Origin of the sequence: Propioniciclava coleopterorum (assembly GCF_011393335.1) — a bacterium.
GTDB lineage: Bacteria > Actinomycetota > Actinomycetes > Propionibacteriales > Propionibacteriaceae > Propioniciclava > Propioniciclava coleopterorum.
The window spans coordinates 2661272-2717930 of the sequence record NZ_CP049865.1; the positions used below are offsets into that span (position 1 = coordinate 2661272).

At 71.4% G+C, this 56659-nt stretch carries 54 protein-coding genes, 1 tRNA gene and 4 pseudogenes (2 of these 59 cut by a window edge); 42 read left to right on the top strand and 17 right to left on the bottom strand.

What is annotated here, in order from left to right; translation table 11 throughout:
• The 11 genes from murC to pyk all read left to right on the top strand — a co-directional run.
• On the top strand, positions 1-853 hold the 3' portion of the coding sequence (gene murC, locus G7070_RS12660) for a UDP-N-acetylmuramate--L-alanine ligase (RefSeq protein WP_166234039.1). The gene continues 566 nt to the left of window position 1, outside the view; the window shows 853 of its 1419 coding nt (coding positions 567-1419); its start codon lies off the left edge, out of view; the stop codon is at positions 851-853.
• Positions 850-1572, top strand: coding sequence for a cell division protein FtsQ/DivIB (locus G7070_RS12665; RefSeq protein ID WP_166234040.1), 723 nt, complete (start codon positions 850-852; stop codon positions 1570-1572). Before murC ends, G7070_RS12665 begins: the two co-directional genes overlap by 4 nt.
• Before the next feature lie 268 nt (positions 1573-1840).
• Positions 1841-3034 (top strand): cell division protein FtsZ, encoded by a 1194-nt coding sequence (gene ftsZ, locus G7070_RS12670; protein ID WP_166234041.1) that lies wholly within the window; start codon positions 1841-1843, stop codon positions 3032-3034.
• Between the two features lie 5 nt (positions 3035-3039).
• A complete protein-coding gene (locus G7070_RS12675) occupies positions 3040-3753 on the top strand; it encodes a purine nucleoside phosphorylase YfiH/LACC1 family protein (protein WP_206079775.1) in 714 nt (237 codons plus the stop codon).
• A 53-nt stretch (positions 3754-3806) separates the two neighbouring features.
• Complete coding sequence (locus G7070_RS12680) at positions 3807-4346, top strand: cell division protein SepF (RefSeq protein WP_431977896.1); 540 nt, start codon at positions 3807-3809, stop codon at positions 4344-4346.
• A 106-nt stretch (positions 4347-4452) separates the two neighbouring features.
• Positions 4453-5751 carry a DivIVA domain-containing protein gene (locus G7070_RS12685; RefSeq protein ID WP_166234042.1) on the top strand — a complete coding sequence of 433 codons (1299 nt, stop codon included), beginning with the start codon at positions 4453-4455 and terminating at the stop codon, positions 5749-5751.
• A 167-nt stretch (positions 5752-5918) separates the two neighbouring features.
• Positions 5919-6338, top strand: coding sequence for a TraR/DksA family transcriptional regulator (locus tag G7070_RS12690; protein WP_166234043.1), 420 nt, complete (start codon positions 5919-5921; stop codon positions 6336-6338).
• A complete protein-coding gene (locus tag G7070_RS18900; protein WP_246227088.1) occupies positions 6311-6508 on the top strand; it encodes a hypothetical protein in 198 nt (65 codons plus the stop codon). The genes G7070_RS12690 and G7070_RS18900 overlap by 28 nt, the downstream gene beginning before the upstream one ends.
• Positions 6475-6876 (top strand): signal peptidase II, encoded by a 402-nt coding sequence (locus tag G7070_RS12695; RefSeq protein ID WP_246227089.1) that lies wholly within the window; start codon positions 6475-6477, stop codon positions 6874-6876. Before G7070_RS18900 ends, G7070_RS12695 begins: the two co-directional genes overlap by 34 nt.
• Positions 6873-7790, top strand: a complete 918-nt coding sequence (locus tag G7070_RS12700) for an RluA family pseudouridine synthase (protein ID WP_166234044.1) — start codon at positions 6873-6875, stop codon at positions 7788-7790. Before G7070_RS12695 ends, G7070_RS12700 begins: the two co-directional genes overlap by 4 nt.
• Positions 7791-7885: 95 nt before the next feature.
• The gene (pyk, locus tag G7070_RS12705; RefSeq protein ID WP_246227091.1) at positions 7886-9325 is read left to right on the top strand and encodes a pyruvate kinase; all 1440 of its coding nucleotides are present in this window, start codon (positions 7886-7888) and stop codon (positions 9323-9325) included.
• 8 nt (positions 9326-9333) lie between these two features.
• On the opposite strand, the gene G7070_RS12710 is transcribed toward pyk, so the two are convergent.
• A tRNA-Leu gene (locus G7070_RS12710) sits at positions 9334-9416 on the bottom strand.
• 119 nt (positions 9417-9535) lie between these two features.
• On the opposite strand from G7070_RS12710, the gene G7070_RS12715 reads away from it, so the two are divergent.
• The gene (locus G7070_RS12715; RefSeq protein WP_246227093.1) at positions 9536-10171 is read left to right on the top strand and encodes an ANTAR domain-containing response regulator; all 636 of its coding nucleotides are present in this window, start codon (positions 9536-9538) and stop codon (positions 10169-10171) included.
• Positions 10172-10177: 6 nt separating this feature from the next.
• Here G7070_RS12715 and G7070_RS12720 read toward each other — a convergent pair whose 3' ends face one another.
• Positions 10178-10609, bottom strand: a complete 432-nt coding sequence (locus G7070_RS12720) for a PaaI family thioesterase (RefSeq protein WP_206079776.1) — start codon at positions 10607-10609, stop codon at positions 10178-10180.
• A gap of 67 nt (positions 10610-10676) precedes the next feature.
• Here G7070_RS12720 and polA point away from each other — a divergent pair, with 67 nt between their 5' ends.
• The gene (gene polA / locus G7070_RS12725) at positions 10677-13394 is read left to right on the top strand and encodes a DNA polymerase I (protein ID WP_206079777.1); all 2718 of its coding nucleotides are present in this window, start codon (positions 10677-10679) and stop codon (positions 13392-13394) included.
• 44 nt (positions 13395-13438) lie between these two features.
• The gene (locus tag G7070_RS12730; RefSeq protein ID WP_246227095.1) at positions 13439-13948 is read left to right on the top strand and encodes an AAA family ATPase; all 510 of its coding nucleotides are present in this window, start codon (positions 13439-13441) and stop codon (positions 13946-13948) included.
• 43 nt (positions 13949-13991) lie between these two features.
• Here the strand turns inward: G7070_RS12730 and G7070_RS17945 are convergent, their stop codons facing one another.
• Both G7070_RS17945 and G7070_RS12740 read right to left on the bottom strand, forming a co-directional pair.
• Complete coding sequence (locus tag G7070_RS17945) at positions 13992-14570, bottom strand: maltokinase N-terminal cap-like domain-containing protein (RefSeq protein ID WP_206079779.1); 579 nt, start codon at positions 14568-14570, stop codon at positions 13992-13994.
• A 66-nt stretch (positions 14571-14636) separates the two neighbouring features.
• Positions 14637-15278: a maleylpyruvate isomerase family mycothiol-dependent enzyme gene (locus G7070_RS12740; RefSeq protein ID WP_166234047.1), complete on the bottom strand. Its 642-nt coding sequence runs from the start codon at positions 15276-15278 to the stop codon at positions 14637-14639.
• A gap of 233 nt (positions 15279-15511) precedes the next feature.
• Between G7070_RS12740 and G7070_RS18905 the strand changes: the two are divergent.
• The 7 genes and pseudogenes from G7070_RS18905 to uvrB form a co-directional block, all read left to right on the top strand.
• Positions 15512-15562 (top strand): annotated as a pseudogene (locus G7070_RS18905) (hypothetical protein); the annotation flags it as partial.
• 30 nt (positions 15563-15592) lie between these two features.
• Entirely contained in the window at positions 15593-15787 is a 195-nt protein-coding gene (locus G7070_RS18910; RefSeq protein ID WP_246227097.1) for a hypothetical protein, read from the top strand.
• A 248-nt stretch (positions 15788-16035) separates the two neighbouring features.
• Positions 16036-17391, top strand: a complete 1356-nt coding sequence (locus G7070_RS12750; protein WP_166234048.1) for a dicarboxylate/amino acid:cation symporter — start codon at positions 16036-16038, stop codon at positions 17389-17391.
• Between the two features lie 153 nt (positions 17392-17544).
• A complete protein-coding gene (rpsA, locus tag G7070_RS12755) occupies positions 17545-19002 on the top strand; it encodes a 30S ribosomal protein S1 (RefSeq protein WP_166234049.1) in 1458 nt (485 codons plus the stop codon).
• A 195-nt stretch (positions 19003-19197) separates the two neighbouring features.
• Positions 19198-19629, top strand: a complete 432-nt coding sequence (locus tag G7070_RS12760) for a pilus assembly protein CpaE (RefSeq protein WP_206079780.1) — start codon at positions 19198-19200, stop codon at positions 19627-19629.
• Between the two features lie 12 nt (positions 19630-19641).
• Positions 19642-20235, top strand: coding sequence for a dephospho-CoA kinase (gene coaE, locus G7070_RS12765; protein WP_246227099.1), 594 nt, complete (start codon positions 19642-19644; stop codon positions 20233-20235).
• 61 nt (positions 20236-20296) lie between these two features.
• Complete coding sequence (uvrB, locus tag G7070_RS12770; RefSeq protein WP_166234050.1) at positions 20297-22366, top strand: excinuclease ABC subunit UvrB; 2070 nt, start codon at positions 20297-20299, stop codon at positions 22364-22366.
• Between the two features lie 54 nt (positions 22367-22420).
• Here the strand turns inward: uvrB and G7070_RS12775 are convergent, their stop codons facing one another.
• Positions 22421-23125 (bottom strand): dihydrofolate reductase family protein, encoded by a 705-nt coding sequence (locus tag G7070_RS12775; protein ID WP_206079781.1) that lies wholly within the window; start codon positions 23123-23125, stop codon positions 22421-22423.
• A 132-nt stretch (positions 23126-23257) separates the two neighbouring features.
• Between G7070_RS12775 and G7070_RS12780 the strand changes: the two genes are divergently transcribed.
• Genes G7070_RS12780 through G7070_RS19645 form a run of 3 tightly spaced genes read left to right on the top strand, consistent with a single transcriptional unit; the run spans position 23258 to position 25427 of the window.
• On the top strand, positions 23258-24559 hold the full coding sequence (locus tag G7070_RS12780; RefSeq protein WP_206079782.1) for a flavin-containing monooxygenase: 1302 nt from the start codon (positions 23258-23260) through the stop codon (positions 24557-24559).
• Positions 24556-25092, top strand: coding sequence for an SDR family NAD(P)-dependent oxidoreductase (locus tag G7070_RS19640; protein WP_206079783.1), 537 nt, complete (start codon positions 24556-24558; stop codon positions 25090-25092). The genes G7070_RS12780 and G7070_RS19640 overlap by 4 nt, the downstream gene beginning before the upstream one ends.
• The gene (locus G7070_RS19645) at positions 25047-25427 is read left to right on the top strand and encodes an SDR family oxidoreductase (RefSeq protein ID WP_206080163.1); all 381 of its coding nucleotides are present in this window, start codon (positions 25047-25049) and stop codon (positions 25425-25427) included. Before G7070_RS19640 ends, G7070_RS19645 begins: the two co-directional genes overlap by 46 nt.
• A gap of 33 nt (positions 25428-25460) precedes the next feature.
• On the opposite strand, the gene G7070_RS12790 is transcribed toward G7070_RS19645, so the two are convergent.
• Together G7070_RS12790 and G7070_RS12795 are read right to left on the bottom strand one after the other, a co-directional pair.
• Complete coding sequence (locus tag G7070_RS12790) at positions 25461-26069, bottom strand: hypothetical protein (RefSeq protein WP_166234051.1); 609 nt, start codon at positions 26067-26069, stop codon at positions 25461-25463.
• Between the two features lie 63 nt (positions 26070-26132).
• On the bottom strand, positions 26133-26858 hold the full coding sequence (locus tag G7070_RS12795; RefSeq protein ID WP_166234052.1) for a hypothetical protein: 726 nt from the start codon (positions 26856-26858) through the stop codon (positions 26133-26135).
• A 71-nt stretch (positions 26859-26929) separates the two neighbouring features.
• Here G7070_RS12795 and G7070_RS12800 point away from each other — a divergent pair, with 71 nt between their 5' ends.
• The gene (locus tag G7070_RS12800; RefSeq protein WP_166234053.1) at positions 26930-27529 is read left to right on the top strand and encodes an MBL fold metallo-hydrolase; all 600 of its coding nucleotides are present in this window, start codon (positions 26930-26932) and stop codon (positions 27527-27529) included.
• Positions 27530-27691: 162 nt separating this feature from the next.
• Here the strand turns inward: G7070_RS12800 and G7070_RS12805 are convergent, their stop codons facing one another.
• Positions 27692-28453, bottom strand: coding sequence for a maleylpyruvate isomerase family mycothiol-dependent enzyme (locus G7070_RS12805; RefSeq protein ID WP_166234054.1), 762 nt, complete (start codon positions 28451-28453; stop codon positions 27692-27694).
• A 74-nt stretch (positions 28454-28527) separates the two neighbouring features.
• Here G7070_RS12805 and uvrA point away from each other — a divergent pair.
• Positions 28528-31370, top strand: a pseudogene (gene uvrA, locus G7070_RS12810) (excinuclease ABC subunit UvrA); the annotation flags it as partial.
• A gap of 88 nt (positions 31371-31458) precedes the next feature.
• Here the strand turns inward: uvrA and G7070_RS12815 are convergent.
• Entirely contained in the window at positions 31459-31875 is a 417-nt protein-coding gene (locus tag G7070_RS12815) for a Rieske (2Fe-2S) protein (RefSeq protein WP_166234055.1), read from the bottom strand.
• Between the two features lie 32 nt (positions 31876-31907).
• On the opposite strand from G7070_RS12815, the gene uvrC reads away from it, so the two are divergent.
• The 10 genes from uvrC to G7070_RS12865 all read left to right on the top strand — a co-directional run bounded on the left by uvrC (position 31908) and on the right by G7070_RS12865 (position 41037).
• The gene (gene uvrC, locus G7070_RS12820; protein WP_166234056.1) at positions 31908-33866 is read left to right on the top strand and encodes an excinuclease ABC subunit UvrC; all 1959 of its coding nucleotides are present in this window, start codon (positions 31908-31910) and stop codon (positions 33864-33866) included.
• A 44-nt stretch (positions 33867-33910) separates the two neighbouring features.
• A complete protein-coding gene (gene rapZ / locus G7070_RS12825; RefSeq protein WP_166234057.1) occupies positions 33911-34774 on the top strand; it encodes an RNase adapter RapZ in 864 nt (287 codons plus the stop codon).
• The gene (locus tag G7070_RS12830; RefSeq protein WP_166234058.1) at positions 34771-35727 is read left to right on the top strand and encodes a gluconeogenesis factor YvcK family protein; all 957 of its coding nucleotides are present in this window, start codon (positions 34771-34773) and stop codon (positions 35725-35727) included. Before rapZ ends, G7070_RS12830 begins: the two co-directional genes overlap by 4 nt.
• Before the next feature lie 10 nt (positions 35728-35737).
• On the top strand, positions 35738-36721 hold the full coding sequence (gene whiA / locus G7070_RS12835; protein WP_166234059.1) for a DNA-binding protein WhiA: 984 nt from the start codon (positions 35738-35740) through the stop codon (positions 36719-36721).
• A gap of 149 nt (positions 36722-36870) precedes the next feature.
• Entirely contained in the window at positions 36871-37875 is a 1005-nt protein-coding gene (gene gap / locus G7070_RS12840; protein ID WP_166234060.1) for a type I glyceraldehyde-3-phosphate dehydrogenase, read from the top strand.
• A 33-nt stretch (positions 37876-37908) separates the two neighbouring features.
• Positions 37909-39102 carry a phosphoglycerate kinase gene (locus G7070_RS12845; RefSeq protein ID WP_166234061.1) on the top strand — a complete coding sequence of 398 codons (1194 nt, stop codon included), beginning with the start codon at positions 37909-37911 and terminating at the stop codon, positions 39100-39102.
• Between the two features lie 24 nt (positions 39103-39126).
• Complete coding sequence (gene tpiA, locus G7070_RS12850; protein ID WP_166235286.1) at positions 39127-39888, top strand: triose-phosphate isomerase; 762 nt, start codon at positions 39127-39129, stop codon at positions 39886-39888.
• An 82-nt stretch (positions 39889-39970) separates the two neighbouring features.
• A complete protein-coding gene (secG, locus tag G7070_RS12855) occupies positions 39971-40237 on the top strand; it encodes a preprotein translocase subunit SecG (RefSeq protein WP_166235289.1) in 267 nt (88 codons plus the stop codon).
• 54 nt (positions 40238-40291) lie between these two features.
• Positions 40292-40648, top strand: a complete 357-nt coding sequence (locus G7070_RS12860; protein ID WP_166234062.1) for an RNA polymerase-binding protein RbpA — start codon at positions 40292-40294, stop codon at positions 40646-40648.
• A gap of 14 nt (positions 40649-40662) precedes the next feature.
• On the top strand, positions 40663-41037 hold the full coding sequence (locus G7070_RS12865; RefSeq protein WP_166234063.1) for a GntR family transcriptional regulator: 375 nt from the start codon (positions 40663-40665) through the stop codon (positions 41035-41037).
• Here G7070_RS12865 and pgl read toward each other — a convergent pair.
• The 4 genes and pseudogenes from pgl to tal form a co-directional block, all read right to left on the bottom strand.
• Complete coding sequence (gene pgl, locus G7070_RS12870; RefSeq protein WP_166234064.1) at positions 41034-41762, bottom strand: 6-phosphogluconolactonase; 729 nt, start codon at positions 41760-41762, stop codon at positions 41034-41036. The genes G7070_RS12865 and pgl overlap by 4 nt on opposite strands.
• 1 nt (position 41763) lies before the next feature.
• Positions 41764-42687: a glucose-6-phosphate dehydrogenase assembly protein OpcA gene (locus tag G7070_RS12875; RefSeq protein WP_166234065.1), complete on the bottom strand. Its 924-nt coding sequence runs from the start codon at positions 42685-42687 to the stop codon at positions 41764-41766.
• Positions 42688-42697: 10 nt separating this feature from the next.
• Positions 42698-44232 (bottom strand): annotated as a pseudogene (gene zwf / locus G7070_RS12880) (glucose-6-phosphate dehydrogenase).
• Between the two features lie 34 nt (positions 44233-44266).
• Complete coding sequence (gene tal, locus G7070_RS12885; protein ID WP_166234066.1) at positions 44267-45352, bottom strand: transaldolase; 1086 nt, start codon at positions 45350-45352, stop codon at positions 44267-44269.
• Between the two features lie 192 nt (positions 45353-45544).
• On the opposite strand from tal, the gene G7070_RS12890 reads away from it, so the two are divergent.
• Entirely contained in the window at positions 45545-46471 is a 927-nt protein-coding gene (locus tag G7070_RS12890; protein ID WP_166234067.1) for a heme o synthase, read from the top strand.
• A gap of 1422 nt (positions 46472-47893) precedes the next feature.
• Here the strand turns inward: G7070_RS12890 and G7070_RS12895 are convergent.
• From G7070_RS12895 to G7070_RS12910, 4 genes and pseudogenes are all read right to left on the bottom strand, one after another.
• Entirely contained in the window at positions 47894-48805 is a 912-nt protein-coding gene (locus tag G7070_RS12895) for a COX15/CtaA family protein (protein WP_166234068.1), read from the bottom strand.
• A complete protein-coding gene (locus G7070_RS12900) occupies positions 48793-49554 on the bottom strand; it encodes an ABC transporter permease (RefSeq protein WP_166234069.1) in 762 nt (253 codons plus the stop codon). The genes G7070_RS12895 and G7070_RS12900 overlap by 13 nt, the downstream gene beginning before the upstream one ends.
• Positions 49551-50258 carry an ABC transporter ATP-binding protein gene (locus G7070_RS12905; RefSeq protein ID WP_166234070.1) on the bottom strand — a complete coding sequence of 236 codons (708 nt, stop codon included), beginning with the start codon at positions 50256-50258 and terminating at the stop codon, positions 49551-49553. The genes G7070_RS12900 and G7070_RS12905 overlap by 4 nt, the downstream gene beginning before the upstream one ends.
• 4 nt (positions 50259-50262) lie before the next feature.
• Positions 50263-52702, bottom strand: a pseudogene (locus G7070_RS12910) (sodium-translocating pyrophosphatase).
• A 229-nt stretch (positions 52703-52931) separates the two neighbouring features.
• Between G7070_RS12910 and G7070_RS12915 the strand changes: the two are divergent.
• The 5 genes in view from G7070_RS12915 to sufC are tightly spaced (at most 31 nt apart) and all read left to right on the top strand, a layout consistent with a single transcriptional unit that may run on beyond the window.
• On the top strand, positions 52932-53612 hold the full coding sequence (locus G7070_RS12915) for a helix-turn-helix transcriptional regulator (protein ID WP_166234071.1): 681 nt from the start codon (positions 52932-52934) through the stop codon (positions 53610-53612).
• Positions 53609-55045, top strand: a complete 1437-nt coding sequence (gene sufB / locus G7070_RS12920) for a Fe-S cluster assembly protein SufB (protein WP_166234072.1) — start codon at positions 53609-53611, stop codon at positions 55043-55045. The genes G7070_RS12915 and sufB overlap by 4 nt, the downstream gene beginning before the upstream one ends.
• Positions 55046-55076: 31 nt before the next feature.
• Positions 55077-56255, top strand: a complete 1179-nt coding sequence (gene sufD / locus G7070_RS12925; protein ID WP_246227100.1) for a Fe-S cluster assembly protein SufD — start codon at positions 55077-55079, stop codon at positions 56253-56255.
• A complete protein-coding gene (locus G7070_RS12930) occupies positions 56252-56581 on the top strand; it encodes a non-heme iron oxygenase ferredoxin subunit (protein ID WP_166234073.1) in 330 nt (109 codons plus the stop codon). Before sufD ends, G7070_RS12930 begins: the two co-directional genes overlap by 4 nt.
• Before the next feature lie 6 nt (positions 56582-56587).
• A protein-coding gene (gene sufC / locus G7070_RS12935; RefSeq protein WP_166234074.1) for a Fe-S cluster assembly ATPase SufC crosses the window boundary here: on the top strand, positions 56588-56659 show its 5' portion. The gene runs 693 nt beyond the window's last position; the window shows 72 of its 765 coding nt (coding positions 1-72); the start codon lies at positions 56588-56590; its stop codon lies off the right edge, out of view.

The following is a 56659-nucleotide window of genomic DNA, read 5'->3' on the forward strand; positions in this document are numbered from 1 at the left end:
CAACATCGAGGCCGACCACCTCGACAACTGGGGGACCCGCGAGGCCTACGAGGACGGCTTCGTCCGGCTGGGCACGGCCCCGGGGGTCCGCACCGTCATCATGAACGCCGACGACCCGCGCTGCCTCGCGGTGGCCGACCGCGTCCGCGCCGCCGGCAAGGACGTCGTCCTGGTCGGCGAGTCCGAGGGCGCGGACGTGCGGCTGACGGCCGTCCGGCTCGGCCCGGGCGTCACCGAGGCGCAGCTCACCGCCGACGGCGACGCGGGGCTGCTGCGGCTGGCGGTGCCGGGCCGGTTCAACCTGGCGAACGCGGCGGCCGCGTACGCGGCCGGGCGCGCGCTGGGGCTGCCCGGCGCCGACCTGCGGGAGGCGCTGTCCGCCTTCACGGGCACGCACCGCCGCTTCGAGTTCCGCGGCGTGTGCGGGGGCGTGCGCGTCTACGACGACTACGCCCATCACCCCACCGAGGTCGCCGCGATCCTCGCCGCCGCCCGCTCGTCGGTGCCCGAGGGCGGCCGGCTGGTCGCGTGCTTCCAGCCGCACCTGTTCAGCCGGACCCGCGACTTCGCCGACGAGTTCGCCGAGGCGCTCAAGCCCGCCGACCTGGTCGTGCTCGCCGGCATCTACCCGGCTCGGGAGGACGCCGCGGACTTCCCCGGCGTGACCTCGACCGGACTGGGCGAACTGGCCGCCGGGCACGGGGTGGCCACGCGGGTGGTCGAGGACCTGGCCGAGGTCCCCGACGTGCTCGCGGCGCTCGTCGAGCCGGGCGACCTCGTCCTGACCATCGGCGCCGGCAGCGTGACGACGGTCGGCCCCGCCCTGCTCGCGCGCCTCGGGAGGGGTGCGTGACCGAACCGCTCGTCGACGTGACCGGAGCGCGCAAGCGACGCGCGCAGGCGAAGCGACTCCGCACGCTGAAGCGCGTCGCGCTCGCGGTGGGGGTGCTGGCGCTGATCGGCGCGCTGGCCTGGGTCGTGTGGGGCTCCCCGTGGCTGCTCGCCCGCCAGGTCGAGGTGCGCGGCACGTCGCTGCTGAGCGTGCAGCAGGTCACCGACGCCGCGCAGGTGCCCTTGGACACGCCGCTCGCCGCGGTGGACACCGCCGGCGTCGAGCAGCGGATCACCACGGCGCTGCCCGCCGCGGCTTCGGCCAGGGCGGGGCGCTCCTGGCCCGGGACCGTCGTCATCGACGTCACCGAGCGGACGCCGGCGCTCAGCATCCCGCTGGGCCGGGAATACCTGTGGGTCGCCGGGGACGGCGTGATCTTCCACCGCACGGCGACCCCGCCCGAGGGCGTCCTGCTCGTGAACGGCAGCGTGACCGACGAGGAGACCATCACCGCGCTGGCGAAGGTCGCCGCGGCGCTCCCGCCGGCGGTGCGCGAGCGCGCCGAGGGCATCATCGCCGCCTCCCGCGACTCGGTCGTCATCAACCTGACCGACGGGCGCCGCGTCGTGTGGGGGAGTTCAGACGACAGCGAACTCAAGGCCCGCGTGGTCGTCCCGCTGCTCAAGGTGAAGGCCCGCGAGTACGACGTGTCGGCGCCGACGCACCCCATCACCCGCTGACGCGCCCGCCGGCACGGGGGCACTTCCCCGACCGACGGACGGCGGGGCCCGGCGCTGCGGCGTCCTCCCGCGGGGGACAACCCTCGACCCTCGACCGAAGTCTCAACCCAAGGTTGAGAGGCGCGCCCGGGGGAACGTGGCACTGGGTCTGCGGGGCGAGCCTCGGATACCCTGAACGGCAGTCCCTCCCAGGTCGTTGTCTTCCCACGCCGGACGCCTGCGGTGCGAGGGGGCAACGAAGTTTCGACGACAGGATTGGGTACCGAACGTGGCGAGTGCATCCCAGAACTACCTGGCGATCATCAAGGTGGTCGGCGTCGGTGGCGGCGGCGTCAACGCCGTGAACCGGATGATCGAGGCCGGCCTGCGCGGCGTGGAGTTCATCGCGGTGAACACCGACGCCCAGGCGCTCCTCATGAGCGACGCCGACGTCAAGCTCGACATCGGGCGCGACCTGACGCGCGGGCTCGGCGCCGGCGCCGACCCCGACAAGGGTCGCCAGGCCGCCGAGGATCACGCGGAGGAGATCGAGGAGGTCCTGAAGGGGGCCGACATGGTCTTCGTCACCGCGGGCGAGGGCGGCGGCACCGGCACCGGCGGCGCGCCCGTCGTGGCCCGCATCGCGCGCTCGCTGGGCGCGCTGACCATCGGCGTCGTGACGCGGCCGTTCTCCTTCGAGGGCAAGCGCCGCTCCACCCAGGCCGAGAACGGCATCGCCGCGCTGCGCGAAGAGGTCGACACCCTCATCGTCATCCCCAACGACAAGCTGCTGGAGATGACCGACCACCACGTCGCGATCCTCGAGGCCTTCAAGCAGGCCGATCAGGTGCTGATGCAGGGCGTCTCGGGCATCACCGACCTCATCACCACGCCGGGTCTGATCAACCTCGACTTCGCGGACGTGAAGGCCGTCATGAGCAACGCCGGCTCCGCGCTGATGGGCATCGGCTCGGCCCGCGGCGAGGACCGCGCCCGCGCCGCCGCCGAGATGGCGGTGTCCAGCCCGCTGCTGGAGGCGTCCATCGACGGCGCCCACGGCATCCTGCTGGCGATCGCCGGCGGCTCCGACCTGGGCCTGTTCGAGGTGTCCGCCGCCGCCAACCTCATCGAGTCGGCCGCCCACGAGGACGCCAACATCATCTTCGGAACGGTCATCGACGACGCCCTGGGCGACGAGGTGCGCGTGACGGTGATCGCCGCCGGCTTCGACGGCGGCAGCCCGCCGCGGCGGCAGCCCGGCGTGACGCGGCAGCCCGACCTGGCCCGCCAGCGCCCGCCGCAGCCCGCGCCCTCGACCCCGTCGCCGGCGACGCCCGGGCTCCAGCAGCAGGCGCCCAGCCAGCCCCGGCCCGCGTCGCCCGCGCCGGACCCCTGGCAGCAGCCCGCTCCGGCCTCGCGCCCGGCTCCGCAGCCGTCGCCCGATGACGACGACGAACTCGACGTGCCGGACTTCCTGAAGTAGGCCCGTTGTTCTGGTTCCGCCGCGACCCCGACGCCCGCCTGGGCGTCGGGGTCGCGTTCACCTCCGCCGACCTGGACCTGGGCGACCTGCGCGATCGGGCGGCCCGCGACGCCGACCTGACGCGGCTGGGCGCTGCGCTCGGCGTCCCGGTCGGGATCGTGGCGCAGGTGCACGGCAACGCCGTGGTGCGCGCCGCCCACCCGCCGTCGCCCGGCGACGTCGCCCCGCTGGATCTGACGTGCGAACGGGCCGACGCGCTCTGGACGAGCGAGCCCGGGCTGGCCGTCGCGGTGCGCGTGGCCGACTGCGTGCCGGTGTGCCTGGCCGCCGAGGACGCCTCGGTCGTCGCGGCGGTGCACGCGGGGCGCCCGGGGCTGCTCAACGGCGTGCTCGGCCGGGCCGTCGCGGACCTGCGCGCGGTCACGGACGCGCCGCTGCGGGCCTGGATCGGCCCGCACGTGTGCGCGTCCTGCTACGAGGTGCCCGCCGCGATGGCGCGCGAGGCGTCCGCGGCGTTGGGGATCGCGCCCGCCACGACCTCGTGGGGGACGCCGACGCTCGACCTCACCGCGGCGGCGGTGCGCCAGCTCGAGGCCGCCGGGGTGGCCACGGAGTTCGTCGGCGGCTGCACCCGGGAGGAGCCGCGGCTGCACTCGTACCGCCGCGACGGCGCGGACGCGGGCCGGCTCGTCGGCGCGATCTGGATCGCGGAGCGCTGATCGCCCCGGCGCGCGGCGTGGCACGCGGGGCCGCACCGAGGCGCGCTAGTGTGTTGGCGACCCTGGAACGGAGGAACCCCATGGCTGATGGTTTGAAGAAGGCTGCCGTGTGGCTTGGGCTGATGTCCGACACGCCCTACCCCGACGACGAGCGTGACGACGAGCTCACCGAGGCCGTTCCGGCGCGTGACGGTCGGGACGGCCGCGACAGCTACGAGCGCGAGGAGCGCGGCGCGATCGAGCGCGTCGAGCACACCGACGCCAGCATCACGCCCCTGGAGGGACGCCGCCCCGCCGCGGTGCCCCGCACGGCCGACCTCACGCGCATCGTCACGGTGCACCCGCGCACCTACAACGAGGCGCGCACGATCGGCGAGCATTTCCGGGACGGAATCCCGGTGATCATGAATCTGTCCGATATGGAGGACGCCGACGCGAAACGCCTCGTGGATTTCGCGGCCGGCCTGATCTTCGGCCTGCGCGGCGCGATCGAACGCGTGACCAGCAAGGTCTTCCTGCTGTCGCCCGCCGACGTCGTGGTGACCGCCGAGGACAAGGAACGCATCGCCGGAGGATTCTTCAACCAGAGCTAGAGGATTCACCCGGCGGGTTGGCCGGGGAAATCCCGCTACAGTACCCTGACCCGTAGGGGCGCCCCCGCGCGCACCCACAACGATTGTCCATCACGTGAGGTGAACGATGACCCTGACCATCGAGCAGGTGCGCGACACGCGTTTCCACTTGGCCCGCCGGAACGGCTACGACCCGGCTGATGTCGACACGTTCGTCGACAAGGTCGAGACGACGCTGGTCGCCCTCGGCGAGGAGAACGCGACGCTGCAGCAGCAGGTCTCGACGCTCTCCGCGTCGGGCGGAGGCGCCGGCGACGCCGAGCTGAAGGAGGCCCTCGAGGCCAGGGAAGCCGAGATCGAGCGCCTCAAGGGCGAACTCTCGGCCGCCCGCTCCGGTCAGTCCGACGACGCCGCGGCCCTCCAGCGTCAACTGGACGAGCTGCGCGAGCAGGCCCAGGCCCGCGAGGCCGACCTGACCTCGCAGCTGCGCGCCAAGGACGAGGAGCTCGCCCAGCACCGCGGCGACCTGTCGCAGCACGCCGACGCGCTGCGCGACAAGGACGAGGAACTGCAGCGCAAGCAGGACGAGATCGCCAACCTGCACAACTCGCTGGCCGGCGGCGGCGACAAGGCCGCCCACCTGGAGAGCGAGCTCGCGAACCGCGACCAGCAGATCGACGAGCTGCGCGGCCAGGTCCAGGAGCTGCGCGGCGAGGTCAACAGCCGCGACGCCCGCCTCGAGGGTCTCACCGGCGAGCTCGAGCAGCTCAAGCAGACCCTGGCCACCCCGGCGATGGCCGCGGCGGTCGACGCCCCCGTCGCCGTCGCGTCCGTGGGTGCGGGCCCGCAGGAGATCATCGTCCGCGCCGCGAGCGACGCCTCGCCGGCCGTGACGCGCCTGCTGCAGATGGCGACCGAGCAGGCCGAGCAGCTCGTCACCGAGGCCAAGAGCGAGGCCGAGAAGACGACGTCGGAGGCCAACGCGCTGGCCGAGAAGGTCACCTCCGAGGCCAAGGCCGCCGCGGAGAAGACCACCGCGGACGCGCAGGCCGCCGCCGAGAAGACGACCAACGACGCCCACGAGCTGGCCCAGAGCATCGAGAACGACGCCCGCGCCCAGGCCGAGAAGACCACCGGGGACGCCGACCAGCGTGCCGCCCAGGTCGACAAGGACGCCGTGTCCCGTCGCTCGGAGCTGTTCAGCACGCTCGAGCAGGAGCGCGACGAGCTCTCGGGCCGCGTCGATCACCTGCGCGACTTCGAGAAGCGGTTCCGCGACTCGTTCACCTCGCACCTGGAGAAGCAGATCGCCGCGCTGCGCGACAACAAGCTGACGCCGGAGGACACCCCCGACCTGATGAAGGACGGCGTCCGCGGCACCTCGGCGACGCCGCGTCTGGATGCGCTGCTGAACGACGAGCACTGAGCCGACACGCACGCCTCGACGCCCCGGACGGTCCGCCGTCCGGGGCGTCGTCGCGTCCGCCGGTGAAACGTCCGTGTCACCCGGGCGTTCCCGGGAGGCGCGCCGGGGCTCGATGGTGGTACTGTCTGCGCTCAACGTTGTCGCCACACACCATTCGGGGGTAATAGATGCCCAAGCCGGCCAAGGGGAACGAGGTCGCGGTTCCCGTCCTGGACGGGGAGGATCCCTGGACCCAGGACGAGCTCGACGAGGTCCGCGAGGACCTGGTCTTCGACGTCCAGCGCATGGAGCGCGCCATCCGCACCGCCGAGCGGGGCCTGGAGCGGCTCTTCGACGACGGGACCGAGGGCGCCGGCCGCGACCCGGCCGACGTCGGCTCCACCAACTTCGAGCGCGACCAGGAGATGTCGCTGGTGCAGAACGCCCGCGACATGCTCGACCAGGCGCAGAACGCCCTGCGCCGACTGGACTCCGGGCAGTACGGCTGGTGCGAGGTGTGCGGCGAGCCCATCGGCAAGGACCGGCTGATCGCGTTCCCGCGCGCGACGCTGTGCATGGCGTGCAAGCAGCGGGAGGAACGGCGATAACCGCTCCCGCGCCGCACCGCACCGTCTCGCCGAAGGTCGCCTGGGGCCTCGCCCTGGGCGTGGCGCTGGTCGGCTACCTGATCGACCTGGGCACCAAGACGCTCGCCCTGGCGTACCTCGACCCGCAGAACCCCCGGTGCTGCTGGGCGGCCTGCTCCGGCTGCAGCTGATCTTCAACCCCGGAGCGGCGTTCAGCATGGGGGAGTCGGTGACCCCGGTGTTCACCGTCATCTCGATCGTGGCGCTGGTGTTCGTGCTGGGGCGGCTCCTGCCGCGCACCCGCCACGTGGGCTGGGTCGTCGCGCTGGGCCTGGTGCTGGCGGGCATCCTCGGGAACCTGACCGACCGGATCTTCCGCCCGCCGGGCTTCCTGCACGGGCACGTGGTCGACTTCCTGCAGCTGCCCAACTTCGCGATCTTCAACGTGGCCGACATGTGCATCACGTTCGCGGCCGTACTCATCATCTGGCTCGTCGCCATCACCCAGGTCGACCTGGCGGGCCGCTCGACGCGGGACGCGGACAAGGCCGAGGCGTGAGCATCCACCTGGTGCCGGACGGCCTCGCGGGCGACCGGGTGGACGCCGCGGCGTCCCGGATGACCGGGGTGAGCCGTTCACGGCTCGCCGAGCTCATCGAGCAGGGCCTCGTGCGCCTCAACGGCACCGCCGTCACCAAGTCCACGCGCGTCGCGGCCGGGGACATGCTGGAGGTCGAGCTGCCCGAGCCGCGCGTCGCCCAGGTCACCCCGCAGCTGGTCGAGGGCATCCGGATCGTGCACGACGACGCCGACCTCGTCGTCATCGACAAGCCCGCCGGCGTCGCCGCGCACCCGTCGCTGGGGTGGGACGGCCCCGACGTGGTGTCGCACCTGGCGGCGGCGGGGTTCCGCATCTCGACCTCGGGGGCCGCCGAGCGGCAGGGCATCGTGCAGCGGCTCGACGTGGGCACGTCCGGGCTGATGGTCGTGGCCAAGAGCGAGCGGGCCTACACGGGCCTCAAGCGGGCCTTCCGGGACCGCACGGTCACGAAGATCTACCACGCGCTCGTGCAGGGCCACCCCGACCCGTTCACGGGCACGATCGACGCCCCCATCGCGCGCCACCCCGGTCACGACTGGAAGATGGCGATCGTCGACGGCGGACGTCACAGCGTCACGCACTACGAGACGCTCGAGGCGTTCCGCGCCGCGACGCTGCTGGAGGTGCACCTGGAGACCGGCCGCACCCACCAGATCCGCGTCCACATGGCGGCCCTGAAGCACCCCTGCGTCGGCGACCCGCTCTACGGCGCCGACCCCACGCTGTCGGCGCGCCTGGGCCTGGAGCGGCAGTGGCTGCACGCCGTGGAGCTCGGGTTCGAGCACCCGGGCACGGGGGAGTGGGTCACGTTCACCTCACCGTACCCCGACGATCTGCGCCGCGCGCTGGAGGTCGTGGAGCAGGGCGGCTGAGGGCCGCGCGTCCGGAAATAGTTGGTCGGACCAATTAATGCAAGCCGCTGCCTCCGAAGGGGGTGTGCGCCGGGCGTTGGGGTAATCTTTGCCGCGTGGCAAACCTGAAGAACGATGGACTCCCCAACCGACGCGCGAAGATCGTCTGCACGCTCGGCCCGGCAACTGATTCCCCGGAGAAGGTGCTTGAGCTCATCGAGGCGGGGATGAACGTCGCCCGGTTGAACATGAGCCACGGCGACCACGAGACCCACCTGCGCCGGCTCAACGCGGTGCGCCAGGCGGCAGAGTCCGCCGGCCGCCCGATCGGCGTCTTCGCCGACCTCCAGGGCCCCAAGATCCGGCTGGGCAAGTTCGCCAACGGCGAGGAGATGCTCACCGCCGGCGACCGGTTCACCATCACCACCGACGGCGACTTCCTGGGCACCCGCGAGCGGTCCGGCACGACGCTGGCCACCCTGACCAAGGACGTGAAGCCCGGCGACCAGATCCTCATCAACGACGGCGCCATCGAGCTCAGGGCGCTCGAGGTCACCGACACCGACGTGGTCACCGAGGTGATCGTGGGCGGCCGCGTCAGCGACCACAAGGGCATCAACCTGCCCGGCGTCGCCGTGAGCGTCCCCGCGCTGAGCGAGAAGGACGCCGACGACCTGCGCTGGGCGCTGGAGAACAGCGTCGACATGGTGGCGCTGTCCTTCGTGCGTTCGGCCCGCGACGTCGACGACGTGCACGCCATCATGGACGAGTTCGGACGCCGCGTGCCGGTCATCGCCAAGATCGAGAAGCCGCAGGCCGTGGCCGCGCTCGACGACATCGTCATCGCGTTCGACGCGATCATGGTGGCGCGCGGCGACCTCGGCGTCGAACTGCCGCTCGAAGACGTCCCCGGCGTCCAGAAGCGGATCATCACCGCGGCCCGGCAGAACGCCAAGCCGGTCATCGTCGCCACGCAGATGCTGGAGTCGATGATCAGCGCGCCCCGCCCCACGCGCGCCGAGGCGTCCGACGTGGCCAACGCCATCCTGGACGGCGCCGACGCGGTCATGCTGTCGGGTGAGACCGCGGTCGGCCAGTGGCCGATCGTCACGGTCGACACGATGGGCCGGATCATCCGCAAGACCGAGTCGCTCGGCCTGGACCAGATCTTCAAGATCGACTGGGACCCGCACACCACCTCGGGCATCATCGCGAAGGCCGCCGTCGAGGTCGCCGAGCGGATCGGCGCCAAGTACCTGGTGGCCTTCACCAAGACCGGCGACACCGCCCTGCGCCTGGCCCGGCTGCGCTCGACGGTGCAGGTGTGCTCGTTCAGCCCCTACCTGGAGACCGCGCAGAAGATGACGGTCGCGTGGGGGATCAAGTCGTTCACCACCCCGGAGTTCTACTCGATGGACGCCATGGTGGACGCCGTGCAGAACAGCCTCAAGGGCACCGGGATGGTCGAGTCGGGGGACCGCCTCGTCATCGTGGCGGGCAACCCGAAGCACACCGCGGGCAAGACCAACTCGCTCCGCGTGGCCGAGATCGCGTGATCCGGCCGTACCGGGAAGGGGATTCGAACCCCTACGGGCTTGCGCCCAGACGGGTTTGAGCCGTCCGCGTATACCATTCCGCCACCCCGGCGAGTGCGTCCAACATAGTGCCACACTGGTGCCGGACACGTCGCATCGGGGCAGCGGGGCGGTACTCCGGGCACAGCAGAGCAGGAACGAGAAGAACGTGATGGAAGGAAGGTGATACCCGTGAGTGACACTCCCCCCAAGCAGCCGCGCGTGCTCGTCGCCGAGGACGAAGCGCTCATCCGTCTGGATCTCGTCGAGCTCCTCACCGGCGAGGGCTACGAGGTCGTCGGCGAGGCCGGCAACGGCGAAGAGGCGGTCAAGCTGGCGCGCGAACTGGAGCCCGACCTGGTCGTGCTCGACGTCAAGATGCCCGTCATGGACGGCATCACGGCGGCGACGATGATCGCGGAGGACCGGATCGCGCCCGTGGTGATGCTGACGGCGTTCAGCCAGCGTGAGCTGGTCGACCGCGCCCGCGAGGCCGGCGCCATGGCCTACGTCGTGAAGCCGTTCGACGCCTCCGACGTGGTCCCCGCGATCGAGCTGGCGATGGCGCGCTTCGCCGAGATCCGCGCCCTGGACGACGAGGTCGCCGACCTGGAGGACCGCCTGGCGTCCCGCAAGGCCGTCGACCAGGCCAAGGGCATGCTGCAGGAGGGCCTGGGGCTGAGCGAGGCCGAGGCCTTCCGCTGGATCCAGAAGACCGCCATGGACCTGCGCAAGTCGATGCGCGAGGTCGCCGAGGGCGTCATCGACCACAACTCGGCCGGCAAGGGCAAGAAGGGCAAGAAGAAGGCGCGTCCCGAGGAGGACTGAGGCCGCTCAGGCTTCGCGAGCCCCGTCCGGTTCCGGGCGGGGCTTCGCGCGTCGCAGGGCGACCGTCACGCGCGCGGTGCACAGCCGCTGCCCGGCGTCGTCGGTGATCAGGACCTCCCAGGTGCCCAGCGTCCCGCCGATGCGGATCGCGCGCGCCTGGCCGTGCACCCAGCCCTCGCGCGCGGGGGCGTGATGGGTGGCGTTCAGGTCGACGCCGAAGGCGGCGCCCCCCTCACCCGCGGCCTCGTAGGCGGCCATGGACGCCAGCGTCTCGGCCAGCACGCAGGACGCCCCGCCGTGCCACAGCCCGAACGGCTGGGTGTTGCCGGCCACCGGCATCCGCCCGGACGCGCGCTCGGCGCTCAGCTCGGTGAGCTCGAAGCCCATCTTCTCGTCGAGGCCGCCGGCCGCCAGGGCCGGCCATCGCGCGATGTCCATGGGCCCCATCGTGGCAGACCCCGCGCCCCGGACGCAGGGGCGGCCGGCGTCCCCGCGGCGTCCGGGAATGTCGGGGTCAGCGGCTAGGCTGCCGTCCGTGACCGAGACCGCCGCTCCCCGCCCGCGCCTGCTGTTGATCGACGGCCATTCGGTCGCCTACCGCGCCTTCTTCGCCCTCCCGGTGGAGAACTTCTCCACCAGCACCGGGCAGCACACCAACGGCGTCTACGGCTTCACCTCGATGCTCATCAACGTGCTCCGCGACGAGCAGCCCACCCACGTGGCCGTCGCCTTCGACCTGAGCCGCCAGACGTTCCGCACCGAGCGCTACTCCGAGTACAAGGCGAACCGCTCGACGTCGCCCGAGGAGTTCAAGGGGCAGGTGGGCCTGGTCCGCGAGGTGCTGGACGCGCTGCGCATCCGCCACCTGGATCTGGAGGGCTACGAGGCCGACGACATCATCGCCACCCTGTCCCGGCAGGCGGGCGAGCAGGGGTTCGAGACGCTGATCGTGACCGGCGACCGCGACGCGATGCAGCTCGTGGACGCCCACACCACGGTGCTGTACCCGCGCAAGGGCGTCAGCGACCTGCTCCGCCTCGACCCGGCGGGCGTCGAGGAGCGCTACCTGGTGGCCCCCACGCGCTACCCCGAGCTGGCCGCCCTGGTCGGGGAGACCTCGGACAACCTGCCGGGCGTGCCGGGCGTCGGGCCGAAGACCGCGGCCAAGTGGCTCGCCGAGTACGACGGCCTGGAGAACCTCATCACCCACGCCGACGGGGTGCGCGGCAAGGCGGGGGAGTCGTTCCGGGCGCACCTGGACGACGTGAAGCGCAACCGGGAGCTCAACGCGCTGGTCCGCACGTTGGAGCTGCCCCTGGGCCCCGACGACTTCGCGCGCACCGACTGGGACCGCGAGGCGGTGCACACCCTGTTCGACGCGCTGGAGTTCCGCGTCCTGCGCGAGCGGCTGCTGGAGACCCTGCCGGCCAAGGACCTGGAGCCCGAGGGCGGGTTCGAGGTCGAGGCCACGGTGCTGGGGCCCGACGAGCTGGCCGGCTGGCTGGAGGAGCACGGCGGCGACCTGGTCGGGGTCCACCCCGAGGGCCGCTGGGCGGGCGGCACCGGCGACCTGACCGGCATCGGCCTCGCCGCGCTCGACGGGTCGGCGGCCTGGCTCGACGTCGTCGCCCTCACCCCGGCCGACGACGCGGCCCTCGCCGCCTGGCTGGCCGCCGCGGACGCCCCCAAGGCGCTGCACGACGCCAAGGGACCGCTGGAGGCGATCTGGGCGCGCGGCTGGGAACTGCACGGCCTGCAGTCCGACACCCACCTGGCGGCCTACCTGCTGCGCCCCGACCAGCGCACCTACGACCTGGCCGACCTCGCAGCCCGCCACCTGCGCCGCGAGCTCACCGTGGAGGGGGCCGCGCCCGCCGACGACGGCCAACTCGCCCTCGACTTCGAGGATCCCGACGCCGGGCGGGACGCGATGCTGCGGGCGCGCGCGGTCGCCGAGCTCGCGAGCGTCCTGGACGACGAGCTCGCCGAGGCCGGCGGGGCGTCGCTGCTGCGCGAGGTCGAGCTGCCGCTGCAGCGCACCCTGGCCACGATGGAGCGCACCGGCATCGCGCTGGACACCGACGCGCTCGACGCGCTCTGGTCGGACTTCGACGCCGAGGTGCGCCGCGCCGAGCAGGAGGCCTACGACGCCATCGGCAAGCCGATCAACCTCGGCTCGCCCAAGCAGCTCCAGGTGGTGCTGTTCGACGAGCTGCAGATGCCGAAGACCCGCAAGACCCGCACCGGCTACACCACCGACGCGGACGCGCTGGAGGGGCTGTACGAGAAGACCGAGCACCCGTTCCTGGCGGCCCTGCTGCGGCACCGCGACCAGATCCGGCTGCGGCAGACCGTCGAGGGGCTGCAGAAGTCGATCGCCGACGACGGCCGCGTGCACACCACCTACCTGCAGACGGTCGCCGCGACCGGACGCCTCAGCTCGACCGACCCCAACCTGCAGAACATCCCGATCCGCACCGAGGCGGGCCGTCGGATCCGGGACGCCTTCGTGGTCGGGCAGGGCTACGAGACGCTGCTGACGGCCGACTACAGCCAGATCGAGATGCGGATCATGGCCCACGCGTCCGGCGACGCCGGCCTGATCGAGGCCTTCGCGTCCGGGGCCGACTTCCACTCCGCGATGGCGGCGCGCGTCTTCGGCGTCGAGCCGGACGCCGTGAGCGGGGCGATGCGCGCCAAGATCAAGGCGATGAACTACGGGCTGGCCTACGGGCTGTCCGCGTTCGGGCTCTCGGGGCAGCTCAAGATCTCCGTGAGCGAGGCCCGCGGCCTGATGGAGGAGTACTTCGAGCGGTTCGGGCACGTCCGGGAGTACCTGACGGGCATCGTGGCGCAGGCCCGCAAGACGGGCTACACCGAGACGATCCTGGGGCGGCGCCGCTACCTGCCGGACCTGACCTCCTCCAACCGGCAGCGCCGCGAGATGGCCGAGCGGATGGCGCTCAACGCGCCGATCCAGGGGTCGGCCGCCGACATCATCAAGCTGGCGATGCTCGACGTCGAGGCCGGGCTGGCGCAGCAGGGGCTCGACTCCCGGATGCTGCTGCAGGTGCACGACGAACTGGTCTTCGAGGTGGCGCCCGGCGAGGCGTCGGCCCTGGAGGCCCTGGTGCGCGAGCGCATGGGGAACGCCGTCGACATGGCCGTCCCGCTCGACGTCAGCGTGGGGCTGGGCCGCAGTTGGCACGAGGCCGCGCACTGACCGCCGCGGTCGAGGGCGCCCTCGCCGGGGCTGCGATCGCCGCCTTGGCCGCGCGGGCGCGGCCGCGGTGCGGCGCCACCCTCGTGGTCGCCATCGACGGACCCTCCGGCGCGGGCAAGACGACGCTCGCCCAGGACGTGGTGGCGCTCCTGGGATGCCCGGTCGTCCACATGGACGACTTGTATCCGGGGTGGGACGGCCTGCGCGAGGGCGTCGCGCTGCTGGTCTCCGAGGTGCTGGAACCGCTGGCGGCGGGGCGAGCGGCGCGCTACCGGGTCTGGGACTGGGCCGGACGCCGGCGCGGCGAGACCCGCGTCCTCGAGACGCCGCCGGTCCTGGTCATCGAGGGCTGCGGCGCGAGCGTGGGGGAGGCCGCCCGGTACGCGGCGGTCCGCGTCTGGGTGGACGCGCCGCGGGAGATCCGCCGGGCGCGCGGGCTGGCGCGCGACGGCGAGGCCTACCGCCCGTTCTGGGAGCGCTGGGCCGCCCAGGAGGACGCGCTGTTCGCCGCGGACGCGACGCGCGCCCGGGCCGACCTCGTCGTGTCGACCTGAGCGCGCCGTCACTCCCGGCGCCGGAGGGCGCCGGGCCAAGTGGTCAGCGCAGGACGGCCAGGATGTCCTCGCGCGGCTCGTCCTGGAGCGTCCACGACACCGTGAGCAGGCCGCGGGCGGCCCGGGTGTCCTCGTGCTCGGGGTCGAGGACGCGGATGAGGCGGACCTGGCCCTGGGCGTCCACGGTGGGCGGCAGGCCCGTGCCCGCGATCACGGTCGGGTTGGGCAGCGCCTCCCCGGTGTCGGCCGACTCGATGTCGGCGCCGTTGTCGCCCTCGCGGATCACGCGCAGCAACTCGGACACGTAGATGGGGTCGGTCGTGGCGTCGTAGCCGTAGCGGGTGCCCAGGGCGCTGTGCTCGAGCGTCCCGATGAGGGAGCCCTCGTCCAGGGGCTCGCCGCGCCACGTGACCGGGACGTGGTAGACGACGTCTCCGCTGCGCACGAACATGCCGTCGAGGCCCACCTCGCCGTCGGGGTCGGCGAGCCGGTAGCGGGCGACCTGCGTGAGGTCGGCGGGGTCGCCCTGGAACCAGGCCTGCTTGGGCAGCCAGCCGGCGAGAAGCTCGAGCTTGCTGGGGGACAGGGTGGCGCTGGGGTGGACCTTCGCGGTGCCGCTCATGGTGTTTCTCTCCTCGTGTATCGGTGACACCACGCTAGTCCCGACCGGGTGCCGGCGGGAGGTGTTTCACCGTGACCGGACCAGCTGTCCGACCCCTGGACCCCGCAGCCGTTCCCACGCGGCCGGACGCCCCGCCCGCAGCATCAGCAACTCGACGACCGGGCCCTCGACAAGGGGGCCGGCGCCCCGATCGAAGTCGGTGTCGGACGCGACCATCCGGACGTCTCTCACCGCCCGGCGCGCGCCCAGCAGCCCGGCGACCGCCTCGCAGGCGCGCGCCGCCACCGCGGCCGCCGCAGCGGGCGGCTCGTAGTCGATGCCGAGCGGCCGGAGGATGTCCTGGGTGTGCACCAGGATGTCGATGAGGTTCTCGCGGTGCGTCACGACCGCCGGCCCGCGCCGGACCGGGGCCCACCGCTCCCACTGGGCGAGGATGTCGGCGACCGGGGCGCTGCCGCGGTGGCGCCCGTCCCACAGGGTCAGGCCGTTGTACCCCCGCCAGACCTGCGGGAGCAGCCGGGCGAGTTCGCCCCAGGTGAGCTGCGGCGCGGCGATGACGTGGGCGGCGACATCGCGGACCCGCCAGCCGGCGCACAGGGTCGGGTGGTCCCACTGCGCGGCGGTGAGTCCGTGCAGCCGGGAGGACAGCGCGGCCCGCTCGCCGACGATGACGTCCCAGGCCCATTCCGGATCGATGACTTGCCTCATGGCGACCCCCCGTGATAGTCAGAGTATCTGACGATAATGGTCAGACTGCCTGACCGGTTCTGTCAAGGAGGATCCATGGACCCCCTGCCCCCCGCGACGCTCATGGGCATCGCCGCCCGCCACGTCGAGGCCCGCGTCCTCGAAGGGGTCCGGGCCGCCGGGTTCCCCGACCTGACCGCCGCCCAGGCCCGGATCGCCGCCCGGATCGCCGAGGGGGCAGCCGGCTGGTCGACCTGGCCGAGGCGGCCCGCGTCACCAAGCAGTCCGCCGCCGTCGCGGTCGACGGCCTGGAGCGGGGCGGCTACGTCCGGCGGGTGCCCGATCCCGACGACGGCCGCGCGCGCCTCATCCTGCTGGGGGAGCGGGGGGTGGCGGCGCGCGAGGTGGCCCGTCGCGTCGAGGCGGACGTCGCGGCCGAGTGGCGGGCGGCGCTCGGGGCGGACGGCTACGCCGCGCTGGGGGCCGCGCTGACCCGGCTCCGGCCGCTCGTGGATCCCTGGATCGAGTGAGCCGTCTCGCCGCGCGTGGCGGATTGGTGGCCCCCGCCCGCCGGGCGTATGGTGGACGCATCAACCAACCTGCGAGGGGGTGCTGCATGCCGGGCTTCTGGCGTCGTCTGACGGTCGATCTGTGCCTGCGCAGCACCTGTGGTTGTCGGGGCTGAGCGCTGCCGCGCCCCCTTCGAACCTGCCCCGTTCTGCACCAACCTCCGCATCACGCGGCGCGCCGCGCCGCGCCTCCTCGAAAGGCACCGTCCATGTCCGCCTCAGCTTCTGCGAGCCCCGAGTCCAAGGCCCGCGTGCGCATCCCGTTCTGGGCCCAGGTCCTCATCGGCCTGGCCGTCGGCATCGTCCTGGGCTTCCTGGCCCGCACCTTCTCGCTGGCCTGGCTCACCGAGATCCTCAACACCGTCGGGACGATCTTCGTGCAGTTGCTGCGCGTCATCGTCGTCCCGCTCGTCCTCACCGCGCTCATCGTCTCCATCACCCAGCTGCGTCACGTCGCCAACGCCGCGCGGCTGGCCGTCCAGACGCTGGTGTGGTTCGCCATCACCGCGTTCATCTCGGTCCTCATCGGCATCGGGTTGGGCGTCCTGACCAACCCGGGATCCTCGGCGTCCATCAGCCTCGAGGGCGCCAAGGCGTCCGCGACCCAGGGCACCTGGCTCGACTTCCTCAAGGCGCTCGTCCCCTCGAACTTCCTCGGCCTGGAGGTCACCTCCAGGGCCACCCAGGCCGCCGGGGGAGCGGTGTCGGTCGCCAGCAGCGTCAACTTCAACGTCCTGCAGCTCGTGGTCCTCGGGATCGCCCTGGGCGCCGCGGCCCTGGCCGTCGGCGCGAAGGCCGACCCGTTCATCAGCTTCGCCTCCTCCACCCTGGAGATCCTCCAGAAGCTCGTGTGGTGGATCATCCTGCTGGCCCCGGTCGGCACCGCCGCGCTCATCGGCAAGGCGATCGCCACCTACGGCTGGGACCTGCTCGCGCCGCTGGGCGTGTTCGCCCTCGACGTCTACATCGGCTGCGCCCTGGTGCTGTTCGGCCTGTACCCGGTGCTGCTGAAGCTGCACGGCCTGTCGGTGCGCCGGTTCTTCGCCGGCACCTGGGAGGCCATCACCTTCGCGTTCGTGTCCCGCAGCTCGCTGGGCACCCTGCCGGTGACCCAGAGCAACGCCATCTACAAGCTGGGCGTCCCCCGCAGCTACGCCAGCTTCGCGGTGCCGCTGGGCGCCACGACCAAGATGGACGGCTGCGCCGCCATCTACCCCGCGCTCGCCGCCATCACGGTCGCGCAGCTGTTCGGCGTCCCGCTCACCCTGCAGCACTACGTCCTGATCGCGTTCGTCGCGGTCGTCGGCTCCGCCGCCACCGCGGGCCTGACCGGCGCCATCGTCATGCTGACCCTGACGCTGTCGACCCTGGGGCTGCCGCTGGAGGGCGTCGGCCTGCTGCTGGCCATCGACCCGATCCTCGACATGGTCCGCACCGCCACGAACGTGGCCGGGCAGGCGCTCGTCCCCACGATCGTCGCCAAGCGCGCCGGGATCCTGGACGAGGACGTCTACAACGGCCACCGCACCCTCGAGGCGCCCGAGCCCGAGCCGGCGCTCGCCTGAGTCGCGCGCCGATCCATCAGCTTTGCGCTAGCCCGGGGCGACGCGTAGGCTGGTGGATCGGCGTGGTCTGTCCATCACCGGACCGAGTGTGGTGGACGCGACGGGCCGCATCGCACCACCATCATCAACTTCCAGTTATCGGAGCCCTACTACATGACCTCCACTCCTGAGGCCGCTCAGGTCGCCGTCGACGACTTCAGCTCGGACGATGAGTTCGCCAGCGCAGTCGACGCCACTATCAAGTACTTCAACGACGGGGACATCGTCACCGGTACCGTCGTCAAGGTCGATCGGGACGAGGTCCTGCTCGACATCGGTTACAAGACCGAAGGTGTGATCCCCTCCAAGGAACTCTCCATCAAGCACGACGTGGACCCGTTCGAGGTCGTCGCCGTCGGTGATGAGATCGAGGCCCTCGTTCAGCAGAAGGAGGACAAGGAGGGTCGTCTGATCCTGTCCAAGAAGCGTGCGCAGTACGAGCGCGCCTGGGGCACGATCGAGAAGATCAAGGAAGAGGACGGCGTCGTCACCGGCCGGGTCATCGAGGTGGTCAAGGGCGGCCTCATCGTCGACATCGGCCTGCGTGGCTTCCTGCCCGCGTCCCTGGTGGAGATGCGCCGCGTCCGCGATCTGCAGCCCTACGTGGGTCAGGAGATCGAGGCCAAGATCATCGAGCTGGACAAGAACCGCAACAACGTGGTGCTGTCCCGCCGTGCGTGGCTCGAGCAGACGCAGTCCGAGGTCCGTCACACGTTCCTCAACCAGCTGTCGAAGGGCCAGATCCGCAAGGGTGTCGTCTCCTCGATCGTCAACTTCGGCGCCTTCGTCGACCTGGGCGGCGTGGACGGCCTCGTGCACGTCTCCGAGCTGTCCTGGAAGCACATCGACCACCCGTCCGAGGTCGTCGAGGTCGGCCAGGACGTCACGGTCGAGGTGCTGGACGTCGACATGGACCGCGAGCGCGTCTCGCTGTCGCTGAAGGCGACCCAGGAGGATCCGTGGCAGACCTTCGCCCGGACCCACCAGATCGGTCACATCGTGCCCGGCAAGGTCACCAAGCTGGTGCCGTTCGGTGCGTTCGTCCGCGTGGGCGACGGCATCGAGGGCCTGGTCCACGTGTCCGAGCTCGCCGAGCGTCACGTCGAGATCCCCGAGCAGGTCGTGTCGGTCAACGACGAGGTCATGGTCAAGATCATCGACATCGACCTGGAGCGCCGCCGCATCTCGCTGAGCCTCAAGCAGGCCAACGAGGGCGTCGACGTCGCGGCCGACGACTTCGACCCGTCGCTGTACGGCATGACCGCGTCCTACGACGACCAGGGCAACTACATCTACCCCGAGGGCTTCGATCCGGAGACCCAGGAGTGGAAGCCCGGCTACGAGGACCAGCAGCGCGCGTGGGAGCAGCAGTACGCCGAGGCCCAGGCCCGCTGGATGGCCCACAAGAAGCAGGTCGAGGACGCCGAGGCGGCCGAGAGCGCCGCGGCGCTGGAGTCCAACAACTCCGCGTCCTACTCCGCGGGCGGTGCGGCCGCCACCTCCCCCGAGGGCTCGCTCGCCTCGGACGAGGCCCTGCAGGCCCTGCGCGAGAAGCTGACCGGCGGCAACTGAACCGCCTGACGCGCTGATCGAACGCCGGCGCCCCCGCTCCTTCCCGGAGCGGGGGCGTCGGCGTCTGTGCGCGCACCCGGCGTCCGGGTTCGAGCGGCGCGGTCGGGTCGCCTCCGGCGGGGACGGAGCCCGACCACGCGCAGGACCCGCGAGGCCGCCTCCCCGCCCCGGCGACCGGCCCGGGGATACTGGGGCGTGATCGGACTGCTGATGGCCCAGGGACTGGACGCCGCGGGCGTGCGCTGGCAGCCCACCGCCGGGGACCGGTTCACCCTCCGGTCCTCGGAGATGGCGGGGTCGGTGTTCACGGTGGCCGAGATGGTGATCGAGGCGCGCGAGCGCCCGGGCGGCACGGTGCTCGCGTTCAACGGCACGACCGAGTGGGCGCTGGACTCGGTCGAGTTGGCCGACGCGCTGTGGCTGCCGCTGGAGCATCAACTGCGCGGCCTGTTGGGCGGCGCCTTCCGCGGCCTCCGCCGTGCCGGGGAGGGGTTCGAGGTGGCGATCGAACTCCCGGGCGCGGGGAGCGCAGCTTCGCGGCGCCCGACCCCGCGGACGCCTACGCGGCGGCCCTGCTGGCGCTCGTGGCGGCGTCCCGATGACCGCGCGTGCCGGGACCCGGCGTGACAGGATGGCGGCGTGACGGGACGGATCGCGCTGACCGGGGGGATCGCCTCGGGCAAGTCGGCGGTCGCCGACCTGCTGGCCGAGCGGGGGGCGATCATCATCGACGCCGACGTGCTGGCCCGCGAGGTCGTCGAGCCGGGGACGCCGGGGCTGGACGCCATCGAGGCCCGCTTCGGGGCGGGCGTCCTGACCCCCGACGGCGCGCTCGACCGGGCCGCGCTGGGGCGGATCGTCTTCGCCGACCCGGATGCGCGGGCCGACCTGGAGTCGATCACGCACCCCGCCATCCGCGAGCGCGCCGAGTGGCTGCGCGCCGCGGCTCCGCCCGGGTCGGTGGTGATCGACGTGATCCCGCTGCTGGTCGAGGCGGGGCTGGCGGGCCGGTTCGACACCGTCGTGGTGGTCGACACCGACGAGGAGACCCAGTTGGCACGGCTGCGGGCCCGCAACGGTCTGAGCCGCGAGGACGCCCTGGCCCGCCTGGACGCCCAGGCGTCGCGGGAGCGCCGGCTGGCCGCGGCCGATCTCGTGGTCGAGAACACCGGCGACCTGGACGCCCTGCGTCGCCGGGTCGCGGTGCTGTGGGGAGAACTCACCCGCGCCTGAGCCCTGTTCGCCCACGGCTTGCGGCCCAGGTTTTGTCGGAGCGGACGCCTACGCTGGAGTCATGCGCCCCACGACAGACATCACGCGGCGGGTGGCCCCGTTCCACGTCCAGGCGGACTTCGAGCCCGGCGGCGACCAGCCCGCCGCCATCGCCGAGCTCGAGCGCCGGATCAACGCGGGCGAGCAGGATGTGGTGCTCCTGGGCGCCACCGGCACCGGCAAGACGGCCACGGTGGCGTGGCTGGCCGAGCGGCTGCAGCGGCCCATGCTCGTCATGCAGCCGAACAAGACGCTGGCGGCGCAGTTCGCCACCGAGTTGCGGCAGTTCTTCCCCGACAACGCCATCGAGTACTTCGTCAGCTACTACGACTACTACCAGCCCGAGGCGTACGTCCCGCAGTCGGACACCTACATCGAGAAGGACTCCTCGCTGAACGAGGAGGTCGAGCGGCTGCGGCACTCGGCCACCAACTCGCTGCTCACCCGGCGCGACGTCATCGTCGTGGCGACCGTGTCGGCGATCTACGGCCTGGGCACGCCGCAGGAGTACGTGGACCGCATGCTGCGGCTGCGGGTGGGCGAGGAGCACGACATGGAGTCGCTGGCCCGCTCGCTGGTGACGAACCAGTACGTCCGCAACGACCTGGCCGCCACCCGCGGCACGTTCCGCGTCCGGGGCGACACGATGGAGATCTTCCCGATGTACGAGGAGAACGCCGTCCGGGTGGAGTTCTTCGGCGACGAGATCGAGGCGCTGTCCACGCTGCACCCGCTCACGGGCGAGGTGCTCAGCGAGGACGCCGAGGTCTACGTGTTCCCCGCGTCGCACTACGTGGCCGGCCCCGAGCGGATGGAGCGCGCGCTGGGCGGCATCGAGACCGAGCTCACCGACCGGCTGACGGAGCTGGAGGGCGAGAACAAGCTGCTGGAGGCGCAGCGGCTGCGCATGCGCACCGGCTACGACGTCGAGATGATGCGCCAGATCGGCACCTGCTCGGGCATCGAGAACTACTCCCGCCACATCGACGGCCGCGGCCCCGGCACGCCGCCGAACTGCCTGCTGGACTACTTCCCCGAGGACTTCGTGCTGGTCGTGGACGAGTCGCACGTCACGGTGCCGCAGATCGGCGGCATGTACGAGGGCGACATGTCGCGCAAGCGCACCCTGGTCGACTTCGGGTTCCGGCTCCCCAGCGCGATGGACAACCGGCCGCTGCGCTTCGAGGAGTTCACCGAGCGCATCGGGCAGACGGTGTACCTGTCGGCGACGCCGGGCCCCTACGAGCTGGCGCGCGGCGACGGCTACGTCGAGCAGGTGATCCGCCCGACCGGCCTGGTCGACCCCGAGGTGATCGTGAAGCCCACGAAGGGCCAGATCGACGACCTGATGGGCGAGATCCGGCCGCGCGTCGAGCGCAACGAGCGCGTCCTGGTCACGACGCTGACCAAGAAGATGGCCGAGGACCTGACGGACTACCTGATGGAGAACGGCATCCGCACCCGCTACCTCCACTCGGAGGTCGACACGCTCAAGCGCATCGAGCTGCTGCGCGAGCTGCGGCTGGGCAGCTACGACGTGCTGGTGGGCATCAACCTGCTGCGGGAGGGCCTCGACCTGCCCGAGGTGTCGCTGGTCGCGATCCTGGACGCCGACAAGGAGGGCTTCCTGCGCTCGGAGCGGTCGCTCATCCAGACGATCGGCCGCGCGGCCCGTAACGTCGGCGGCCAGGTGCACATGTACGCCGACAAGATGACCCCGTCGATGGAGGCCGCCATCGACGAGACGAACCGGCGCCGCGACAAGCAGGTCGCCTACAACACCGAGCACGGCATCGACCCCCAGCCGCTGCGCAAGAAGATCGCCGACATCACCGAGATGCTCGCCCGCGAGGACGCCGACACCTGGGACGTCGTGGGTCGGTTCGACGAGAAGAAGACCTCCCCGGTGCCGAGCAAGGACCGCGACCTGGCGGCCCTGCCGACCTCGGAGCTGGCGAGCCTGGTCCACGAGCTCACCGACCAGATGCACGCCGCCGCCCGCGACCTGCAGTTCGAGACGGCGGCGCAGCTGCGCGACGAGATCCACGACCTGAAGAAGACGATCCGGCAGGTGGTCGAGGCCACCAAGTGACGCTCCCCGGCGGCGCCGCGGGCTCGTGACCGCGCCCCGGGCCGGGGCGAAGCCTCAGCTGCCCGGGCGTGCACCCGTCACACCACGGTGTCGCGCCCCTCGACCACCGCGTGGTTCGCCACCTGGAAGGGGGTCGGCCGCAGCGACGATCGCGATCGCGCCGGTGCCGGTGGTCCGCACGTCGCTGACCTCGAACGCGCCGGCCGGCGTCCCGGTGTCGAACAGCCGCTTGCCCGCCCCGACCACGGTCGGGAACTGGATCACGTGGTACTCGTCCACCAGCCCGTGCTCGGTCAGCGCCTGGATGAGCCGCCAACTGCCGTGCACCTGCAGGTTCCCCTCCCCGGACGCCTTCAGCGCGCGGATCCGCTCGGCGACGTCGTCGCCGATGACCTCCACGGTGTTGTTCCAGGTGGCGCGCTCCGGGGTCAGCGTGCGCGAGACCACGTGCTTGGGGGCGGCGTTCAGCCGCGCGGCGGTCGCGTCCTTCGGGTCGGTGACGTGCGGCCAGTAGGAGGCCATCACGTCGTAGGTGTGCCGTCCGAACAGCAGGGCGTCGGTGCGCGCGAACCAGCCGTCGACGACCTCGCCGAACACCTCGTCGACGAAGCGCCCCATCCAGCCGCCGTGCTCGAAGCCGCCGCTGCGGTCCTCGTCGGGGCCGCCGGGGGACTGCAAGCGGCGGACCAGGTCGTCGGTGCGGGCGGAGACGGCGGCGGTGAGGTCCACGACGTCGGGGTGCGGCTGATCGGGTGGCACCGGCTCATTCTGCGGCACGCCCCCCGATCCGCCCCGGTCGGGCCGGGAAACCAGAGGGCGGACACGCCCCTCGCCGCGGGCCGGGATCACCCCTACGATGCCGCCAGCCGAAATCTCGCCGTGGAGGTCGTTGTGGCAGCACCTGTGCTCATCATCGGAGCGGGCCCCGCCGGGCTCGCCGTCGCCCGCGCGCTGTCCGAGCGCGGGTTGGACTACGCGCACGTCGAACGTCACACGGGCGTCGGCGGCGTCTGGGACATCGACGCGCCGGGGACCCCGATGTACGAGTCGGCGCACTTCATCTCGTCGCGGACCGTGTCGGGCTTCAGCGGGTTCCCGATGCCGGACGACTACCCGGACTACCCGAGCCACCGGCAGATCCTCGGCTACCTGCGGGCGTTCGCCGACCACCACGGCCTGACCGGGCGGATCCGGTTCGGCACCGAGGTCACCTCGCTCGCGCCCGAGGCGTCGAGGTGGCGGGTCGGCTTCGCCGACGGCACCACGGCCGAGCACTCCGCGGTGATCGTCTGCACGGGTGCCCAGTGGACGCCGCTGGCGCCGAGCATCGAGGGCTTCACCGGCGAGGTGCGGCACTCGGTGACCTACCGGTCGGCCGACGAGTTCGCCGGCCGGCGCGTCCTGATCGTGGGCGGGGGCAACTCGGCGTGCGACATCGCCTGCGACGCCGCCCGGACGGCGGCGCACGCCAGCATCAGCATGCGGCGCGGGTACTGGTTCATCCCCAAGCACGTGTTCGGCGTGCCGTCCGACATCGTCGGCGGTGCCGGCTCGTTCCTGCCCAAGCGCCTCGAGCGGGCCCTGCTGCAGCCGCTGCTGCGCCTCCTGGTGGGCGACCTGACGCGCGTGGGGCTGCAGAAGCCCGACCACAAGCTGTTCGAGACCCACCCCGTCCTCAACGACCAGTTGCTGCACCACCTGCGCCACGGCGACGTGACGCCGCGGGTGGGCGTCCGCGGGGCCGACGGCGCGACGGTGACCTTCACCGACGGCACCAGCGCGCCGTTCGACCTCATCCTGCTCGCCACCGGGTACCAGCACGCGGTGCCGTTCGCCCAGGACCTGTTCGGCGACCCGCAGCATCCCGACGACCTCTACCTGAACGCGTTCTCGCGGCGGCACCCCGGCCTGTACGCCGTCGGGTTCACCGAGACGAACTCGGGCGCCTACCACCTGTTCGACAAGCAGGCGCACCTCGTCGCCGGCTACCTGGGCGAGCGGGCTGCCGGCACCCAGATGGCCGCGCGGTTCGCCGAGCGGATCCGCAGCGACCGGCCGCGCCTGAGCAACGGGCTGCGGTTCGACTCCTCGCCGCGCCACCGCGGCTACGTGGACGCCGACGCCTTCGTCGCGTACCTGGACCGCACCGGCGCCGAGTTCGGGTGGGCCGTCGGCTCGGAGGCGGCCCGATGAGCTACGACTACCGGGGCAAGGTGATCGCGATCACGGGCGGGGCCGGGGGCATCGCGGCCGCGTTCCTCCACCCGGCCGCCGAGCGCGGCGCCACCCTGGCCGTCATCGACGTGCGCGCCGAGCGCGCCGGCGAGGCCGTCGCGGCGCTGCCCGGCGCCGGCCACCGCGCGTACGCGTGCGACCTGACCGACGAGTCCCAGGTGGAGCGGCTGATCGCGGCGCTGCAGCGCGACTTCGGACGCCTCGACGTGCTCATCAACAACGTCGGCATGACCAGCGCGGAGCGGTTCGACGAGCGCGACGTCGCGAGCATCCGCCGCGAACTGGAGGTCAACCTGATCTCGCCGCTGGTGCTGACCCGGCTGGCCGTCCCGCTGCTGCGGGCCGCGCCCGACCCGCGCGTCATCACCACGGTGTCGCTGGGCGGGATCATGCCGCTGGGGAGACCCCGATCTACACCGCGTCCAAGTTCGGGCTGCGCGGGGCGATGCTGTCCATCGGCCTGGACCTGGCGTCCAAGGGGATCACGGTGAGCTCGGTGCTGCCGTCGGCCACCGACACCCCGATGCTGCGGCGCGAGGCCGTCGAGGGCGGCAACAGCCTGCAGTTCCAGGACCCGCCGCTGCCGCCGGCCGCCGTCGCCCGGGCGATGATGGGGCTGCTGGACCGGCCGCGCCTGGAGGCGTACCCGCGGCTGTCGGAGTCGCTGCTGGTCCGGTTCGGCACCCTGTTCCCCAACCAGCTGCCGCGGCTCATGTCCCTGTTCCGGCGCAAGGGCGAGCGCGGCCTGGACGCCTACCTGCGCGGGCTGGAGGCCCAGGGGCTGGCGCGCCGAACGGCGGCGGGGTGGGAACTCGTCGAAGGCTGAGGCGGTACCCGGCGGTCGGCCCGCGCCCAGCCCTCAGCCCTTCGCCAGCGTGGAGACCACCAGATCGCGGATCACGGCGGCGTCCTCGATCCGGGGGGCGGTGCACAGCATCGTGACCAGCATCTTGGTCTCGGGGTCGAAGATATTCACTTCCCAGCCGCGCATGCCCGCCGCCACCTCGTCGGGGCGGCTCACCAGCACGGCCTGGCCGACCGGCGTCTGCACGCGCTCGACCGTCCCGAGCTCGCGGCCCATGGCGTCGGCCACCGCTTGGAGGTGCTCGTCGGTGGGCTCGGCCATGTCCTCGGCGCCGGAGATCATGACCATGGCCGGGATGGTCCCGTCGGGACGCAGCACCGTGGGCGCGTTGAGCAGCCACTCGGTCGAGGGCATGGCGTCGCCGTCCTTGACCTCGCCGGAGCGTTCCATGCCGGGAACGATGTACGCGGACCCCTTGGGCACCTGGAACGTCCAGCCGACGTCGGACAGACCGATCCGGGCGCCGGGCTCCACGACGAACGCCGCCGGCTGCCCGGGCAGCGCCGGGCCGGGCCCGGGCAGGGCGGGTGCGGCGCAGCCGCCCAGCGTCAGCGCGCCGACGAGGGCGGGGAGGATCAGGGTGGCCAGGCGGGAGCGGGTCATGCCGCCGAGCCTAAAGGGGCCCTCGCGGGGCGGGCCAGCGGCGCCGCCCCGCGGACGCCGCGCTCAGGGCAGCGTGAGCGTGTCGAGCACCAGGCGCGAGGTCGCCCGGGCGGCGGCGTCGCTGGAAGCGGTGACGGTGATGACCAACGCCTCGCCCGAGGACAGGAAGTTGATCGCGACGCCGTGCGCCGTGGGGCCCTCCGCGTCGATGGAGTACCGCACGACGGTCGCCCGCGTCCCCGACGGGGTGGTCAGCTTCTCGACGGCGCCGACGTCCCACCCGAGCTTGGTGAACTCGTTGCGGAAGATCTCCTCGCCCGGCACGATGCCGAAGTCGTTGAGGCGGGTGACGTTGATGCTGTCGGTGAACCCGGGGCGCACCTCGCCCACCGCCATGAGCTCCATCTCCTCCTCGATGAGGGCGATGACCTCCTCCTCGGACATGCCCAGCGCGTCGGCCAGGGTCGACACCTCGGGCGGCAGGTCGCCCTTGCCGTCGCGGCGGGTCAGGATCCGAGAGTCCACGACGGTCCAGTCGTCCGGCAGCGCGAAGGAGATCTCGGACCGGGTGGTGGTGACCATGGTCGAGCCGGCGGGCAGCGTGGGGGTGGGCGTCGGCGTCGCGGTGGGTGTCGCCGTCGGCGTGGCGGTACCGGCGGGCGCGGCCGGGGTGGTGCGCACGGGGACGGGGGCCGGGCGGCGCCCCGCGCCGAGGAACGAAGTGACGCTGCACCCCGACGTGAGGGCCGCGACCAGGAGCGCGGCCACCAGCGCGCGCAGGGGTGTCATGGGCGCAGCCTAGGGGCGGGCGACCACCCCGCGACAGCCCCGGATCGCGAACACGCTGGCAGGATGGCGGCATGGAGATTCACAGCGCAGTCGTGGGCACCATGGAGAACAACGCCTACCTGCTCATCGAGGGCGGACAGGGCCTGCTGATCGACGCCGCCGCCGACCCGCTGGCGCTGCTGGCGATGATCGGGGACACCCCGGTCGAGGCGCTCGTCACGACGCACCGGCACCGCGACCACGTCCAGGCGCTGGCGGCCGTCGCGAGCCACACGGGAGCCCGCCTGGTCGCCGGCGCCCCGGACGCCGACGCCATCGAAGGCGAGACCGGCGTGACCATCGACGACCGGGTCTGGGACGGCGACACGGTCCGGGTCGGGGACGTCGAACTGGAGGTGATCGGGCTGGTCGGGCACACGCCCGGCTCCATCGCGCTGGCGTACACGCCGGCCGACGGCCCGGTGCACCTGTTCACCGGGGATTCGCTGTTCCCCGGCGGCGTCGGGAAGACGGGGTCCACGGACGACTTCACCCGCCTGCTGGACGACGTCGAGGCCAAGCTGTTCGACCGCTTCGGCGACGACACCGTGGTCCAGCCGGGCCACGGGCTGCCCACGACGCTGGGCGCGGAGCGCCCGCACCTGGCGGAGTGGCGCGAGCGCGGCTGGTGACGCAGCGACGCCGTCGGGCCGCTCCGCACCGAGAAAATCAACCACGACGCACTCGAGCCCCGATCCGGGGGTGATCCGACGGGCTGAAGGGCCGTGACTGCGCCGACGTTGATTTTTCCGGCGGCGGCGGTGAGCGTCAGCCGGCGAGCGGGAGGGTGAGCGTCAGCCGGCGAGCGGGAAGGTGATCGGGGCGGGGGAGTCGAGTTCGTCGTCCTCGTCCGCGTCGGACGACCCGTCGACCTCCCACGTCAGGCCGTCGCCGTCGGTGCGGCCGGTGAGCCAGGCCCACAGCGCGGCGTCCGGGCCGGAGACCGCGCGCCGCTCGCCCACGCCGCCGAGCGAGGCGGTGACGCCCGCGTCGGAGGAGATGTCCACGGCGGGCAGCGAGGGGTCATCGCGCATGAGCAGGACCGTCCACTCCAGCAGCCAGCCGGCGGGGATCGGGTCGACGTCCTGCCAGGAGAAGTCGGTGTTGAGGTCGAGGTGGTGCAGGATCAGCTCCTGCAGCCGGATGAGGGTGACGACCGACAGCGGGAACTCCCCGGCGGGGAGCCGGACCGGCACCATCCAGTCCTCGACGCGGTCCATCAGGCGCGCCAGCTCGCCGGCCGCGGTGTCCAGGTCGACGTGCAGGTCCAGCCCGGAGCGCTCGGCGCCGCGCTCGATGTCGTTGTACTTCAGGCTGGCCGAGGGGTACAGCGGGGCGGGGTCGCCGGACAGGGACGCGGCGATCAGCCGGCGCAGCGCGTCGGCGTTGCGGGCGATGTGGGTGGCGACGTGCGCGCGGCTCCACCCGGGCAGCAGGGACGCGGAGCGCCACTGCTCCTCGTCGAGTTCGATGGTGTCCCGCAGCAGCGACTGCGTGGCCAACGCGATCCTCTTCAGCGGAGGGCCGACCTGGCCCTGGTTGAGGATCGCAAGCATGGTGTCACCCTAGCCCGGCAGCCGGGGGCCCCGGGGGAAAGCCCACCCAAGAATTGTCTGAGGGACGGCCTACCATGGGTCGGGTGACTGAACGACTGATCGTGGCGGGCGCGCGCGAGCACAATCTGCGCAACGTCAGCCTCGAACTCCCCCGCGATGCCCTCATCGTGTTCACCGGTTTGTCGGGCTCCGGCAAGTCCTCGCTGGCCTTCGACACCATCTTCGCCGAGGGCCAGCGCCGCTACGTCGAGTCGCTGTCCGCCTACGCCCGGCAGTTCCTGGGGCAGATGGACAAGCCCGACGTCGACTTCATCGAGGGGCTCTCCCCGGCGGTGGCGATCGACCAGAAGTCCACCAGCAGGAACCCCCGGTCCACGGTCGGCACCATCACCGAGATCTACGACTACCTGCGCCTGCTGTACGCGCGCATCGGGCACCCGCACTGCCCGAGTGCGGCGCCACCATCTCCCGACAGACGCCGCAGCAGATCGTCGACCGGCTGCTCGAACTCGCCGAGGGCACCCGCTTCATGGTGCTCGCCCCCGTCGTCCGCGGCCGCAAGGGCGAGCACACCGAGCTGATGCGCTCCTACATCACCCAGGGCTTCACCCGCGTCCGGGTCGACGGCGAGATCCACCAGCTCACGGCGGTGCCGGAGCTCGACAAGCAGAAGCGGCACAACATCGAGGTCGTCGTCGACCGGCTGGCCGTCAAGCCCACCATCAAGCAGCGGCTCACCGACTCGGTGGAGACGGCGCTCGCGCTGGCCGACGGCGTGATCGAGGTGGAGTTCGTCGACGCGGACGCCGCCCACGCCAACCGCGTCCGCCGGTACTCCGAGAAGCTGGCCTGCCCCAACGGCCACGACATCTCGCTGGAGGAACTCGAGCCGCGGCAGTTCTCCTTCAACGCCCCGTGGGGCGCGTGTCCGGTCTGCTCGGGCCTCGGCACCCGCATGGAGGTCGACCCGGAGCTGATCATCCCCGACCCGGGCAAGAGCCTGTCCGAGAACGCGATCTCGCCCTGGTCGACGGTCTACGTCTCGGGCTACTTCCAGTCGATCTTCCGCACGCTGGCCGCCGAGCGCGGCTTCAGCGTCAACACGCCGTGGGAGGAGCTCACCCCCGCGGTGCAGAACCTGATCCTCAACGGCGTCAAGGGCAAGATCAAGGTCAGCCACACCAACCGGCACGGCCGCACCACCACCTACAACGCCTCCTTCGAGGGCGCCGTGCCCTACGTGCGCCGCCGGTTCACCGAGGCCGAGAGCGACAACAGCCGCGAGCGGTTCGCCGGCTACATGCGCGAGGTGCCGTGCGAGGCCTGCCACGGCGCCCGGCTCAAGCCGACCTCGCTCGCCGTCACCGTGAACGACCTCAACATCGCCGAGGTGGCGGGGCTGTCGATCGCGAAGGCGCAGGAGTTCATGCGCGGCCTGACGCTGTCCGAGCGCGAGGCCGCCATCGCGCAGCGGGTCGTGAAGGAGATCAACGAGCGGCTGCGGTTCCTGCTCGACGTCGGCCTGGACTACCTGACGCTCGCCCGCCCCGCGGGCACGCTGTCGGGCGGCGAGGCGCAGCGGATCCGGCTCGCCACGCAGATCGGGTCGGGGCTCGTCGGCGTCCTGTACGTGCTGGACGAGCCGTCCATCGGCCTGCACCAGCGCGACAACCGGCGCCTCATCGACACCCTGGTCCGCCTCCGGAACCTGGGCAACACCCTCATCGTGGTCGAGCACGACGAGGACACGATCCGCACCGCCGACTACGTGGTCGACATCGGCCCCGGCGCCGGCGAGCACGGCGGCAAGGTGGTGGTCGCCGGCTCGGTGGACGACCTGCTCGCCAGCAAGGAGTCCCTCACCGGCGCGTACCTGTCCGGACGCCGCGAGATCCCGGTGCCCGCGGTGCGCCGGCCGGGCAACGGCAAGTCGCTGAAGATCGTGGACGCCACCGAGAACAACCTCCGCAACGTGACCGTGGACGTCCCGCTGGGCCAGCTCGTCGCCGTGACGGGGGTCTCCGGCTCGGGCAAGTCGTCGCTGGTGAACCAGATCCTGTCCAAGGCGCTGGCCCGCCACCTCTACAACGCCAAGGACGTGCCGGGCCGCCACCGGCGCATCGTCGGGCTCGACAACATCGACAAGGCGATCCACGTCGACCAGTCGCCCATCGGACGCACGCCCCGCTCCAACCCGGCCACCTACACCGGCGTCTTCGACCGGATCCGCAAGCTGTTCGCCGAGACGCCCGAGTCGAAGGCGCGCGGCTACCAGCCCGGGCGGTTCTCGTTCAACGTCAAGGGCGGCCGCTGCGAGCACTGCGCCGGCGACGGCACCATCAAGATCGAGATGAACTTCCTGCCCGACGTGTACGTCCCGTGCGAGGTCTGCCACGGCGCCCGCTACAACCGGGAGACCCTCGAGATCCACTACAAGGGCAAGACGATCGCCCAGGTGCTCGACATGCCCATCGAGGAGGCCGTGGAGTTCTTCGCGCCCATCAACGCGATCAAGCGGTACCTCGAGACGCTGGTCGACGTGGGTCTGGGCTACGTCCGGCTGGGCCAGCCCGCCACCACGCTGTCGGGCGGCGAGGCGCAGCGCGTCAAGCTCGCCACCGAACTGCAGCGCCGCTCGACGGGCAAGACGATCTACATCCTCGACGAGCCGACCACGGGCCTGCACTTCGAGGACATCAACAAGCTGCTCGGCGTCCTGAACCGCCTGGTCGATCAGGGCAACAGCGTCCTGGTGATCGAGCACAACCTGGACATCATCAAGTCCTCGGACTGGGTGATCGACATGGGCCCCGAGGGCGGCTCGCGCGGCGGCGAGGTCGTCGCGACCGGGACGCCCGAGCAGGTGGCGCTCAACCCGGCCAGCCACACCGGCGAGTACCTGCGTCCGCTGCTGGCCGAGGAGGCGGCCTGAGCCACGCGATAGCGGCGTTCAAAGCGGTGCACAACGTCCGCGCCGCCGGTGCCTGACGCGCGGGCCGGTTCGGCTAGGCGCTCGACACCTTGACGTCCGCGCCGTCCAGGACGGCCTTGGCGGGCTTCAGCGGCTTGGTGGCCGGCCCGTTGGTGACCGAGCCGTCGGCGATCGAGAAGCGCGCACCGTGGCAGCGGCACACGATCTCGGCGCCCTCGATCGCCGCCACCGGGCAGCCCTGGTGCGTGCACATCTTGTTGAACGCCTTGTACTCGCCCGCGGTCGGCTGGGTCACGACGAAGGACGCGTTGTCGAGGATCTTCCCGCCGCCCACCGGGATGCTGTCGGCCGGGACCGCGAGCGCGTTGCCCGCCGGCGGGGCGCCCGGCGAGGCGCTCGGCGCGCTGCAGCCGGCGGTCGCGGCGGCGGTGCCGACGGCGACGGCGGTGAGGCCGGCGGAGGTGAGGAAGGTGCGTCGGTCCGAAGTCATGGGTGCACCCTAGCCCGCCTAAGCTGGGCGGCATGGCTGACCCGGCGACCTACCGTCCCGCTCCCGGGACGATCCCCACCCAGCCCGGGGTGTACCGGTTCAGCGACCCCGACGGCACCGTCATCTACGTGGGCAAGGCCAAGAACCTGCGCCAGCGCCTCAACTCCTACTTCGCCGACCCGGCCGGGCTGCACTTCCGCACCCAGACGATGGTGCGGACGGCGTCCAGGGTCGAGTGGACCGTCGTGCAGAACGAGTTGGAGTCGCTCCAGCTCGAGTACACCTGGATCAAGCAGTACGACCCGCGGTTCAACATCAAGTACCGCGACGACAAGACCTACCCGTGGGTGTGCGTCACCTGGTCGGAGGAGTTCCCGCGCGTCTTCGTCGGGCGGGGCGCACACAAGAAGGGCTACCGCTACTTCGGCCCCTACGCCCAGGCCTGGGCGATCCGCGACACCGTCGACTCGCTGCTGCGCGTGTTCCCGATGCGTTCGTGCAGCGGGGGAGTGTTCCGCAGCGCCAAGGCGAGCGGACGCCCCTGCCTGCTCGGCTACATCGGCAAGTGCTCCGCGCCGTGCGTCGGCCGGGTCTCCGCCGAGGAGCACCGCGAGATCGTCGAGGAGATGTGCGACTTCCTCGCCGGCAACACCAACCGGATCGTCCGGCGCATGAAGCAGGCCATGCAGCAGGCCTCCGACGACCTGGAGTTCGAGCGCGCCGCCGTGCTGCGCGACCAGCTCGGCGCCCTGCAGTCGGCCACCGAGCGGAACGCGATCGTGCTGCCCGACGGCACCGACGCGGACGTGATCGCGCTGGCCTCCGACGAGCTGGAGGTGGCGATCCAGGTCTTCCACGTCCGCGGCGGACGCGTGCGCGGCGAGCGGGGCTGGGTCGCGGACCGCTCCGACGACTCCACCCTGGAGGAGCTCATCGAGACGTTCTGCCTCCAGCTGTACGCCGGCCCGGACGGCTCGGTCACCTCAGGCGCCGTGCCGCGGGAGGTGCTGCTGCCGGTGCCCCCGGCGTCCGGCGGCGCGCTGGCGGACCTGCTGACCGAGGCGCGCGGCGCCCGGGTGCGGGTCAACGTGCCGCGGCGCGGCGACAAGCGCGTCCTGATGGACACCGTCGCCCGCAACGCCGCCGAGGCGCTCATGCTGCACAAGACCAAGCGCGCCTCCGACCTCTCCACCCGCAACCGGGCGTTGGAGGAGCTGGAGGAGGCCCTCGGGCTGGACACCCCGCCGCTGCGCATCGAGTGCTACGACATCTCCCACCTCCAGGGCACCGAGGTCGTCGGCTCCATGGTGGTGTTCGAGGACGGCCTGCCGCGCAAGTCGGAGTACCGGCGCTTCCTGATCAGGACGGTCGAGGGCAGCAACGACGTGGGGGCGATGCACGAGGTCATCACGCGCCGCTTCCGCCGCTACCTGGAGGACCAGGCGTCCCTGACCGGCGAGGACGCCGTCCTCAAGGACGCCACCACCGGCGCCGCGCGCAAGTTCGCCTACAAGCCGTCCCTGCTCGTCGTGGACGGCGGCGCGCCGCAGGTGGCCGCCGCCCGCGCGGCGATGGACGAGCTCGGCGTCACCGACGTGCCGGTGATCGGGCTGGCGAAGCGGCTGGAGGAGGTCTGGCTGCCCGAGGAGGAGTTCCCGCTCATCCTGCCGCGGACGTCCGAGGGGCTGTACCTGCTGCAGCGCGCCCGCGACGAGGCGCACCGCTTCGCCATCACGCACCACCGCGGCCGGCGCAGCAAGTCGATGGTGGACTCGCTGCTCGACGGCGTGCCGGGGCTGGGCGAGCTGCGCCGCAAGGCGCTCATCAAGCACTTCGGCTCGGTGAAGCGGCTGCGGGCGGCGCACCTGGAGGACATCGCCGCCGTGCCGGGCATCGGCCCCAAGACGGCGCTGGCCATCAAACTGGCGCTGGACGAGCAGCCCGCGGGCGAGGCGATCAACACCGCCACCGGCGAGGTCATCGAGGGCTGAGCGCGGCGGCCGGACGCCGACCGCGGACCCGCCATAATGGCGCCATGACCGAACCCGCGATCAGGTTCCTCGCCATCACCGGCATGTCGGGCGCCGGACGCCGCAGCGCCGCCCACACGCTGGAGGACCTCGGCTGGTACGTCGCCGACAACCTGCCCCCGACCATGCTGCCCGCGTTCGTCGACACCGCCGCGGCCGCGGGCTACGACCGGGTCGCGGTGGTGCTCGACGTCCGCACGCGGGCCGAGTTCGACGACATCCCCGCGGCCTTCGACGCGCTGCAGGCGAAGGGGATCCTCCCGCAGATCCTGTTCATCGAGGCGAGCGACGCCGTGATCGTGCGCCGGCAGGAGTCCGTGCGCCGCCCGCACCCGCTGCAGGGCGACGGGGCGCTGCTGGACGGCATCCGCCGGGAGCGCGAGATGCTCGCGACCCTGCGGGCGGCCGCCGACATGGTCGTGGACACCTCCGACCTCAACGTCCACCAGCTCGCCAACAAGGTCGCCTACGCCTTCAACTCCTCCGACGACCGCGAGCTCAAGCTCACCCTGATGTCGTTCGGCTTCAAGAACGGGCTGCCGATCGACGCCGACATGGTGCTCGACGTCCGGTTCCTGCCCAACCCGCACTGGGTGCCGGAGCTCCGGCCCCAGACCGGCCTGTCGCAGGCGGTGTCGCGGTACGTTCTCGGCCAGGACGCGGCGCAGGCGTGGCTGGACGGGGTGATCGAGACGCTGCACGCCGTCCTGCCCGGCTATGTGCAGGAGGGCAAGCGGCACGCCACGGTCGCGATCGGCTGCACCGGCGGCAAGCACCGGTCCACGGCCATGACCGAGGAACTGGCGAGCAGACTCCGCGACGAGGGGGTCGCCGTCCACGTCGAGCACCGGGATCTGGGGCTGGAATGAACGCGCCGCTGTCGGAACGCCTCCCCAACGTCGTCGCGCTCGGCGGCGGGCACGGCCTGGCCGCGTCCCTGCAGGCGCTGCGACGCGTCACCTCGAACCTCACCGCGGTCGTCACCGTCGCCGACGACGGGGGCTCCTCGGGACGCCTGCGCGAGCAGTTCGACATCCTGCCGCCCGGCGACCTGCGGATGGCGCTGGCCGCCCTGTGCGGCGACGACCACGAGGGCCGGCTGTGGGCCGACGTGCTGCAGTCCCGGTTCGGCGGCGCGGGCCCGCTGTCCGGGCACGCCATCGGCAACCTGCTGATCGCCGGCATCTGGGAGCGGCTCGGCGACGCCGTCTCCGGGCTCGACATGGTGGCGCGGCTGCTCGAGGTGCAGGGCCGCGTCCTGCCGATGGCCTCGGTGCCGCTCGACATCGAGGCCGACGTGCTGGGCGCCGACCCCGAGCATCCGGACGTGCTGAGCCTGGTGCACGGCCAGGCGCGCGTCGCGGTGTGCCCGGGCGAGGTCATGGAGGTGCGGCTGGTGCCGACCGATCCTCCGGCCTGCCCCGAGTCGGTCGAGGCGATCCGCCAGGCCGACCACATCGTGCTGGGGCCCGGCTCGTGGTTCACGTCGGTCCTCGTGCACCTGCTGGTCCCCGAGTTGGCCGAGGCGATCACCACGACCTCGGCGCGCCGGATCCTCACCATGAACCTGGTGCCCGCCGACGAGACGGCCGGGTTCTCGCCGTCGCATCACCTCGAGGTGCTGGCCGAGCACGCCCCGACCCTGCGGCTGGACACCATCGTGTGCGACCCCACCTACGCCGACGGCGACCCGGACCTTCCCCGGCACGCGGCCGCCCTGGGCGCCGAACTCGTGATCGCCCCGCTGCGCGCCTCCGACGGCAGCCCGCGTCACGACGTGAACCGGCTCGCATCGGTCTACTCCGACTTGATCGGCCGATAGGCTCGCGCTCATGGCATTGACACCCGAGGTGAAGGCGGAGCTGGCTGCGGTCCCCGTGACGAAGCCGGCCTGCCGCAAGGCGGAGGTGGCCGCGCTGCTGCGCTTCGCGGGCAGCCTCCACATCGCGGGCGGCAAGATCATGGTCGAGGTCGACCTCGACACCGGCGCCGCCGCGCGCCGCCTGCGCACCGCCATCGCCGACCTGTTCGGCCTCACCTGCGAGTTCGTCGTCGTCACCCCGACGGGGCTGCGGCGCGGCACCCGCTACGTCGTGCGCCTCATCCGCGACGGCGACTCCCTGGCCCGCCAGACCGGGCTGATCGACTCCCGCGGCCGCCCCGTCCGGGGCATGCCGGCCGCCGTGGTCGGCGGCGGGCTCGACGTGGCCACCGCCGTGTGGCGGGGCGCGTTCCTGGCCCACGGCTCGCTGACCGAGCCCGGGCGCTCGATGTCGATGGAGGTCACCTGCCCGGGGTCGGAGGCCGCGCTCGCGCTCGTGGGCGCCGCCCGCCGCCTGGGCGTCAGCGCGAAGGCCCGCGAGGTCCGCGGCGTCGACCGCGTCGTGATCCGCGACGGGGACGCCATCGCCACCATGCTCACCCGGCTGGGCGCCCACGAGACCCTCCTGAAGTGGGAGGAGCGCCGGATGCGGCGCGAGATCAAGGCGTCCGCGAACCGGCTGGCCAACTTCGACGACGCCAACCTGCGCCGCTCGGCCCGCGCCGCCGTCGCGGCGGGCGCCCGGGTGGAGCGGGCGCTGGAGATCCTCGGCGAGGACGTCCCCGAGCATCTGCGCACCGCCGGCATGCTGCGCCTGGAGCACAAGCAGGCCAGCCTGGAGGAACTGGGGCAACTGCACGAGCCCCCGCTGACCAAGGACGCCGTCGCGGGACGCATCCGCCGGCTGCTCGCCACCGCGGACAAGCGGGCGGCCGAAGACGGGATTCCGGGCACCGAGGCCAACCTCACGCCCGACATGTTGGAGGACGATTAGCCGTCGCGGATCACGTCGTGGACGCCGTGGGTCACCTGCTGGACAACCTTCGTTCGGGCCGTCGGGCCGGTCATCTTTCGATACGATAGGAGACGTCCAGTTCTCGTCCCGAGCGGTGACGAGATTCCTTTCGAAGGAGACTCAATTACATGACTGTGAAGGTTGGCATCAACGGCTTCGGCCGCATCGGCCGTAACTTCCTCCGCGCCCTGCTGGCTTCCGGCGCGGACGCCGAAGTGGTGGCCGTCAACGACCTGACGGACAACAAGTCCCTCGCGCACCTCCTGAAGTACGACTCGATCCTGGGCCGTTTCCCCGGTGAGATCACCTACGACGAGGAGTCCATCACCGTCGACGGCAAGAAGATCCGCGTCTTCGAGGAGAAGGACCCCACCAAGCTGGATTGGGCGTCCGTGGGCGCCGACGTCGTCGTGGAGTCGACCGGCCGCTTCACCAAGGCCGAGGACGCCAAGGCCCACCTGACCGGTGGCGCCAAGAAGGTCATCATCTCCGCGCCCGCCAAGGGTGAGGACGTCACGATCGTGATGGGCGTCAACGACCAGGATTACGACCCGGCCAAGGACACCATCATCTCCAACGCCTCCTGCACCACGAACTGCCTCGCCCCGATGGCGAAGGTTCTGCAGGACACCGTCGGCATCGAGCGTGGCCTCATGACCACGATCCACGCCTACACCGCCGATCAGAACCTGCAGGACGGCCCGCACAGCGACCTGCGTCGCGCCCGCGCCGCCGCCCTCAACATCGTTCCGACCAAGACCGGTGCCGCCGCTGCGGTCGCCCTGGTCCTGCCGGAGCTCAAGGGCAAGTTCGACGGCTACGCGCTCCGCGTCCCGACCCCCACCGGCTCGGCGACCGACCTCACCTTCGAGGCCGGCCGTGAGACCTCCGTCGAGGAGATCAACGCCGCGATGAAGGCCGCCGCCGAGGGCCCGCTGAAGGGCATCCTGTCCTACACCGAGGACCCGATCGTCTCCAAGGACATCGAGACCGACCCGCACTCCTGCATCTTCGACGCCGGCCTGACCAAGGTCATCGGCAACCTGGTGAAGGTCGTGGGCTGGTACGACAACGAGTGGGGCTACTCCAACCGCCTCGTCGACCTCGTCGTCCTCGTCGGCACCAAGAACTGATCCCACTCACGCAACCCTGAAAGGCGTACCCAGGTGAGAACCATCAACGATCTCGGAGATCTGCGGGGCAAGCGAGTCCTGATCCGCTGCGATTTCAACGTCCCGCTGGATGGCGAGACGATCACCGACGACGGCCGCATTCGTGCGGCGCTGCCGACCCTGAAGCAGCTCACCGAGTCCGGTGCCAAGGTCGTCGTGATGGCTCACCTGGGTCGTCCCAAGGGCGAGGTGAACGCCAAGTACTCCCTCGCCCCCGTCGCGGCCCGCCTCGGCGAGCTGATCGACGCCCCGGTGAAGCTCGCCGGCGACGTCGTCGGCCCGTCGGCCCACGAGGCCGTCGAGGCCGCCCAGCCCGGCGAGATCGTCCTGCTGGAGAACGTGCGCTTCGAGCCGGCCGAGGAGTCCAAGGACGACGCCGAGCGGCAGGCGCTGGCCGCCAAGTACGCCGAGTTCGGCGACGTGTTCGTCTCCGACGGCTTCGGCGTCGTGCACCGCAAGCAGGCGTCGGTCTACGACGTCGCCAAGCTCCTCCCCAGCGCCGCGGGTCACCTCGTGGCCAAGGAGGTCGACGTCCTGAAGAAGCTGACCACCGACGTCGAGCGTCCCTACGTCGTCGTCCTGGGCGGCGCCAAGGTCGCCGACAAGCTGTCGGTCATCGACAACCTGCTGACCATCGCCGACACGCTGATCATCGGCGGGGGCATGGGCTACACCTTCCTCAAGGCCAAGGGCTACGAGGTCGGCTCCTCCATCCTGGACGACGAGAAGATCGACGCGGTCAAGGGCTACATGGAGCGCGCCGAGGCCGAGGACAAGCAGTTGCTCATCCCGGTCGACACCGTCGTCTCGCCCGAGTTCGCCGAGGGCGAGGGCATCGAGGTCGTCGACTCCGACAAGATCCCCGCCGACAAGATGGGCCTCGACATCGGCCCCAAGACGGCCAAGCTCTACGCCGACGCCATCGCCGACGCCAAGACGGTCTTCTGGAACGGCCCCATGGGCGTGTTCGAGATGGCCTCCTTCGCCGACGGCACCCAGGCCATCGCGCAGGCGCTGGCCGACTCGGACGCCTTCTCCGTGGTGGGCGGCGGCGACTCCGCGGCCGCCGTGCGCCAGCTCGGCTTCTCCGACGACGAGTTCGGCCACATCTCCACCGGTGGCGGCGCCTCGCTGGAGTACCTCGAAGGCAAGAAGCTCCCCGGTCTCGACGTTCTGGAAGGTAACTGAATCGTGGCGAACCGCACCCCGCTGATGGCGGGCAACTGGAAGATGAACCTCAACCACGTCGAGGCGGCCGGGCTGGTGCAGAAGCTCGCCTGGACGCTGGCCGACGCCAAGTACGACGCGAGCAAGTCCGCGGCGGCCGTCATCGTGCCGTTCACCGACCTGCGCACCGTCCAGACGCTCATCGAGGGCGACAAGCTGCCGCTGCAGTTCGGCGCGCAGGACGTCTCGACGCACGGCTCGGGCGCCTACACCGGTGAGATCTCGGCCGACATGCTGGCCAAGCTCAACTGCGACTACGTCGTGGTCGGGCACTCGGAGCGGCGCGACTACCACGCCGAGACCGACGAGATCATCAACGAGAAGGCGAAGGTCGTCCTGGCGGCCGGCATCACCCCGATCATCTGCGTGGGGGAGAAGCTCGACATCCGCAAGGCCGGCGAGCAGGTGCCCTTCGTGCTGGCCCAGGTCGACAAGGTGCTCGCCGGGCTGACCGCCGAGCAGGTCGCCGGCTCCGTCATCGCCTACGAGCCCGTGTGGGCCATCGGCACCGGCGAGGTGGCGACCCCCGAGGACGCGCAGGAGGTCTGCGGCGCGATCCGCGTCCGGGTGGCCGAACTGCTCGGCCAGGAGGCCGCCGACAAGGTCCGCATCCAGTACGGCGGCTCGGTGAAGTCCAGCAACGTGGTCGACATCATGGCGCAGCCGGACGTCGACGGCGCCCTGGTGGGCGGCGCGAGCCTGGACGCCGAGGAGTTCGCCAAGATCGTGCTGTTCTACGCGGCCTGATCCGATCCCTGCGAGGGGCCCCGACCGAATGGTCGGGGCCCCTTCGCTTCTGGGTTAGAATGAGCGGGTGATTGTCGTGCCCATGCTGACGTGGCCCATCCTGACCGTGTCGATCCTGTTGATCATCACGTCGCTGGCCCTGTCGATGTTCGTCCTGCTGCACAAGAACCGCGGCGGGGGCATGTCCGACCTCTTCGGTGGCGGCATGTCGTCGAGCATGGGCGGCACCTCCGTCGCCGAGCGCAACCTCGACCGGCTCACGATCACCGTCGGCCTGCTGTGGCTCGCCTGCATCCTGGGCCTGCTGACGCTGTACCGCTGGTTCCCGGAGGTCGGCGTCCTCGGCTGAGGGCCCCTCATCACCCCTGCTTGATCAACACAGTCTTTCCAGAGAGGTTCTTCCGTGGTCGGTGGTAGTGCGATCCGTGGTTCCCGCGTCGGTGCGGGACCGATGGGCGAGGCCGAGCGTGGGGACGCCGCGCCGCGCCTCTACATCTCCTTCTTCTGCAGCAACGGGCACGAGACGCGGCCCGCGTTCGCTGCCGACGCGGTGATCCCCGAGGAGTGGGACTGCCCGCGCTGCGGGCTTCCGACGAACCGGGACGCCGAGAACCCGCCGCCCCCGCCGAAGATCACGCCGTACAAGACGCACCTGGCCTACGTGAAGGAGCGCCGCTCCGACGACGAGGCCAAGGCGATCCTGGCCGAGGCGCTGGACTCGCTGCGCAACCGGCGTGCGGCCGGCGAGGTCATCTACTGACCGACCGGTGCTTCGTGCTCAGCGTTGATCCCGGCCTGGCGGCGCCGCCATACGAGCAGCTCAAGGCGCAGATCGCCGCCGCGCGCGCGTCGGGGGAGTACCCGGCCGGGCACCGGCTCGCGCCGGTGCGGCAACTCGCGGCCGAGCTGGGGCTGGCGCCCAACACGGTCGCGCGCGCCTACCGCGAGCTCGAGGCGGACGGCGTGATCCAGACGCGCGGGCGCGCCGGGTCGTTCGTCACCGGCACCGACGAGGGCCGCGTCCGGGCCGCGGACGCCGCCGCGCGCGGCTACCTGGACCAGGCGCTGGGGTTGGGGCTGAGCCTGCGCGAGGCGCTGGGCGCCGTCGCGCGTGCCGCCGAGCAGCGGTCGGCGTCCGGGGCGGGCTAGAAGCTGCAGGAGTGGTAGGGCAGCAGGCCGGCGGCTGAGCGGTCCAGGAGCCACAGCGTGGTGTCGGTGCCCCGCACCACCCCCGCGGGGATCTCCGGGTCGCCCGCGATCGACTCGGCGACGGCCTCGGCCTTGTCCTCACCCGCCACGAGGTACCAGACCTGGCGGCTCCGGTTGAGCGTGTCGACGGTCATGCTGATCCGCGACGGCGGCCCGAGCGGGGCGTCGCTCACCCCGATGACGGAGTGGGCCTGCTCGGCGAACGAGGGATGGTGCGGGAAGATGGACGCCACGTGGCCGTCCACCCCCATGCCCAGCAGCGTGATGTCGAAGCGGGTCTCGCCCAACTCCTTGGCGTAGGCCGCGGCGGAGGCGTCGTTGTCGGCGATGCCGTCCGCGGCCGGCATCGGGTGGGTCAGCGAGGGCGTCATGGGGAGCTTGCGGGCCAGGATCGCCAGCGTGTACCCGGCGTGCCGGTCGGGGTCCTCGGTGGGGACGAACCGCTCGTCGCCCCACCAGATCTCGATGCGGGACTGGTCCAGGTCGGACGCGTCCACGAGCTCGGTGAACGCCTCGTAGATCCGGTTGGCGATCCGGCCACCGGTCAGGCACAGCCGCGCGGGTCCGTCCTGGGCGGCCTGGATCGCGACCAGCCGGCGCATCAGCCGCTCCGCCGTCGCCTCCGTGAGGTCGGCACTGGTCGCGTACCGCCAGACCCGCTCCATGTCACACCCCCTGGGTGAGCTCCGCCAACGATTCGTCCGCTGCCAACTCTGCCATGGACGCCGCGAACACGTGGTCGGCCTCCAGTACCCGCAGCTCTTCAGTGATCAGTGCGGCGATGTCGCGGCGGCGCAGCGCGACCGCGAGCGTGGGGGAGCCCGGCGCCGCGAAGGTCGCCATCTTGCCGTCGGTGCGGGCCACCTTGATCTCGCCCTCGTCGGTGGTGAGCGTCACCTCGGTGATGCCCGGGCCGGCGTTGGGCTCGAACCGGACCTCGGTGCCCAGCCGCGAACGCAGCCACGCCGCGAGCAGCAGCCCGGGCGCGTTGCCGTCGGCGGCGTGCACCGACGCCGACTTCACCGTGCCGCGGGGCTGATCCAGCGCCGAGGCCAGCAGGGCGCGCCACGGGGTCAGCCGCGTCCAGGTCAGGTCGGTGTCGCCGGGGGCCAGGCAGCCGGCGCGGGCCACCAGGCCGGCCACCGGGTCGTCCTCGCCCATCGCGTCGGTGATGCGGCGCGAGGCCAGCGCCCCGACCGGATCCTGCGACGGGTGGGCGGGGGACTGCCCCGGCCACCACGCGATCACGGGGCTGTCGGGCAGCAGCAGCGGCAGCAACGCGGACGCCTTGTGCTGGGCGACCTCGCCGTGGAACTTCAGCGTGATGACCTCGCCGGGGATGCCCTCCCCGACCTGGATCTCGGCGTCCATGCGGTCCGAGCGCGACGAGCCGTCGGTGGCCAGGATGATGCGCGAGGGGTGCTCGCGGCCGGCCTCGAGGCAGGCGTCCATCACCTCGTCGACGTCGGACGGCTGCGGCATCACCAGCAGCGTGAACACCATGCCGGACGCCGCGCCCAGGTTGTGCCGGATCTCGCTGATCGCGGTCTGGATGCCCGCCGAGGTGGTCCCCTTGATGGTCTTGATCATCGTCGTCCTCCTACGGCCGTCGCCAGACGAAGCCGTCGCGCTCCAGCATGGTCTTGCCACTCGGGGGCCCCACGTGCCGGCCGCGTACCCCTCGGGCTGATGGTCCTTGCCGGCCCAGTAGTCCAGGATCGGGTCCAGGATCTTCCAGCTCAGCTCGACCTCGGTGTGCTGCGGGAACAGGGGCGGGTCGCCCAGCATCACGTCCAGGATGAGGCGTTCGTACGCCTCCGGGCTCGACTCGGCGAAGCTCGTGCCGTAGTTGAAGTCCATCGTCACGTCGCGGATCTCCATCTGGGTGGCCGGCACCTTCGCGCCGAACCGCAGCGCCACGCCCTCGTCTGGCTGGATGCGCAGCACCAGTGCGTTGGCGCCGAGCTGCTCGGTGTCGTTGAGGTGGAACGGCAGGTGCGGTGCGGACTGCATCATCAGCGCCACCTCCGTCACCCGGCGCGGCATCCGCTTGGCCGAACGCAGGTAGAACGGCACCCCTGCCCACCGGCGGTTGTCGATGTCGACGCGGAAGGAGGCGTAGGTCTCGGTCTGGGAGTCGGCGGGGATGCCGTCCTCCTCCAGGTACCCCTTGACCCGCTGGCCGCCCGCCCAGCCGGCGGTGTACTGGCCGCGGGCGGTGTGGGACTTCAGGTTGCGGGGGGCGCGCGCGGCGGCAAGCACCTTCTCCTTCTCGGCGCGCAGGTTGCCCGGCTCGAACGAGCTCGGCTCCTCCATTCCGACGAGCGCCAGCAGCTGCAGCAGGTGGTTCTGGATGACGTCGCGGGCGGCGCCGATGCCGTCGTAGTAGCCGGCGCGGCCGCCGATGCCGATGTCCTCGGCCATCGTGATCTGGACGTGGCTGACGTAGTTGCGGTTCCAGATCGGCTCGAACAGCTGGTTGGCGAAGCGCAGCGCCAGCAGGTTCTGCACCGTCTCCTTGCCGAGGTAGTGGTCGATGCGGAACACCTCGTTGGAGTTGAACACGCTCGAGACGCGCTCCTCCAGCTCGCGGGCGCTCGCCAGGTCGTGGCCGAACGGCTTCTCGATGACGACGCGGTTCCACGGCTTGGTGGCGGACTTGTCGACGAGCTGATGCTTGCGGAGCTGCTCGATCACCTGGTCGAAGCCGGCCGGCGGGATCGAGAGGTAGTAGACGTGGTTGCCCTCGGTGCCCTGGGACTCATCCACCTCGCGCAGCGTCTCGCGGAGGTTCTCGAAGCCGTCGTCGGAGTTGAAGGCGCCCGACACGAAGCGCAGGCCGTCGGCGAGCTGCTGGAACACCTCGGCGCGGAACGGCGTCCGGGCGTGGTTCTTCACGGATTCGCGGACGTACTCGGTGAACTGCTCGGCGTCCCAGTCGCGGCGGCCGTAGCCGACCAGCGCGAAGCCGGGCGGGAGCAGTCCGCGGTTGGCGAGGTCGTAGATGGCGGGCAGGAGCTTCTTCTGCGCCAGATCGCCGGTCACCCCGAACATCACCAGGGCGCAGGGCCCGGGCACTCGGGGCAACCGGCGATCGGTCGCGTCGCGCAAAGGATTGGCGGCGGAATCGGTCACCCGGTGATCCTAGCCACCCTCAGCGGAATCGGTTTCAGGCGTTCGCGGCCTCCAGGGCCCCCTTGACGGTGGCCTGCAGTTCGTGCCAGCTCACGATGAACTTGTCGACGCCCTCGGTCTCGAGCACCTCGAAGACCTCCGGCAGGTCGACGCCGGCGGCGGCCACCTCGGCCAGCACCTCGGCGCCGTGCGCGGCCTTGCCCTGGATGGACGGGCCGACCTCGCCGTGGTCGGCGAAGGCGAGCAGCGTCTTCTCCGGCATCGTGTTGACGACGCCGTCGGCGACCAGGTCGGAGACGTAGAGCGTGTCGGGGTAGGCCGGGTCCTTGGTGCCCGTGGACGCCCACAGCGGACGCTGCACGTTGGCGCCCTGCGCGGCCAGCGCCTGGTAGCGCTCGGAGCCGAACACCTCGTCGTAGGCGCCGAGGGCGACCTCGGCGTTGGCGATGGCGGCCTTGCCCTTGAGCTCGTCCTTGCCGAGCGCCGCGAGGCGCTTGTCGATCTCGGAGTCGACGCGGCTGATGAAGAACGACGCCACGGAGTGGATGCCCGACAGGTCGATGCCGGCGGCGGCGGCCTTCTCGAGGCCGGCCAGGTAGGCGTCCATGACCTCGCGGTAGCGCTCCTCGGAGAAGATCAGCGTGACGTTGACCGAGATGCCGGCCGCGATCGTCTCGGTGATGGCCGGCAGGCCCGCCTTGGTCGCGGGGATCTTGATGAGGACGTTGTCGCGGTCCACGAGCCCGTGGAGCTCCTTGGCCTGCGCGATGGTGGCCTCGGTGTCGTGGGCCAGGGTCGGGGCGACCTCGATGGAGACGCGGCCGTCGAAGCCCTTCGTCGCGCGGTAGGCGTCGGCGAACAGGTCGCAGGCGTCGCGCACGTCGGTGGTGGTGCAGGCCGTGATGGCCTCGTCGACGTCGGTCAGCCCCTGGAGCTGCTCGGCGTAGTCGGCGCCCTTGGCCAGCGCCGCCGCGAAGATGGTGGGGTTGGTCGTGACGCCCGACACGTAGTAATCGGCGATCATCTCGGCGAGGTTCCCGCTCTTGAGGCGGCCCCGGGACAGGTCGTCGAGCCAGATCGAGACCCCGGCATCGGCGAGGGCCTTCAGGCGATCATTCATGAAGTACTCCTGAGTTGTCTTCCATGGCGTTGCAACGCCTCTTGCTCCGACTCTACTCAGTCGAGCGCGGCTCAGGCCGGGCGGTGGCGATTCCGGGATGGGGGCGTGGGCTGTCGTCGCGGGGGCGAGGTAAACTGCCCCGGACGCCGGGTCCTCTCCCGCGTCCGCCGAAGTCATCTGGAGGTTCGCGGCATGCACCCAACTCGGACGAGCGCGCCGACGCCGACCGCGCCCGGCCTGAAGGGCACGCTGCTGGCCTACATCGGCCTCACCAAGCCCCGCATCATCGAACTCCTGCTGGTCACCACGTTTCCGGCGATGTTCCTCGCCGCGCGCGGTTTCCCGTCGCTGGCCCTGGCGACCGTCACCTTCATCGGCGGCACGCTGTCGGCGGCGTCGGCGAACGTCTTCAACTCGGTGCTGGACGCCGACATCGACGAGCAGATGCGGCGCACGCGTCGGCGTCCGATGGTGCGCGACCAGGTGTCGAAGGGCGCCGCCTACGCGTTCGGGGTGGTGTTGGGCATCGCCTCGGTGCTGATGCTCGGCTTCGGCGCCAACTGGCTGTCCGCCGGCCTGTCGGTCGCCGCGATCCTGTACTACGTCTTCATCTACACCGTGTGGCTCAAGCGCCGCACCCCGATGAACATCGTGTGGGGTGGCGTCGCGGGCTGCTTCCCGCCCCTGATCGGCTGGACGGCCGTCACCGGCTCGATCGCCTGGCCGCCGCTGATCCTGTTCCTGATCGTGTTCTTCTGGACGCCGCCGCACACCTGGGCGCTCGGCCTGCGCTACCGCGAGGACTACGCGGGCGTCGACGTCCCGATGCTCCCCGTGGTCCGCGAGGCGCCCTACGTGGCCCGGCAGATCCTCCTGTACTCGGTGCTCACCGTCGCCACCAGCATGGTGCTGTGGCCGGTGGCGCACACCGGGTGGCTGTACCCCGCGGTGGCCGCGGCCTGCGGCGTCGTGCTGATCTGGGAGTCGATCGCGCTCCTGCGCCGCGCCGACGCCGGCCTGCAGGACGCCAAGCTCGCGCCCATGCGGCTGTTCCACTGGTCCAACAGCTACCTGGCGATCGTCTTCATCGCCGCCGCGGTGGACGCGCTGTTCTTCTGACGTCTTCGGCTTCTGAGCCGCTCGGTCTTCTGAGGCGCTTCGTCGTTCTCGAGGGGCTTCGATGTCTGGGCGCTCGGTCGTCTGAGCCGCCGAGTCTTCTTGAGGGGCTTGGTCGTCTGAGCGGCCCCGGTCACCTGAGCGCCTCGGGGTCGGTTGCCCGCCACGCCTGCCGTTCCAGTCGCCCCCGTTTGCGCCAGCCGCCCGCGCAGGAACGGGGGCACCTGGGCTCAGCGGGGGCGTTTGGTTTCAAGCGGGGGCGGTTGGACGCGAGCGGGGGCGTCTGGTCGCGAACGGGGGCGTCTGGTCGCGAACGGGGGCGTCTGGTCGCGAGCGGGGGCGTCTGGTCGTGAACGGGTGCGTCTGGTCGCGAACCGGGGCAACTGGCCGCGAACCAGGGCAATTGGTCGTGGGCGGGGGCGGCGGCTTGGCGACGGCGGGGGCTGCTTGGCGACGGCGGGGGCGGCGATGGCAGCGGCCGTGTTGCTGGGGTCCTGGTGTTCTCGCTCCCGCGGTCTGGGCTGTTGCAGTTGCCCCCGTTTGCGTCAGACGCCCACGCAGGAACGGGGGCGTCTGGCGCAACCGGGGGCGACTGGTCGCAAGCGCGGGCGTTTGGTCGCGAACGGGGGCGTTGGTCGTAATCGGGGGCGTCTGGTCGCGAACGGGGCGTCTGGTCGCGAACCGGGGCAACTGGTCGCGAACGGGAGCGTTTGGTCGTGAGCGGGGGCCGCTTGGCGACGGCGGGGGCGGCGATGGCAGCGGGCGTGTTGCTGGAGTCCTGGTGTTCTCGCTCCCGCGGTCTGGGCTGTTGCAGTTGCCCCCGCTTGCGTCAGACGCCCACGCAGGAACGGGGGCGTCTGGCCCAACCGGGGGCGACCGGTCGCAGCGCGGGCGTTTGGTCGCGAACGGGGGCGTCTGTCGCGAACGGGGGCGTTGGGGCGAAGGCGCGGGCGGTGGCGACTGGCAAGGTGCGGTGGGTGGCTGCGGGTGTGTCGTTGGAGTCCTGCTGTTCTCGCTTCCGCGGTCTGGGCTGTTGCAGTTGCCCCCGTTTGCGTCAGACGCCCACGCAGGAACGGGGGCGTCTGGCGTAAGCGGGGGCGACTGGTTGCGAGCGGGGGCGTTTGGTTGCGAGCGGGGGCGGTTGGTTGCGACCGGGGGCGGTTCGTCGCGAGCGGGGGCGTTTGGTCGTAAGCGGGGGCGGTTCGTCGCAAGCGGGGGCGTCTGGCGCAAGCGGGATGTCCGGCGTGTGTGGGCGAGCGCGGGGATGGGGGACGCGCGAAGCGGCGTCGGAAGCGCGAAGCGGCGTCGGACGCGCGGGATGCGTCGGACGCGCGGGGTCGCGTCGGACGCGCGGAGTCGCGTCGGACGAAAGGGCGCCCCGGGGCTCGATGCCCCGGGCCTCGATGCGCCGGGCCTCGGCGGGTGTCAGGACGCGTGCAGGTGGACGTCGCGGGCGGGGCGGTACCACGCGGGGGCGTCCGGGACGGTGCGGAAGTACAGGTGGCCCAACGCGGCGGCGAACAGCGTGGTGCCGACCATGTGGGCGAACACCATGCCCATCGGCAGGTGCGTGAAGTACTGGACGTACCCGATGACGCCCTGCAGCAGGATCACCGCCAGCAGGCCCAGCCACAGGCGACGGGCGCGCGGCTGCGCCCAGGCCCACCACAGTCCCAGCAGCGTCAGCGCGACGATCGCCCAGACGGCCCAGGCGTGGATCTTGGCGGTCCACTCGGCGGACAGGCCGTTGCGCTGGGCGGCGCCGTCGCCGGCGTGCGGGCCGGCGCCGGTCACCACGACGCCGAGCGCCACGACGACCATGCCGAGCCAGAACACGACCGTCGTGAGCGTGACGAGTCGGTTCGGGACCGGCACGGGACGCAGGCCGTAGGCGTCGCGGACCAGCACCACGCACATCAGGATCAGCGCCATCGACACCACCATGTGCAGGCCGACGACCCACGGGTTGAGCTGCATCAGCACCGACACCCCGCCGATGACGGCCTGGGCGATGATGCCGAGGCCGACGCCGAACGCGAGGACGGGCATCCGCTCGGTGACCGCGCCGGCCTTCCACGCCCGGTAGGCGGTGATGAACATCCCCAGGGCGATCGCGGCGAGCACGAAGGTCAGCGTCCGGTTGCCGAACTCGATGAGGCCGTGCAGGCCGTCCTCGGGGCGGGGGACGTACGAGCCGGGCTGGCACTGCGGCCAGGTGGCGCAGCCCAGCCCCGACTTGGTGAGCCGGACCAGCGCGCCGGTCCAGACGATCGCCATGTTGGCCACCAGGGACGCCACGGCCCAGCGGCGCAGCCAGGTGAGGTTCAACTGGTCCATCGGAATGCCTTTCGAGCGACGGCGAGTGCGAGGGCCGCCCAGGCGGCCGAGATGACGACGAGGAACGGCTGGAAGCCGCCGGTGGCCGCGGCGCGCAGGCTCTCGCCCAGCGCCCCGGACGGGAGCAGGAGCAGCGGGAGTCGGAGGGCGTCCGGGTACGCCGCCAGCGGCAGCACCAGGGCGCCGCCGGCCGCGACGAGCAGGTAGATCAGGTTGGCGACGGCGAGGGTCGCCTCGGCGCGCAGCCGGCCGGCCAGGGCCAGCGCGAAGCACGCGAACGTGACCAGGGAGAACACCGAGGCCAGCACGGCGAGCGCGACCTGCCCGGGGTTCGCCTCCGGACGCCAACCCAGCGCGAACGCGACCGCCGCGATCACCGCGACCTGCCCCAGGGCGATCGCGGTCGTGGCCAGCGCCTTGCCCGCGACGAGGTCGGTGCGGGTCAGCGGCGTGGCCGCCAGCCGCTCCAGGACGCCGTTGCGCCGCTCGAAGGCCGTGTTGATCGCCAGCGACGTGAACGAGGTCGACCACAGCGCCAGCGCGATCACCGACGCCGGGAAGGCGCGGGCGTCCAGGCCGAAGCGCCCGCCCCAGAGCATCCCGGCCACGAGCAGGCCCAGCGGGATGACCAGGGACAGCAGCAACTGTTCGCCGTTGCGCAGCAGCAGGGACGCCTCCAGCGCGGCGTGCCGCAGCACGCGGCGGCCCTGCGGCGCGACGCCGCTGCGCGGGGACAGGTCGAGGCTCACGGCGCCTCCGTGGTGTGGGCGAGGAAGACGTCCTCCAGGGACGCGTCCCTGGTCAGGTCGGGCACGGTGCCGTCGATGACGACGCGGCCGGCGTCCATGATCCACACGTGGTCGGCCAGTTCGGCGGCCTCGTCCATGGCGTGGGTGGTCAGCAGGACGGCCACGCCGGCGTCCGCCAGGTCCCGGATGAGCGCCCAGGCGCGGCGGCGGGCGTGCGGGTCCATGCCGGCGGTCGGCTCGTCGAGCAGGACGAGCTCGGGGCGTCCGACGAGCGCGCCGGCGAGGTTGATCGCCTGCTGCTGCCCGCCCGACAGCCGCCGGTACGGCGTCTTGAGCGACAGGTCGATGCCGATGCGCTCCGCGAGCGCCTCGACGGGCTGGGGGTGCGCGTACAGCGAGGCCAGGTAGCGCAGCAGTTCGCCGGGCCGGACGCCGGACCACGCGCCGGTCGCCTGCGGCATCAGGCCGATGCGGGCCAGGGCGTCGGGGTGGCCGGCGGGCAGGCCCAGGGTGGTGACGGTGCCGGCGTCGGCGCGCAGGAGCCCGGTCAGGACACGGACCGTCGTGGTCTTGCCCGCCCCGTTGGGCCCCAGCAGCGCCGTGACGGCGCCTGGTTGGGCCTCGAAGGACAACCCTCGGAGGACGTCACGTCCCCCGAGGGTCACCTCGAGCCCGGAGCTGATCAGAGCGGGCGAGGACGGCACCCGTTCAGACTACCGTCGCGTGCTCCCTGACCTGAGCTTTGGTGTCGATGCGCATCCGGTAGAAGCTCCGCCACACGAATCCGGCGGACACCAGGAAGAACACCGCAGCCAGCACGGTCACCAGGCCGCCCTGGCCGGCCGCGCGCAGCGACACCGCCAGCTCGACGGCCAGCAGGCCGAACAGCGTGGTGAACTTGATGACGGGGTTGAGGGCCACCGAGCTGGTGTCCTTGTAGGGGTCGCCGACGGTGTCGCCGACCACGGCCGCCTCGTGCAGCGGGGTGCCCTTGGCGCCCAGGTCGACCTCGACGATCTTCTTGGCGTTGTCCCAGGCGCCGCCCGCGTTCGCCATGAAGATGGCCTGGTAGAGGCCGAACAGGGCGATCGAGATCAGGTAGCCGATGAAGAAGAACGGCTCCACGAACGCGAAGGCCAGCGTGGCGAAGAACACGCCCAGGAAGATGTTGAACATGCCGCGCTGGGCGTACACCGTGCAGATCTCCACGACCTTCTCGCTGTCCTCGGCGGACGCGCGCACCGCGTCCTCGTCGAGGCGGATGGTGTCCTGGATGTACTCCACGGCCCGGTAGGCGCCGGTGGTGACCGCCTGGATGGACGCGCCGGTGAACCAGTAGATGACCGCGCCGCCGGCGATGAGGCCGAGCAGGAACGGCGGGTGCAGCAGCGACAGGTTCTCCAGGTTGGTCGTCATGCCGGCGGTGAGCGCCATGATGATCGAGAAGATCATCGTGGTGGCGCCCACGACTGCGGTGCCGATCAGCACCGGCTTGGCGGTCGCCTTGAACGTGTTGCCGGCCGCGTCGTTGGCCTCGAGCAGGTACTTGGCCCGCTCCCAGTCGACGGTGAAGCCGTGGCTGCGCTCGATCTCGGCGGGGGCGTCCGGCAGCGTCTCGATCATCGACAGCTCGTAGACCGACTGGGCGTTGTCGGTGACGGGGCCGTAGGAGTCGACCGCGATGGTGACCGGGCCCATGCCGAGGAAGCCGAACGCGACCAGGCCGAAGGCGAACACCGCCGGGGCGTGCAGGTTGTCGCCGAAGCCGAGCGTCGTGGAGATGCCGTAGGCGGCCCCCATGAGGCCGACGATCGCCATGCCGAGCCAGTAGGCGGAGAAGTTGCCCGCCACCAGGCCGGACAGGATGTTGAGCGAGGGGCCGCCCGCATCCGAGGACGCCACGACCTCCTTGGTGTGGCTGCTCTTGACCGACGTGAACGCCTTGACCAGCTCGGGGATGAGCGCGCCGGCGAGCGTGCCGCAGGACACGATGAGCGACAGCTTCCACCAGGTGCTGCCGTCGCCGATCGCCGGGACGAGCACCACCGTGGTCAGGAAGGTGAGCGCGATCGAGACGATCGAGGTCACCCACACCAGCAGGGTGAGCGGCGCCTCGAAGTCGAGGTCGGGGTCGTCGGCGTGCCGGGCGTGCACCCAGGCGCGGGTCAGCGCGTACGACATCGCCGAGGCGAGCACCATGACGGCGCGGATCACGAAGATCCACACGAGCAGGGTGGCCTGCAGGTCGGCGCGGGCCGGCGGCACCGCCAGCATGATGAACGTCACCAGCGCGACGCCGGTCACGCCGTAGGTCTCGAAGCCGTCGGCGGACGGGCCGACCGAGTCGCCGGCGTTGTCGCCGGTGCAGTCGGCGATGACGCCGGGGTTGCGGGCGTCGTCCTCCTTGATCTTGAAGACGATCTTCATCAGGTCGGAGCCGACGTCGGCGATCTTGGTGAAGATGCCGCCCGCGATCCGCAGCGCCGCGGCGCCCAGCGACTCGCCGATGGCGAAGCCGATGAAGCAGGAGCCCGCGATCGAGCCGGGCAGGAACAGCATGATGCCGAGCATGATGAGCAGCTCGACGGAGATGAGCACCATGCCGACGCTCATGCCCGAGCGCAGCGGGATCTCGTGCACGTCGTAGGGACGCCCGCGCAGCGCGGCGAACGCGGTGCGCCCGTTGGCGAACGTGTTGACGCGGATGCCGTACCAGGCGATGACGAACGAGCCCGCCATGCCCAGCAGCGAGAAGCCCAGGATGATCGACACCTGGCCCCAGCCCGCCCGGCGAGGAACTTGAAGTAGACGAAGATCACCGCGGCGATGAACAGCCACAGCCGCAGCAGGAAGACGCCCTGCTGGCGCAGGTACGCCAGGCAGGTGCGGTAGATCAGGTCCGAGATCTCGGCGAGCGAGCGGTGGATCGGCAGCTTGCGCAGCTTCATGTAGCTGACGAGGCCGAACGTGAGGCCGACCAGGCACACGGCCAGGCCGATGGCCAGGAGTGCGCGGCCGCCGACCGCGCCCCGAAGAAGGTGGCGGCATCCAGGTCGGGCAGTTGGATGTTCGCCTCCCCGCCGGCGTGTTCGCCGGATGCGACGCCGCCCGAGCAGCCCACGAGGGCCAGCGGTAGGGCGGACAGGATGAGTGTGCGGGCGAGTGGCCGACGGGAATCCACGATGACTCCTGCTGATGCGTGTTCCAGGGCGACGTTGGGTCGTCCACTACAGACGTTAGTACTAGTCGTGACGACTGGAGTCCGGGCGGGGAAGTTGCCGGGGGTTGCCGCCCCGACCACCTGCCGGGCGGCGAGTTTGCGTCTGGCGCTGATTTTGCAAGAATGGTGTTGTCAAATACGAGGGAGGGAGGCGCTGATGTCCAGCCAGGACGCGATGCCGCTGACCGACTCCGACGTCCTCGAGGCGTCGACCCGCGAACGGGTCGCCCGTTCGATCCTGCAGGAGGGGCCCTCGACCGCCGCCGAACTGGCGGAGCGCCTCGACCTGACCCCGGCGGCCGTCCGCCGGCACCTGGCGGCGCTCATCGAGTCCGGCGACCTCGAGGCGCGCGACCAGCGCGTCTACGGGCAGCGCGGACGCGGGCGTCCGGCCAAGGTGTTCTGCCTGACCGACGAGGGGCGCAGCGAGTTCTACCAGGCGTACGACCAACTGGCCATCCAGGCGCTGCAGTTCCTGCGCGCCGAGGGCGGACAGCAGGCGATCACCGCCTTCGCCGACCAGGTGATGGAGGAGGTCCGGCGCAGGTTCGGCGCCGAGGGGTCGGAATACTCCAGCCCCGCCGACGCGTTGACTGAAGTACTCAACGAGCAGGGGTACGTCGCGTCGCTCAAGCCGGTGGCCTCCGGCACCCAGCTGTGCCAGTACCACTGCCCGGTGGCGCACGTGGCGCGGGAGTTCCCCGAGCTCTGCGCCGCGGAGACCCGAGTTTTTTCCGAACTACTGGGGAGCCACGTTCAGCGGCTCGCCACGATTGCACACGGAGACGGGGTGTGCACCACGCACATCCCACACCCTGTCGAGAGGACGATCTCATGACCCAGACCCAGGCACCCGGCCTCGGTTCGACCCAGGACGAGCACCTGGAGGCGCTCGGCAAGTACCGGTTCGGCTGGCACGACCAGGACTCCGCCGGCGCTTCGGCCCGACGCGGCCTCAACGAGGACGTCGTGCGCGACATCTCGAACCGCAAGGGCGAGCCCGAGTGGATGCTGGAGCGCCGCCTGCGCGGCCTGAAGCTCTTCGGGCGCAAGCCGATGCCCTCGTGGGGCGCGGACCTGTCCGACATCGACTTCGACAACATCAAGTACTACGTGAAGTCCACCGAGAAGCAGGCCACCAGCTGGGAGGACCTGCCCGAGGACATCAAGAACACCTACGACCGCCTGGGCATCCCCGAGGCCGAGAAGGCGCGGCTCGTCGCCGGCGTCGCGGCCCAGTACGAGTCCGAGGTCGTCTACCACAAGATCAACGAGGAGCTCGAGCGCCAGGGCGTCGTCTTCCTCGACACCGACACCGCGCTGAAGGAGCACCCGGAGCTCTTCCAGGAGTACTTCGGCACCGTCATCCCGACCGGCGACAACAAGTTCGCCTCGCTGAACACCGCGGTGTGGTCGGGCGGCTCGTTCATCTACGTGCCCAAGGGCGTCCACGTGTCGATCCCGCTGCAGGCCTACTTCCGGATCAACACCGAGAACATGGGCCAGTTCGAGCGGACGCTGATCATCGCCGACGAGGACTCCTACGTCCACTACGTCGAGGGCTGCACCGCCCCGATCTACAAGTCGGACTCGCTGCACTCGGCCGTCGTCGAGATCGTCGTGAAGAAGGGCGCCCGCGTCCGCTACACCACGATCCAGAACTGGTCGAACAACGTCTACAACCTCGTCACCAAGCGCGCGACCTGCGAGGCCGGCGCGACGATGGAGTGGATCGACGGCAACATCGGCTCGAAGGTCACCATGAAGTACCCGGCCGTGTGGCTGCTGGGCGACCACGCCAAGGGCGAGACGCTGTCGATCGCGTTCGCCGGCGAGGGTCAGCACCAGGACACCGGCTCGAAGATGGTGCACGCGGCGCCGCACACCTCGAGCTCCATCATCTCCAAGTCGGTGGCGCGCGGCGGCGGGCGGGCGTCCTACCGCGGCCTGGTCGAGGTGCAGCCGCAGGCGCACCACAGCGCCTCGAGCGTGAAGTGCGACGCGCTGCTGGTCGACACGATCAGCCGCTCCGACACGTACCCCTACGTCGACGTCCAGGTGGACGACGTGTCCATGGCCCACGAGGCGACCGTCTCGAAGGTGTCCGAGGACCAGCTCTTCTACCTGATGCAGCGCGGGATGGGCGAGGACGAGGCCATGGCCATGATCGTCCGCGGCTTCGTGGAGCCGATCGCCCGCGAGCTCCCCATGGAGTACGCGCTGGAGCTGAACCGACTGATCGAGCTGCAGATGGAAGGAGCCGTGGGCTGACGCCCGCGGGGAGGAAACGAACAACGTGAGCGTGACTGAAGTTCCCAACGTGGCCGGTGCGATCGAGACGATCGAGTCGCACCTGCATCCCAAGCCCAGCTTCGACCTGGCTGACCACCCGATGCCGGACGGCCGCGAGGAGGTGTGGCGGTTCACCCCGCTGCGCCGCATCAAGGCCCTCCTCGAGCCGGCCCCGGACGCCGACGTGCTGACCGTCGACGTCGAGGCCCCCGACGGCGTCGAGATCTCCGAGGCCGCCGCCGGCGAGGCGCCGCGGGGCACCGTGCTGGTGCCCGGCGACCGCATCGCGGCGCTGGCCGACGACGGCGCGCCGACCGCCCAGGTCGTGCGCATCCCCGCGAACGCGGAGCTGTCCGAGCCCGTCCGGCTGCACCTGCGGGGCACGGACGCCGCGGGTCGCGTCAACCGGGTCAACGTCATCGTGGCGGAGCCCAACTCCAAGGCGACCGTCGTGCTGCGGCACACCGGGTCGGCGCAGGTGCTGGAGAACGTCGAGATCGACGTCCAGCCGGGCGCCAACCTGACCGTCGTGTCGCTGCAGGACTGGGCCGACGACGCCCTGCACGCCGGCGAGCACACCGCCCGCGTGGGCCGCGACGCCACCTACCGGCACGTCAACGTCAGCTTCGGCGGCGACGTGACCCGGCTGCACACCAACGTGTTCTACGACGGCCCCGGCGGCCGCGCCGAGATGTTCGGCGTCTACTTCGCCGACGCCGGCCAGCACATCGAGCACCGGCTCTTCGTGGACCACAACGCGCCCGAGACCTACAGCCACGTGGACTACCGCGGCGCGCTGCAGGGCAAGGACGCGCACACGGTCTGGGTCGGCGACGTGCTGATCCGCAAGGTCGCCGAGAACATCGAGACCTACGAGACCAACAAGAACCTGGTGCTCACCGAGGGGGCGCGCGCCGACTCGGTGCCGAACCTGGAGATCGAGACCGGCGAGATCGTGGGCGCGGGACACTCCTCGACCACCGGCCGGTTCGACGACGAGCAGCTGTTCTACCTCACGAGCCGCGGCATCGACCCCGACGAGGCCAAGCGCCTGGTCGTGATGGGCTTCTTCGTGGAGATCATCCGCCGCATCGGCATCCCGGACGTCGAGGAGCGCCTGATCGCCGAGGTCGAGCGCGAGCTCGCCTCGACCATCGGAACCGCGAAGTCGGTCCCGGAGGCTTCGTGAGCTGGGCGTTCGCCTGCCCCGCTACCGAGCTGGAGGAGGACAAGCCGTACTCGGTCGACGTCGAGGGCACCCTGGTCGCCCTCGTCTCGACCGAGGGCGAGCTGTTCGCCATCCGTGACGAATGCAGCCATCAGGCCGTGATGCTGAGCCTGGGTGAGGTCGAGGACTGCACCCTGGAGTGCTTCGCGCACGGCAGCCGTTTCGACCTGCGCACCGGCGAGGCCCTCGACCTGCCCGCCACGCAGCCCGTCCCCGTCTATCCCGTCAAGATCGAGGCCGACGACATCTACGTCGACCTCGAGAACCCGATCACACAGGAGTTCTGAACCACCATGTCGCTTGAAATTTCCGGCCTGCACGTCGATGTCGAGACCGAGGACGGCCCCAAGGAGATCCTCAAGGGC

Excerpts from the sequence above, each read along its gene's own strand:
- G7070_RS19640 (WP_206079783.1), top strand. The coding sequence starts at position 24,556 with ATGAGCTACGACTACCGGGGCAAGGTGATCGCGATCACGGGCGGGGCC.
- rpsA (WP_166234049.1), top strand. The coding sequence starts at position 17,545 with ATGACCTCCACTCCTGAGGCCGCTCAGGTCGCCGTCGACGACTTCAGC.
- G7070_RS12800 (WP_166234053.1), top strand. The coding sequence starts at position 26,930 with ATGGAGATTCACAGCGCAGTCGTGGGCACCATGGAGAACAACGCCTAC.
- G7070_RS12685 (WP_166234042.1), top strand. The coding sequence starts at position 4,453 with ATGACCCTGACCATCGAGCAGGTGCGCGACACGCGTTTCCACTTGGCC.
- polA (WP_206079777.1), top strand. The coding sequence starts at position 10,677 with ATGTCGGGGTCAGCGGCTAGGCTGCCGTCCGTGACCGAGACCGCCGCT.
- G7070_RS19645 (WP_206080163.1), top strand. The coding sequence starts at position 25,047 with ATGCTGTCCATCGGCCTGGACCTGGCGTCCAAGGGGATCACGGTGAGC.
- G7070_RS12805 (WP_166234054.1), bottom strand. The coding sequence starts at position 28,453 with ATGCTTGCGATCCTCAACCAGGGCCAGGTCGGCCCTCCGCTGAAGAGG.
- uvrB (WP_166234050.1), top strand. The coding sequence starts at position 20,297 with ATGCGCCCCACGACAGACATCACGCGGCGGGTGGCCCCGTTCCACGTC.
- G7070_RS12750 (WP_166234048.1), top strand. The coding sequence starts at position 16,036 with ATGTCCGCCTCAGCTTCTGCGAGCCCCGAGTCCAAGGCCCGCGTGCGC.
- rapZ (WP_166234057.1), top strand. The coding sequence starts at position 33,911 with ATGACCGAACCCGCGATCAGGTTCCTCGCCATCACCGGCATGTCGGGC.
- G7070_RS17945 (WP_206079779.1), bottom strand. The coding sequence starts at position 14,570 with ATGAGCGGCACCGCGAAGGTCCACCCCAGCGCCACCCTGTCCCCCAGC.
- G7070_RS12690 (WP_166234043.1), top strand. The coding sequence starts at position 5,919 with ATGCCCAAGCCGGCCAAGGGGAACGAGGTCGCGGTTCCCGTCCTGGAC.
- G7070_RS12875 (WP_166234065.1), bottom strand. The coding sequence starts at position 42,687 with ATGATCAAGACCATCAAGGGGACCACCTCGGCGGGCATCCAGACCGCG.
- tpiA (WP_166235286.1), top strand. The coding sequence starts at position 39,127 with ATGGCGGGCAACTGGAAGATGAACCTCAACCACGTCGAGGCGGCCGGG.
- G7070_RS12720 (WP_206079776.1), bottom strand. The coding sequence starts at position 10,609 with ATGGACATCGCGCGATGGCCGGCCCTGGCGGCCGGCGGCCTCGACGAG.
- G7070_RS12740 (WP_166234047.1), bottom strand. The coding sequence starts at position 15,278 with ATGAGGCAAGTCATCGATCCGGAATGGGCCTGGGACGTCATCGTCGGC.
- pgl (WP_166234064.1), bottom strand. The coding sequence starts at position 41,762 with ATGGAGCGGGTCTGGCGGTACGCGACCAGTGCCGACCTCACGGAGGCG.
- G7070_RS12895 (WP_166234068.1), bottom strand. The coding sequence starts at position 48,805 with ATGGACCAGTTGAACCTCACCTGGCTGCGCCGCTGGGCCGTGGCGTCC.
- uvrC (WP_166234056.1), top strand. The coding sequence starts at position 31,908 with ATGGCTGACCCGGCGACCTACCGTCCCGCTCCCGGGACGATCCCCACC.
- G7070_RS12790 (WP_166234051.1), bottom strand. The coding sequence starts at position 26,069 with ATGACCCGCTCCCGCCTGGCCACCCTGATCCTCCCCGCCCTCGTCGGC.
- G7070_RS12890 (WP_166234067.1), top strand. The coding sequence starts at position 45,545 with ATGCACCCAACTCGGACGAGCGCGCCGACGCCGACCGCGCCCGGCCTG.
- G7070_RS12830 (WP_166234058.1), top strand. The coding sequence starts at position 34,771 with ATGAACGCGCCGCTGTCGGAACGCCTCCCCAACGTCGTCGCGCTCGGC.
- secG (WP_166235289.1), top strand. The coding sequence starts at position 39,971 with ATGCTGACGTGGCCCATCCTGACCGTGTCGATCCTGTTGATCATCACG.
- G7070_RS12915 (WP_166234071.1), top strand. The coding sequence starts at position 52,932 with ATGTCCAGCCAGGACGCGATGCCGCTGACCGACTCCGACGTCCTCGAG.
- sufB (WP_166234072.1), top strand. The coding sequence starts at position 53,609 with ATGACCCAGACCCAGGCACCCGGCCTCGGTTCGACCCAGGACGAGCAC.
- G7070_RS12795 (WP_166234052.1), bottom strand. The coding sequence starts at position 26,858 with ATGACACCCCTGCGCGCGCTGGTGGCCGCGCTCCTGGTCGCGGCCCTC.
- tal (WP_166234066.1), bottom strand. The coding sequence starts at position 45,352 with ATGAATGATCGCCTGAAGGCCCTCGCCGATGCCGGGGTCTCGATCTGG.
- G7070_RS12815 (WP_166234055.1), bottom strand. The coding sequence starts at position 31,875 with ATGACTTCGGACCGACGCACCTTCCTCACCTCCGCCGGCCTCACCGCC.
- gap (WP_166234060.1), top strand. The coding sequence starts at position 36,871 with ATGACTGTGAAGGTTGGCATCAACGGCTTCGGCCGCATCGGCCGTAAC.
- whiA (WP_166234059.1), top strand. The coding sequence starts at position 35,738 with ATGGCATTGACACCCGAGGTGAAGGCGGAGCTGGCTGCGGTCCCCGTG.